We start from the raw sequence: 57,107 nt of genomic DNA on the forward strand, positions 1-57,107 counted from the left end.
CGCGCCGGATCGCGGCCCGGGCGGCGGCCCGCCGGATGGCCTGGCTGCTGGGCGAGCGGGTGGGCGGCCGGGTCGGCTTCACCGTCCGCGGCGAGCGGCGGGCCGGGCCCCGTACGGCGGTGGAGGTGGTGACCACCGGCGTGCTGCTGCAGCGTCTGCAACGCGATCCGGAGCTGGCCGGTGTGGACGTCGTGGTGCTGGACGAGTGCCACGAGCGGCATCTGGACGCCGATACCTGCGCGGCCTTCCTGCTGGACGTACGGGCGGCGCTGCGGCCGGAGCTGCGGCTGCTGGCGGCCTCCGCGACGACCGACGCCCAGGGGTGGGCGCGGCTGCTGGGCGGCGGCGGGGAACCGGCGCCGGTGGTGGCGGCGGAGGGGGTCTCGCACCCGGTGGAGGTGGTGTGGGCGCCGCCGGAGCGCCCGGTCGCGCCCCCGCACGGGACGCGGGTGGATCCGGCGCTGCTGGCGCACGTCGCCGCGGTGGTGCGGCGGGCGCTGCGCGAGCGCTCCGGTGACGTGCTGTGCTTCCTGCCCGGCGTCGGGGAGATCGCGCGGGTGGCGGGGCAGCTGGCGGATGCGGACGCCGAGGTACTGCAGGTGCACGGGCGGGCGCCGGCCGAGGTGCAGGACGCGGTGCTGGCCGGCGGGGGCGGGGCCCGGCGGGTCGTGCTGGCGACCTCGGTGGCGGAGTCCAGCCTGACCGTGCCCGGGGTGCGGGTGGTCGTGGACAGCGGGCTGGCGCGGGTGCCCCGGATGGACCACGCGCGCGGGCTGAGCGCGCTGACGACCGTACGGGCCTCGCGGGCGGCCGCGCGGCAGCGGGCCGGGCGGGCCGGGCGGCAGGGGCCCGGGGTGGTCTACCGCTGCTGGTCGGAGGGTGAGGACGGGCGGCTGCCGCGCTTCCCGGACCCGGAGATCAAGGTCGCCGATCTGACGCCGTTCGCCCTCCAGGCGGCGTGCTGGGGGGATCCGTCGGCGAGCGGGCTGGCGCTGCTCGATCCGCCGCCGGCCGGGGCGCTGGCCGCGGCCCGGGAGGTGCTGACGGCGATCGGCGCGGTGGACGGCGCGGGGCGGGCGACCGCGCGGGGCGTGCGGATGGCGCGCCTCGGGCTGCATCCGCGGCTGGCCAGGGCGCTGCTGGACGCGGCGCCCGAGGTCGGGATGGGGCGGGCCGCCGAGGTGGTGGCGCTGCTGAGCGAGGAGCCGCCGCGGTCCTACGGGGACGATCTGGCGGCCGCCTGGCGCTCCGTGCGGCGGGGCGGTGACGGCTACGCGGCGCGGTGGCGCCAGGAGGCGCGGCGGCTCGGCGCGGCGGGCGGGGGCCCGGAGCAGGATCCGCAGCAGCAGGGCCAGGGCCCGGAGCAGCAGGATGGCGGGCAGGGCCGGGAGCAGGGTCGGGCGGGCCGTGCCGGTGGGCGGGCGGTGGCCCTCTCCGAGGACGCGGTGGCCGGGCTGGTGGCGGCGCTGGCTTTCCCGGAGCGGGTGGCCCGGGCGCGCGGCGCCGGGAGCTTCCTGATGGCGTCCGGCACCGGGGCGGAGCCGGCCGGGGACGGGTCGCGGCTGCGGGAGGCCGGGTGGCTGGCGGTCGCGGTGGCGGACCGGCCGGTGGCCGCGGCGTCCGCGCGGGTGCGGCTGGCGGCTGTGATCGACGAGGAGACCGCCCGGGCGGCGGCCGGGGCACTGTGCTCCACCGGGGAGGAGGTGCGCTGGGCGGACGGGGACGTCGTGGCCCGGCGGGTGTCCCGGCTGGGGGCGATCGAGCTGGCGGCCCGCCCGCTGGCCGAGCCGGATGCCGGGCTGGTGCGGGACGCGGTCGTGGACGGACTGCGGCGGGACGGGCTCGGGCTGCTGCGGTGGACGGCCGCGGCGGCCGCGGTGCGGCAGCGGATGGCCTTCCTCCACCGGGAGCTGGGCGCGCCGTGGCCGGACGTCTCCGACGCGGCGCTGCTGGCGCGCGTCGAGGAGTGGCTGGGCACCGAGCTGGGGCGGGCCCGGCGGCGGGCCGATCTGGCCCGGATCGACGCGGGGCAGGCGCTGACCCGGCTGCTGCCGTGGGCGACCGGGGAGGCCGTGCGCTTCGAGGAGCTGGCGCCGGAGCGGATCGAGGTGCCGAGCGGCTCGCGGGTGCGGCTGGACTACGGCGGGGAGCAGCCCGTACTGGCGGTGAAACTCCAGGAGTTGTTCGGTCTGCGGGAGTCGCCGCGGGTGGCCGGGGGGCGGGTGCCGGTGCTGGTGCACCTGCTCTCGCCCGCGGGGCGGCCGGCGGCGGTCACCGCGGACCTGGCCTCCTTCTGGCGGGACGGCTACCGGGCCGTGCGGGCCGAGCTGCGCGGCCGCTACCCCAAGCACCCCTGGCCGGAGGACCCGTCGGCGGCCGAGCCGACCCGGCACACCTCGGCGCGGCTGCGACGGGGGTGAGGACCCGCCTGGCGGTCCGGCCCCGCGCCGGGGCGGGCGCGCCCGCGGGCCCGCCCCGGCGCGGGCGGCGGGGTGCGTCAACTGCCGTGCGGGGCGGGCGCGATGGAGGCTCGTCGGGCGGGGTGCGCGGTGTGCCGGTGTCATGTCTCCACGCTACGGTCCACCACTGACATCGCCGCCGGCCGGCGGTGCGGCGGCCGGGCGCGGGCGCCGGGCGCGGGCTTCGAGGACGAGGCCGAGGAGCAGCAGCGCCGCGCCGAGGGCGAGGAAGCCCCAGGGGAGGTAGCCGGTGAGCAGCAGGACCAGGGTGCGCTGTGAGGACACCAGGTCCACGGTGGCGTCCACGTAGTCGGCGCGCATCCTCACGTGGCCGGCGAAGGCGGTGACCTTGCCGCCGCCGGGCACCAGTTGGCCGCCGCGCAGCTCCTCCTTGTGGATCTCCTCGCCGTTGACGGGGGCGCCGGTGACCGGCTCGACCCAGAACATCCGGGTGGTGGAGTACCAGCGGGTGGTGCCCGTCCTCGCGACCGTCTCCGGGGTGATGCCCTGGACCGGCATCTTCTTGGGGAGCGGGACCCTCGTCCAGGGGATGGTCTGCTCGAAGTAGTAGACCTCCAGGCCGTGGAAGGTGCGGGTGCCCTTGTAGTGAATGGGGGCGGAGGTGCGGGTCTGCGGGTCGAAGTAGGCGTAGTCGCGCTTCTGGGTGAGGAACGGCCACTTGTACTCGATGCCGGTGCGGCGCACGGGGTCGCCGTCGACCGTCTCCCCGACCGCCTCCCCGGTGGCGTGGACGGGCTCCTGGGTGTGCGCGTCGAAGACGTAGCGCTCGGGGATCCGGGAGACCATCCTGCCGTCGGGTCCGGCCACGTAGGACAGCGTGTTCCAGACGACGACGGAGCGGCCGGTGGCCTGCTGCACGCGGTGGGCGGCGGCGACGTCGCCCTTGAGGGTCTGCACGATGGTGACCCGGGGGACCTGCCGGGCCTTCATGGTGCCGTAGTCCAGGAGCGTGGCGGGCCGGGCCTCCAGGACCATGGCCTGGTACTGGCCGGCCGGGACTTTCGCGAGGCGGGGGAAGGCGTACCAGCGCAGCAGCGGGGAGAGCGCGGTGAAGAAGACGGCGAGGGCGAGCAGGACGAGGCCGGCGGGGCGGCGCATGCCCTTGGGCGGTTTCGGCGGGCGGGGCCCGGTGCCGGGCGGGGTGCGGCGCATGGCGTGGCGTCCCTCCCATCAGGGGTGCGCGGGGACGGTGGTGAGCAGGGGCTCGGGGGAGGTCCGCCCCTCGGGGGCGCCGATCGCGGTGACGGTGACGATGAGGGCGAGCGCCGCGGCCAGACCGATCGCGGCTGCTGTCAGGGCGCGCATGGCCGTCCTCCCGGAGTGCTGAACTGATGCAGCGTCAGGACGGGGCACGGTAGCAACGGGCGGCCGAGATGAGAACACGTTGCACCGCCGCCCCGCCCGGATGTGCGGGCGGGGCGGCGGGCGGGTCCGGCCGGGGCCGGGGCGGTTCAGGCGGCGGCCGGGGCGGTCACGGTGAGGGTGACGACCAGGACGGCGCCGGCGGCGGTGGTCAGCCGGAGCCGGAAGGTGCCCGGGTGGGCGTCGGTGTGGAGCTTCGGCAGGGTCAGCAGGCCGTTGGCGTCGGTGGTGAGGCCGGTGAGGGTGCGGACGGGCTTGCCCTTGGCGTCCCCGGTGGCCGCGGGGTCGGTGAAGTAGGGGCCGCGGTCGTTCTCGGCGGGCTGCTTCGCGTCGTCGGTGACGAGGGTGGCGGTGACCGGGACGCCGGCGGCGGCCTTGCCCCGGTAGGTGGCCTTGAGCTGGACGGCGTCGTCGGCGAAGGCGCCGCCGGCAGCCGCGGTCAGCTTCTTGTCGTCGGAGGTGCGGGCCAGCGCATCGGCCTTGGGCGCCGGCTTGGCGGTGACGGTGCCGGTGAAGTCGACCGGGCGGACGTCGCGGACGGCGGTGGTGGCGCGGACGGTGAACCGGCCGGGGGTGTCGCCGGCGTGCAGCGTGGGGGCGGCGGCCAGGCCGTCCTTGCCGGTGGTGACGGTGACCGCGGTGGCGCCGCGGGGGAAGCGGGTGCCGGTGCCGCCGGTGAGGGTGAAGCGGACGGAGGCGCCGGCCACCGGCTTGCCGTCGGCGTCCTTGGCCAGGACCCGCGGTGCGGTCGCGAAGTCGGTGCCCGCGGTGGCGGTCAGCTTCGGGGGCTCCGTGCCGCCGTCCGCGGCACCGGCCGCTTCGAGGGTGGCGACCGGGGCGGTGCCGGCGGGCGGCTTCGGGGTGGGGGTCGGTGTGGGCTTCGGGTCGGGGGTGGGCTTCGGGGAGGGGGCGGGGGTGCCGTCGTGCGAGGGCGTGGTGGAACCGCCCGGAGTGCCCGGCCGGTGCGCCGGGTCCTTGCCGGAGGCGCCGCCCTTGCCGTCCGCGGCCGGGGGCGTCCCCGTGGCACCGCCGCGGCCGGGCTTCCCGGCGGGGCCGCCCGTCGCGCCGGACGTGCCGCCGCGCCGGACGGGGACCACGCCCTTGCCGTCCGGTACCTCGAACGTGCCCTTCCGGTAGAACGTGAACCAGGAGAGCACCAGTCGGAGGTACTCGCCGGAGTAGTTGTAGCCGAGCACGGCGCGGTCGAGGTCGCCCTGGACGGACAGGTCCCGGCCGTTGGCGCAGAGGTAGCGCCCGGCGGCGAGGGCGGCGTCGAAGACGTTGTTGGGGTCCTTGACGCCGTCGCCGTTGCCGTCGGCACCCCAGCCCGCGCCCGCGGGACCGCCCTGCGACCAGGTGGAGGGGATGAACTGCATCGGGCCGACGGCGCGGTCGTGGGTGGTGTCGCCGTCGTAGCGGCCGCCGTCGGTGTCCGCTATGAGGGCGAAGCCGTTGCCGTTGAGCTGGGGGCCGAGGATCGGCCGGAGGGTGGTGCCCCGGGCGTCGACCGCGCCGCCGCGGGCGTGGCCGGATTCCACCTCGCCGATCGCGGCGAGCAGCTGCCAGGGGAGCCGGCAGCCCGGGGTCGAGTCGCGGAGCCGGGCCTCGGCGTTCTTGTACGCGGCCAGCACGGTGGCCGGGATGCCCGCCTGGGAGGGGCCGTGGACCACCTTCCCGGCGTCACCGGGGTGGCCGGAAGTGTGCGGTGGCGCGGGGGACTTGGCGGGCGGCCGGTCGGTGTAGAAGGGCGAGCCGCCGTCGATCGGGGTGTCGGCGGAGGGACCGGGCGCGGGCCGGGCGCCGGCGGCCGGCTGTTCGGCCGCTCCGGGCGCCTGGGAAGCGGTCAGCGCGGCCAGCGCCAGCGCCGCCACCGCCGTCGAGGCCACTCCCCTGTGGATCCGCCGCCGGAATGTGGCTGCCATACCTGGTGTCCCCTCCATATCGGCCTGCCCCGCCGCCCGGCCGACGCCGTTCCCGGCCCGCCGCGTGCGACGCCGTAGCGCGCTCCCCGCGCGTCAACTGCGGCGACACTACGACAACTCGGGCCGCGCGGCCACCACTCCCATCGGCCACAAAATGGCCGAATCGCTCAAGGAGGGGCGGCTGCCGTTCCCCCTGAGCCACGCCGCGGCGGCGCTGCCCCGCATCCGGCGAACGGCGGGCGCCACCCCGCCTGTTGGCGGCCGCGGCCCCCGTGGCGGGGGCCGCGAGTGGCCGTCTGGCGTCCTACGGAAATGGCGAAAAAATAAGGCGACTATGCGCAAGCCGGTGACCTGCGGTGATTCGCCCGGGGCACCCGGCGGCGCCGGCTCCGGCCGCCCGGTGCGCGGCGCGGCGGCACCGGCAGCGGTCCGCGCCCGGGGCGTACGGCGGCGCCGCACGCCCCGGCGGCCGGTCAGTGCGCCGCAGACTCCCAGTCCTTGCCCGCGCCGACCGAGACGTCCAGCGGGGCGCGCAGGGTGACGGCCGCGGCCATCTCCCGGCGGACCAGCTCCTCGACCCGGGGGCGCTCGCCGGGGGCCACCTCGACCACGATTTCGTCGTGGACCTGGAGCAGCATCCGGGAGGACAGCTCCGCCGCCCGCAGCGCCGCGTCGACCCGCAGCATCGCGATCTTGACGATGTCGGCGGCGGTGCCCTGGATCGGGGCGTTCAGCGCCATCCGCTCGGCCATCTCCCGGCGCTGGCGGTTGTCGCTGTTGAGATCGGGCAGATAGCGGCGGCGGCCCAGGATCGTCTCGGTGTAGCCCGTGGCGCGGGCCTCCTCGACGACACGCTGGAGGTAGTCCCGCACCCCGCCGAACCGCTCGAAGAAGGTGTCCATCAGCTTGCGGGCCTCGTCGGCCTGGATCCCCAGCTGCTGGGAGAGGCCGAACGCGGACAGCCCGTAGGCCAGGCCGTACGACATCGCCTTGATCTTGCGGCGCATCTCCGGGTCGACGTCGGTCTTGGCGACCGAGAAGACCTGGGAGGCGACGGTGGTGTGCAGGTCCTCACCGGAGGTGAACGCCTCGATCAGGCCCGCGTCCTCGGACAGGTGTGCCATCACCCGCAGCTCGATCTGACTGTAGTCCGCGGTCAGCAGCGACTCGAAGCCCTCGCCGACGACGAAGCCGCGGCGGATCGCCCGGCCCTCGTCCGTCCGCACCGGGATGTTCTGGAGGTTGGGGTCGGTGGAGGACAGCCGGCCGGTGGCCGCGACGGTCTGGTTGAAGGTGGTGTGGATCCGGCCGTCCGCGGCGATGGACTTGATCAGGCCCTCGACCGTGGCGCGCAGCTTGGCCTGCTCCCGGTGGCGGAGCATGATCACCGGGAGTTCGTTGTCGGTCTGGGCGGCCAGCCAGGCCAGGGCGTCGGCATCGGTGGTGTAGCCGGTCTTGGTCTTCTTCGTCCTGGGCAGGCCCAGCTCGCCGAAGAGGACCTCCTGGAGCTGCTTGGGCGAGCCGAGGTTGAACTCCCGGCCGGCCGCGGCGTGCGCCTCCTTGACGGCCTGCTGGACCGCACCGGCGAACTGCTGCTCCATCCGCTCCAGCCACCCGCGGTCGGCGGCGATACCGGCCCGCTCCATCCGGGCCAGCAGGTCGCTGGTGGGCAGCTCCACGTCCTTGAGCAGATCGGCGGCGCCGACCTCGGCGAGCTTGGTGCCGAACGCCGTCCCGAGGTCCAGGACCGTACGGGCCTGCGCCATCAGGGCCTCCGCCTCGGCCTCCTCGTCCGCGCCGAAGGCCAGCTGGCCGTCGCCGGCCGCGGCCGGTGCCAGATCGCGGCCCAGGTACTCGATGGACAGGGCGTCCAGCGCGAAGGAGCGGCGGCCAGGCTTGACCAGATAGGCGGCGAGGGCGGTGTCCATGGAGACGCCGTCGATGCGCCAGCCGTGCTCACCGAAGACCCGCATCAGGCCCTTGGCGTTGTGCATCACCTTCGGCCGCGCCGGGTCGGCGCTCCAGGCGGCGAAGGCCCGCTCGTCGGCCTCGTCCAGCTGGGCCGGGTCGAACCACGCGGCGGGGCCGTGCCCGGCGGCCAGCGCCACCTCGGCAACGCTGCCGCTGCCCAGCGTCCACACGTCGACGGTGGCCACGCCCAGCGGGCCGGTGCCGTGCTCGGCCAGCCACGGGGCCAGCTCGCCGGTCCGCAGGACCGTGCCGTCCACCTCGACACCGGGGGCGGGCTCGGCCGCCCCCTCGCTCTCCCCCGCACCCGGGTCCACGGCCAGCAGGCGGTCCCGCAGGCCCTGGTTGCGGATCTCCAGGGCGTTCAGGAACACCTTGAGGGCCTCGCGGTCGTAGGGCTGCCGGATGAGGTCGGCGGGGCCGCAGGGCAGCTCGACGTCGCGGACCATCTCGGTCAGCCGGCGGTTGAGCTTCACCGACTCCAGGTGATCGCGGAGATTCTGCCCGGCCTTGCCCTTGACCTCGTCGGCCCGCGCCACCAGCTCGGCGAACGACCCGAACTGGTTGATCCACTTGGTCGCGGTCTTCTCGCCGACGCCGGGGATGCCGGGGAGGTTGTCGGACGGGTCACCGCGCAGGGCGGCGAAGTCCGGGTACTGGGCAGGGGTCAGGCCGTACTTCTCGGCGACCTTCCCGGGGGTGAAGCGGGTCAGCTCGGAGACGCCCTTGGTGGGGTAGAGGACCGTGACGTCCTCGGAGACCAGCTGGAAGGAGTCGCGGTCGCCGGTGACGATCGACACCTCGAAGCCCAGGGCGGTGGCCTGCGTGGCCAGCGTGGCAATGATGTCGTCGGCCTCGAAGCCGTCCACCGCGAACCGCTGGACGTGCATCGCGTCCAGCAGCTCGCCGATCAGCTCGACCTGGCCCTTGAACCCGTCGGGCGCCTTGGAGCGGTTCGCCTTGTAGTCGGGGAACTCCTCGGACCGCCACGTCTTGCGGGAGACGTCGAACGCCACCGCGAAGTGCGTGGGCGCCTCGTCACGCAGGGTGTTCGCGAGCATGGACGCGAAGCCGTAGATCGCGTTGGTCGGTTGCCCCGTCGCGGTGGTGAAATTCTCCACGGGCAGGGCGAAGAACGCCCGGTATGCCATGGAATGCCCGTCCATCAGGAGCAGGCGCGGACGGCCGCCCGCCGCCTCGGTGCCGGTCGCTTCGCTCATTGTCACTGCCTTTCCTGCCACGCCCCCGATCCTGCCACGCCCCACTGACAAACCCCGCCGCGGCGGACGGCACCGCCCCGCCGCCCCCCGCCCCGCGCGCCACCCCCGGTCCCCTTACTCCCCCGCCTCCGTCCATGACAGGATCGACGGCGCAGCAACCAGATGTGCACGGCAACGATCCGCCGCGGCCCCGGCGGCCCGGCCCGGCACACGACCCGAGGAGAGCGCCATGGCAGGCAAGCCGCCCGCGTCGGACCCCGTCCAGGACGCCCCCGAGGTCGGCGCCCCCCAGCACTCCGCGGTCGGCATCCCCGCCATCACCCACGCGCTGAAGATCTCCCAGCAGCAGATGGGCGTCCGCCGCACCGCCCTCACCCTCCTCCGGGTCAACCAGAAGAACGGCTTCGACTGCCCCGGCTGCGCCTGGCCCGAGGACGACAAGCGGCACACCGCCGAATTCTGCGAGAACGGCGCCAAGGCCGTCGCCGAGGAAGCCACCCTGCGCCGCGTCACCCCCGACTTCTTCGCCGCCCACCCCGTCGCGGACCTCGCCACCCGCAGCGGCTACTGGCTCGGCCAGCAAGGCCGCCTCACCCACCCCATGTACCTCCCCGAGGACGGCACCCACTACGAGCCCGTCACCTGGGACCGCGCCTTCGACATCATCGCCGGGGAACTCGCCGCCCTCGCCTCCCCCGACGAGGCCGTCTTCTACACCTCCGGCCGCACCAGCAACGAAGCCGCCTTCCTCTACCAGCTCTTCGCCCGCGAGTTCGGCACCAACAACCTCCCCGACTGCTCCAACATGTGCCACGAGTCCTCCGGCTCGGCACTGACCGAAACCCTCGGCGTCGGCAAGGGCAGCGTCCTGCTGGACGACCTCTACCGCGCCGACCTGATCATCGTCGCCGGACAGAACCCCGGCACCAACCACCCCCGGATGCTCAGCGCCCTGGAGAAGGCCAAGGCCGCCGGCGCGAAGATCATCTCCATCAACCCGCTGCCCGAGGCCGGCCTCGAACGCTTCAAGAACCCGCAGACCCCCCGCGGCCTGGCCGGCGGCGGCACCGCCCTCACCGACCTCTTCCTCCAGGTCCGCATCGGCGGCGACCAGGCCCTCTTCCGCGCCCTGAACCGCCGCATCCTGGAGACCGAGGGCGCCCTCGACACGGACTTCATCCGCGACCACACCCACGGCTTCGAGGAATTCGCCGACCTCGCCCGCACCGGCGACTGGGACGAGACCCTGCGCGCCACCGGCCTGACCCGCGAGGAGATCGAACGGGCCCTGGCCATGGTCCTCGCCTCCGAACGCACCATCGTCTGCTGGGCCATGGGCCTGACCCAGCACAAGCACTCCGTCCCCACCATCCAGGAAGTCGTCAACTTCCTCCTGCTGCGCGGCAACATCGGCCGCCCCGGCGCCGGCGTCTGCCCCGTCCGCGGCCACAGCAACGTCCAGGGCGACCGCACCATGGGCATCTTCGAACGCCCCGCACCGGCCTTCCTCGACGCCCTGGAGAAGGAGTTCGGCTTCGCCCCGCCCCGGGAGCACGGCTACGACGTCGTCCGCGCCATCCGCGCCCTGCGCGACGGCCACGCCAAGGTCTTCTTCGCCATGGGCGGCAACTTCGTCGCCGCCACACCCGACACCGACGTCACCGAAGCCGCCATCCGCCGCGCCCGCCTCACCGTGCACGTCTCCACCAAACTCAACCGCTCCCACACCGTCACCGGCGCCCGCGCCCTGATCCTGCCGACCCTGGGCCGCACCGAACGCGACCGCCAGGCCGGCGGCGACCAGTTCGTCACCGTCGAGGACTCCATGGGCATGGTCCACGCCTCCCGCGGCCGCCTCGAACCGGCCGGCCCCCAGCTGCTCTCCGAACCGGCCATCGTCGCCCGCCTCGCCCGCCGCGTCCTCGGCCCCGAAAGCGCCACCCCCTGGGAGGACTTCGAGCGCGACTACGGCACCATCCGCGACCGGATCGCCCGCGTCATCCCCGGCTTCGAGGACTTCAACACCAAGGTCGCCCGCCCCGGAGGCTTCGCCCTCCCGCACGCTCCCCGGGACAGCCGCAGCTTCCCCACCGCCACCGGCAAGGCCAACTTCACCGCCGCCCCCGTGGAGTACCCCACCCTCCCCGAAGGCCGGCTCCTCCTCCAGACCCTCCGCTCCCACGACCAGTACAACACCACCATCTACGGCCTCGACGACCGCTACCGCGGCATCAGGAACGGCCGCCGCGTCGTCCTCGTCCACCCCGACGACGCCCACCGCCTCGGCTTCCCCGACGGCACCTACGCCGACCTGGTCAGCGAATGGGCCGACGGCCGCGAACGCCGCGCCCCCGGCTTCCGCGTCGTCCACTACCCCACCGCCCGCGGCTGCGCCGCCGCCTACTACCCCGAGACCAACGTCCTGGTCCCCCTCGACCACACCGCCGACACCAGCAACACCCCCGCCTCGAAGTCCGTCGTCATCCGGCTGGAGACCGCGCGGGAGCAGTGACCGCCGGCCGCACGGCCGCAACCGGCGGACGGGCACCCCGCGCGGACCGCCCGTCCACCGGGCTGATAGGAACAGGCGCAGATCCACCACGATCACAGGCGCTGACGACGGCGCCTGCCACGGCGCGTTCAAGGGCGAGCGAAACGGAGCAGTCCATGGGTGAGCAGAGCACGACCACCTTCCCGCAGGAAGTCCTCGACCAGTGGTCCGGCATCGGCATCGACCTGCCCGCCCTGTTCTCCGCCGGCCACCTCGGCGAGCGGATGAGCGTCCAGGTCACCGAGGCCGCACCGGAACGCGTCGTCGGCACCATGCCCGTCGAGGGCAACACCCAGCCCTACGGCCTCCTGCACGGCGGCGCCTCCGCCGTCCTGGCCGAGACCCTCGGCTCCGTCGGCGCCATGCTGCACGGCGGCCCCACCAAGGCGGCCGTCGGCGTCGACCTCAACTGCACCCACCACCGCGGCGTCCGCTCCGGACTGGTCACCGGCGTCGCCACCCCCGTCCACCGCGGCCGCACCACCGCCACCTACGAGATCGTCATCACCGACGAGGACGGCAAGCGGGTGTGCAGCGCGCGCCTGACCTGCCTGCTGCGCGACGCCGACCCCGACATGTACCGCGCCTGACCCGGCCCGGCGCCCCGGCGCCGCGCACGCACAACGCCGGCGGTGCCCCACGGGCACCGCCGGCGCTCGGCGAACCGGGCCCCGCTACTGGCCCTTCCCCTGCTCCTTCTTCTGCTCCTTCTGCTGCTGGCGCTCCGCCGCGTCCTGGATGACCGCCTCGGCCACCTGGTGCATCGACAGCCGCCGGTCCATCGACGTCTTCTGGATCCACCGGAACGCGGCCGGCTCGCTCAGCCCGTACTCGGTCTGCAACACGCTCTTCGCACGGTCCACCAGCTTCCGCGTCTCCAGCCGCTGGCTGAGGTCGGCGACCTCCTTCTCCAGCGCCTTCAGCTCGGTGAACCGCGAGACCGCCATCTCGATCGCCGGTACGACGTCGCTCTTGCTGAACGGCTTCACCAGATACGCCATCGCACCCGCGTCCCGGGCCCGTTCCACCAGCTCGCGCTGCGAGAACGCGGTCAGCATCAGCACCGGCGCGATGCTCTCCTCGGCGATCTGCTCGGCCGCCGAGATCCCGTCGAGGATCGGCATCTTCACATCGAGGATCACCAGGTCGGGGCGGTGCTCCCGGGCCAGCTCGACGGCTTTCTGGCCGTCCCCGGCCTCACCGACGACGGTGTAGCCCTCCTCCTCCAGCATCTCCTTGAGGTCGAGGCGGATCAGCGCCTCGTCCTCGGCGATGACGACGCGCGTGGTCAGCGGCGGGACATGCGACTGGTCGCCATCGGCGACGGGCTGCTGGGGCTCGGCGGCGCTCAAGGGGACTCCTCGTTCCAGGCAGGTGGTGCCCTTGCAGCCTACCTAGGGGCGGCCACCGATACTCACGCGGTAGGGTGTCGTACGCACCTCGCCCGGTTGGTGGAACTGGTCAGACACGCGGCGCTCAAACCGCCGTGCCCTTCAGGGCATGTGGGTTCGAATCCCACACCGGGCACCCGGAACAAGCGGATTTTCACCTTCTCGTGAAATCTCGCACGAACCCTTTCCCTCGCCACACTCCGTCACGCACAGTGACGGTATGCGATTCCACGACACGAACGTACGACACCAGGCAGTCGCCCGGCTCCGCGCCGGGGCGAAGAACGCAGACGTCGCCCGGGCCCTGGGCGTCCCCGTCGGGACCATCGGCTACTGGCGGCACATGGACCGCGCCGAACGCGGGGAGTGTCCGGGGCGTCACGACCCCCCGTGCCCTCGCTGCGACGGCCGCGGGCTCGACGAAGCGGCCTACGCCTACCTCCTGGCCCTCTACCTCGGCGACGGCCACGTCATCCAGTACTCCGGGCACCGCGTCCCCAGCCTCATGATCACATGTAGCAACGACTGGCCGGGCCTCATGGACCGCTGCGAAGCCGCGATGCGGGCGGTCTTCCCCGAGAACTCTGTATGCCGGGTCAGCCGGGAGGGCTGCCACAACGTGAAGGTCTACTCCAAGCACTTGTGGTGCATGTTCCCCCAACACGGCCCCGGCAAGAAGCACGAGCGGCCGATCGCCCTCGAAGAGTGGCAGCAAACGATCGTGGAGGCTCATCCCTGGGAGTTCATCCGGGGGCTCGTCCACTCCGACGGGTGCCGGATCACGAACTGGACCACCCGGACCGTCGGCGGCGAACGCAAGCGCTACGAGTACCCGAGATACTTCTTCACCAACACGTCCGCGGACATCCTGCGGCTCTGCACCGACACGCTGGACAGGGTCGGAGTCGCCTGGAAGCACACCCGTCAGTCCCGCGCGGCGAAGAGCATCTCCGTCGCCCAGCGCGCCTCCGTCGCCCTCATGGACGCACACATCGGGCCGAAGTACTGACAGGGACGGCAGTCAGGTACCTCGGCCCAGCTCTTCGGGGTGCGGGGGTGCGGGGGTGCGCGGTGGGGGTGGTTACCGCGGCTGCGGGAGGTCGTCCTCGCCGATGTGGTGGACGCGGACGAGGTTGGTGGAGCCGGGGACGCCGGGCGGCGAGCCAGCGGTGATGATCACGACATCGCCCTTCCGGCAGCGCCCGATCCGCAGGAGCTGTTCGTCGACCTGCGCGACCATCTCGTCGGTGGAGTTGACGGTCGGGCCGAGGAAGGTCTCCACACCCCAGGTGAGGTTGAGCTGGGAGCAGGTGGCGGGGTCGGGGGTGAAGGCGAGGAGGGGGATCGGGGAGCGGTAGCGGGAGAGGCGGCGGACGGTGTCGCCGGACTGGGTGAAGGCGACGAGGAACTTGGCGCCGAGGAAGTCGCCCATTTCGGCGGCGGCGCGGGCGACGGCGCCGCCCTGGGTGCGGGGCTTGCTGCGCTCGGTCAGTGGCGGGAGGCCCTTGGCGAGGATGTCCTCCTCGGCGGCTTCGACGATGCGGGCCATGGTGCGGACCGTTTCGACGGGGTGCTTGCCGACGCTGGTCTCGCCGGAGAGCATGACGGCGTCGGTGCCGTCGATGACGGCGTTGGCGACGTCACTGGCCTCGGCCCGGGTGGGGCGGGAGTTGTCGATCATCGAGTCGAGCATCTGGGTGGCGACGATGACCGGTTTGGCGTTGCGCTTGGCGAGCTTGATGGCGCGCTTCTGGACGATCGGGACCGTTTCCAGGGGCATCTCGACGCCGAGGTCGCCGCGGGCGACCATGATGCCGTCGAAGGCGGCGACGATGTCGTCGATGTTCTCGACCGCCTGGGGCTTCTCCACCTTGGCGATGACCGGGAGGAAGCGGTTCTCCTCGCGCATGATGCGGTGGACGTCGGTGATGTCGCGGCCGCTGCGGACGAAGGAGAGGGCGATGACGTCGGCGCCGTAGCGGAGGGCCCAGCGGAGGTCGTCCTGGTCCTTTTCGGAGAGGGCGGGGACGGAGACGGCGACGCCGGGGAGGTTGAGGCCCTTGTGGTCGGAGACCATGCCGCCTTCGATGACGGTGGTGTGGACGCGGGGGCCATCGACGGCGGTGACTTCGAGGGTCACCTTGCCGTCGTCGACGAGGATGCGTTCGCCGGGGGTGACGTCGGCGGCGAGGCCGGCGTAGGTGGTGCCGCAGACGTGGCGGTCCCCTTCGACGCCCTCCTCGACGGTGATGGTGAAGTGGTCGTCGCGTTCGAGAAGTACGGGTCCTTCGCGGAAACGGCCGAGGCGGATCTTCGGGCCTTGAAGGTCGGCGAGGATGCCGACGCTGCGGCGGGATTCCTCGGAGGCTTTGCGGACCCGGTCGAAACGCGCTTCGTGCTCGGCGTAGGTGCCGTGGCTGAGGTTGAAGCGGGCGATGTCCATTCCGGCGTCGACGAGGGCTTTGATCTGCTCGTACGAGTCGGTGGCGGGTCCCAGGGTGCAGACGATTTTTGCTCGGCGCATGGTTCGACCCTATGACTTACCCGGCGGTAGGGAACTGTGGGGACATGACTGCTCAACGACCGCTTGGTGAAAGGCTGTTGACAAGTATTGAAATGGGCGCGAAGCCGCTCCGATGAGCAGAAAAAGCGGCTGCGCGCGGGTGCTCTCACAGGGTGGGACGGGTCATGGTGAAGCGGGCGTTGACGCTGGCGTAGACGGTCTGGCGGCGGGGTTCGAGGTCGAGGGCGGGGGCGGATTCGAGGGCGGCGGCGCGGGCGCCGCCGGGGGCGGAGGGCATGCCGTAGCCGTAGGCGGGGGGCTGGTTCTCGGCGCCGAGGTCGGCGATTTCGAGGACGGCGTCGAGGTCGGCGCCGAGGGCTTCGGCGTATTCGCGGGCGCGCTGGACGGCTTCGCGGACGGCTTGGGTGCGGGCGGCGCGGTGGGCGGGCGAGTCGGGGCGTAGGGCCCACCAGGGGCCGTCGACGCGGGTGAGTTCGAGGTCGGCGAGGCGGGTGGTGAGTTCGCCCAGTGCGGTGAAGTCGTTGAGGGTGGCGGTGAGGGTGACCCGGCCGTGGTAGGCGCGGACGCGTTCGTGGCGGCCCTTGTCGGTGAGTTGGGGGGTGAGGGTGAAGCTGCCGGTTTCGAGCTCTTCGACCGCGGTGCCATAGCTCTTGATGAGGGCGAGGGCGTGGTCGTTGCGGCGGGTGAGGTCGGTGAGTGCGGTGGTGCGGTCGGTTCCGCGGGCGCTGAGGGTGACGGTGATGCGGGCGATTTCCGGGTCGACTTCGAGGCGGGCTTCGCCGCGGACGGCGAGGCGGGGGGCTTCGGGGGTGCCGTAGGGCAGGGCGGGGGTGGGGTGGTCGGTCATCGGCGGGGTCCTTTCGCGGTGGGCGGAGCGGGGGGTGCGGAGTGCGTGGGTTGCAGGGTGGCACAGGGGCGGGCGGGGGCGGTGGGTGGATCGCCGTCCCGCCGGGGGGTGTTGCGCGGGGTGCGGCTGCGCCAGAATCTACGCGCGTTGTCCGGGCCGTTGGTCCGGTTCTGTCGGTCAGGCGCCGGTGTGCGCCGCTGTGGCACGGGAGTGGGAATGTCTGTGGACCGGAGGAAGTTCCTGGGGGGTTCCGCGGTGGCGGGGGCCGGGGTGGTGCTCGCCGGGGCGGCGGGTGCGCCGGCCGCGGCCGCGGCACCGGCCGGTGCGGCGGGCGGCCGGGGGCGCGGGCGGGAGCGGTACGCGTTCACCGTGATGGGGACGACGGATCTGCACGGGAACGTCTTCAACTGGGATTACGCCACCGACGCGGAATTCGACGACCCGGCGCACAATGACGTGGGGCTGGCGAAGATCTCCACGCTGGTGCAGGACGTCCGCCGGGCGAAGGGGCGGGAGAACACCCTGCTCATCGATGCGGGCGACACCATTCAGGGGACGCAGCTGGCGTATTACTACGCGAAGGTGGATCCGATCACGGGGCCGGGTGGTCCGGTGCATCCGATGGCGCGGGCGATGAATGCGATCGGCTATGACGCGGCGGCGCTGGGGAATCACGAGTTCAATTACGGGATTCCGGTGCTGCGGAAGTTCGAGGAGAGCTGCCGTTTTCCGCTGCTGGGGGCGAACGCGGTGGATGCCAGGACCTTGCGGCCGGCGTTCCGGCCGTATGTGATCAAGCGGTTGCGGACGCCGCGCGGGCGGGATGTGCGGGTGGCGGTGCTGGGGCTGACGAATCCGGGGATCGCGCTGTGGGACAAGGCGCATGTCCAGGGGAAGCTGGCGTTCCCGGGCCTGGAGGAGCAGGCGGCGAAGTGGGTGCCGAAGCTGCGGTCGATGGGTGCGGACGTGGTGATCGTGGCGGCGCATTCGGGGGCGAGCGGTGCGTCGTCGTACGGGGATCAGCTGCCGTATGTGGAGAACGCGGCGGCGCTGGTGGCGGAGAAGGTGCCGGGGATCGACGCGATTCTGGTGGGGCACGCGCATGTGGAGATCCCGGAGCGGCGGGTGGTGAACAAGGCGACGGGCCGGGAGGTGGTGCTGTCGGAGCCGTTGAAGTGGGGGCAGCGGCTGTCGTTGTTCGATGTGGAGGTGGAGTGGCGCCGGGGCCGCTGGGAGGTGGCTTCGCTGGGTTCGCGGGTGCTGAATGCGAATACGGTGGCGGAGGATGCGCGGATCACGGGCATGCTGCGGGCGGCGCATGCGAAGGTCGTGGCGTATGTGAACCGGGTGATCGGCAAGTCCGTGGTGGAGATGTCGGCGGAGCAAGCGCCGGTGCGGGATACGGCGATGCTGGATTTCATCGCGTTCGTGCAGGCGGAGGCGGTGCGCAAGGCGCTGGCGGGGTCGGCGTCGGCGTCGTTGCCGGTGTTGTCGCAGGCGTCGTGCTTCTCGCGTACGGCGCGGGTGCCGGCCGGTGAGGTGTCGATCCGGTCGATGGCGGCGCTGTATCCGTTCGACAACACGCTGGAGGCGCGGGTGCTGACGGGGAAGCAGCTGCGCGAGTATCTGGAGTTCTCGGCGCGGTATTACGTGCAGACGGCACCCGGCGGTCCGGTGGATCCGGCGCGGATCACGAATGCGGACGGTACGCCGGATTACAACTACGACGTGGTGCGCGGGGTGTCGTACGAGGTCGATATCGCCCAGCCGGTGGGCCGGCGGATCGGGAAACTGGCGTTCGGCGGGAAGCCGGTCGAGGACGGGGCGCGGTTCGTGCTGGCGGTGAACAACTACCGGGCGAACGGCGGCGGTGGTTTCCCGCACGTCGCGTCGGCGGAGCAGGTGTGGTCGACGTCGGAGGAGATCCGGAATTTGATCATCGCGTGGGTGGAGGCGAGCGGGGTGATCGACCCGGCGGCCTTCGGCCCGGCGGAGTGGCGGCTGACGCGGGAGGGGGTGCCGGTGTTCTGACGCCGGTCCTTGCGGGTGGTCGCCGCCCCTCTCCCCGGTCCGTTCGGGCCGGGTGGGAGGGGCGGTGGCGTGTCAGTGGCGTGGGACGAGGTGGGAGGTCTGGCGGGGGACGGTGGGATGGGGGGACGGGGGGTGGGTGAGGCCGAAGGTGGTGAAGGCGGTGCGGGTGGGGAGGGGGTAGGGGGTGGTGCCGGTGAGGGAGTTGAGGATGGTGGCGCTGCGCCAGGCGGCGAGGCCGAGGTCGGGGGTGCCGACGCCGTGGGTGTGGCGTTCGGCGTTCTGGACGTGGATGGAGCCGGTGATGGCGGGGTCGAGGACGAGGCGGTGCTGGGCGTCGACGCGGGGGCGGTCGGAGGCGTCGCGGCGGAGGTAGGGGTCGAGGGCGGCGAGGAGGGTGTCGAGGCGGCGTTCGCGGTAGCCGGTGGCGAGGACGACGGCGTCGGTGGTGAGGCGGGAGCGGGTGCCCTGGTGGGTGTGTTCCAGGTGGAGTTCGACCTTGGTGGTGCCGACGCGGCCGGCGGTGCGGACCTGGACGCCGGGGGTGAGGACGGCGCCCGGCCAGCCGCCGTCGAGGGTGCGGCGGTAGAGCTCGTCGTGGATGGCGGCGAGGGTGTCGTGGTCGACGCCCTTGTAGAGCTGCCACTGGGCGGGGAGGAGCTCGTCGCGGACGCGTTCGGGGAGGGCGTGGAAGTAGCGGGTGTAGTCGGGGGTGAAGTGCTCCAGGCCGAGTTTGCTGTATTCCATCGGCGCGAAGGCCGGGGTGCGGGCGAGCCAGTGGAGGTTCTCGCGGCCGGCGGGGCGGGCGCGGAGCTGGTCGAGGAAGATCTCGGCGCCCGACTGGCCGGCGCCGATGACGGTGAGGTGGTCGGCGGCGAGGAGTCGTTCGCGGTGGTGGAGGTAGTCGGCGCTGTGGATGACGGGGACGGCGGGGGCCTCGGCGAGGGGGCGGAGGGGGATGGGGATGTGGGGGGCGGTGCCGATGCCGAGGACGAGGTTGCGGGCGTAGGTGCGGCCGAGGGCTTCGGCTTCACCGTCGGCGTCGAGCTGGGTGAAGTCGACCTCGAAAAGGTGGCGTTCGTGGTTCCAGCGGACGGCGTCGATGTGGTGGCCGAAGTGGAGGGTGGGGAGGTTTTCGCTGACCCAGCGGCAGTAGGCGTCGTATTCGGCGCGGTGGGTGTGGAAGCGCTCGGCGAAGTAGAAGGGGAAGAGGCGGTCGCGGGCCTTGAGGTAGTTGAGGAAGGTCCAGGGGCTGGTGGGGTCGGCGAGGGTGACGAGGTCGGCGAGGAAGGGGACTTGGAGGGTGGCGCCGTCGATGAGGAGGCCGGGGTGCCACTGGAAGGCGGGGTGCTGGTCGTAGAAGGCGGTGCGGAGGTCGGTGAGGGGGTGGGCGAGGGCGGCGAGGGAGAGGTTGAACGGGCCGATGCCGATGCCGGCGAGATCGAGCGGGGCGTCGGGGCCGGGGGCGTCGGCGGTGCCGGGCTCGGTGTGCGAGGGGGTGTTCATCGGGGGGTGTGGCCTTCCACGAGTTTGAGGAGGGTGGTGAGGTCTCCGGGTTGCGTGTGGGGGTTGAGGAGGGTGACTTTGAGCCAGAGGCCGGTGGGGGTGGTGGCGCGGCCGAGGACGGCGTGGCCCTCGGCCAGGAGGGTGCGGCGGATGGTGGCGAGGGTGGTGTCGTCGGCACCGGTGGGGCGGAAGAGGACGGTGGTGAGGGTGGGGCGGGAGTGGAGTTCGAGGCGGGGGTGGTCCTCGATGAGGTCGGCGAGGGTGCGGGCGGCGGCCAGGGTGCGGTCGACGAGGTCGCCGAGGCCCTGGCGGCCGAGGGCTTTGAGGGTGGCGGCGATCTTGAGGATGTCGGGGCGGCGGGTGGTGCGCAGCGAGCGGCCGAGGAGGTCGGGGAGGCCGGCTTCGGTGTCGTCGTCGGCGTTGAGGTAGTCGGCCTGGTGGGCGAGGGGGGCCAGGGTGGTGGGGGTGGGGACGGCGAGGAGGCCGGCGGCGACCGGTTGCCAGCCGAGTTTGTGCAGGTCGAGGGTGACGGTGTGGGCGCGGCTGAGGCCGGTGAGGGCGGTGTGGTGGGTGCTGCTGAAGAGGAGCGGGCCACCGTAGGACGCGTCGATGTGGAAGCGGGCGCCGTGCTGCTCGGCGAGGTCGGCGAGGGCGGGGAGGGGGTCGATGGCGCCGGAGTCGGTGGTGCCTGCGGTGGCGACGAGGAGGACCGGGCTGCGGGGGCTGGTGGGGCCCGACCGGGCGGCCGGGCCGGCGAGTTCGGTGAGGCAGGTGTGGACGGTGTGGGGGTCGAGGGTGCCGTTGGGGGTGGGGAGGGTGAGGGGTTCGGGGAGGCCGAGGAGCCAGGCGGCGCGGTGGATGCTGTGGTGGGCGTTGGCGCCGCAGACGATGCGGAGCGGGCCGGCGGCACCCCGGGCCCCGGCGCGGCCGACGCCCCCCGCTCCCCCGGCGACCCACCCGTCCCCGGCGCTCCCGGCGTACCCAGCACCCCACGCGCTCCCGCCTCCCCCGGCTCCCCCCTCTCTCCCGGTGCCCCGGGCGGCCTCGCGGGCGAGGAGGACGGCGAGCTGGTTGGACTCGGTGCCGCCGGTGGTGACCAGGGCGTCCGGGGCGTCGGCCCGGGGGTGGACGAGGGCGGCCAGGGTGCGGGCGGTGAGGGCTTCCAGGGCGGAGGCGGCGGGGGCCTGGTCCCAGGAGTCGAGCGAGGGGTTGAGGGCGCTGGCGGCGAGGTCGGCGGCGGCGGCCACGGCCAGCGGGGGGCAGTGGAGGTGGGCGGCGCAGTGCGGGTCGGCGGGGTCGGCGGCACCGGCGGCGAGGGTGTGGACGAGGGTGCGCAGGGCGGTGTGCGGTCCTGCGCCTTCCTCGGGCAGGAGGGGCAGGCAGGCGTCGCGGACGTGGCGGGCGACGGTGTCCGGGCCGCCGGGCGGGAGGGGCCCGGAGCGGTCCTGGGCGCCGGTGGTGAGGGCGTCGAGGACGGTGTCGAGGAGCGGACGGAGCGCGCGGGGGCCGTCGGTGCCGCCTGCGAGGGCGGTGCCGGCAGGGGCGTCGGGCATCAAGAGGCTCTTCTTCAAAGGGAGTTGGTGCACGGCGCACCGGGTCTTAGGCCGCCCTAAGTTACTGGCCCGGTACGGCGGGTATCCACCCGTTGCGGCGGGACCACCCGTTCGTGGGACGGTTGTCCCGCAGGTGTTCGGTTGCCTGCGGTCTTGCGCGGCGTCGGGTGCGGATGCGGGGGCGCGGGGTGCGGGTGCCCGTCCGCGGGCCCCGCGCCGTCCGCTTCCGTGGGGCTACCGCTGCGCGGCCGCGGCGCGTACGCGCAGGGCCCGGCGGAGGTCGTCGAGCTGGTCGTCGAGGGTGCGGCGCAGGGCCGGGGTGGGGCCGGCGTCGGCCAGGCAGCGTTCGCCGAGGCGGAGGGTGGCGTCCTCGATGAAGGCGGCGGGGAAGGCGAAGCGCCCGGCGGCCTTGGCCAGGGCGGGTCCGCGGCGCTCGGCGAGCGCGGTGACCTCGGTGAAGTACCGGGTGACGTAGGGCCGGAGCAGGTCCTGCTGCTCGGGGGCCCAGAAGCCGGTGGCGGTGGCGGTGAAGAGGTAGTTGGACAGGGCGGCGTCCTCGTCGGTGGTGAACAGGGCGTCCCAGGCGGCCTGTTTGGCGGCGGGGTCGGGCAGGGCGGCGCGGCAGCGGGCGGCGCCTTCGCGGCCGGTGGCGCTGGGGTCGCGGGCGAGGGCGGCGTCGATGGTGTCGGCGGTGGTGGCGCCGAGGGTGGCGAGCCGGGCGAGGAGGCGCCAGCGCAGTTCGTGGTCGAGTGCCGGGCCGCCGGGGACGCTGTCGCCGTCGAGCCAGTCCTGGAGGCCCTCGGGGGTGGTGGCGCTGTCGATGAAGGCGCGGACGGCGGTGAGGCGGAGGCCCGCCTCGGGGCCGTGGCCGGGGCCTTCGGTGCGGCGCAGGAGGTCGCGGCTGAGGTCGGTGAGGGTGGTGAGGGCGGTGTGGCGTTCGGGGAGGGGGAGGTAGCGGTCGGCGATCTGGGTGCGGGCGAACGCGAGGACGCCCTGGACGACGGCGAGGTCGGTCTCGTGCGGGAGGTGGTCGCGGGCCGCGTCGAGGTAGGCGGCGGGCGCCAGTTCGCCGTCGCGGACGAGGTCGCGGGCGGCGTTCCAGACGACGGCGCGGGTGAGCGGGTCGGGGAGGGCGGACAGGGAGCGGGCGGCGGTCTCCCAGGAGGCGGGGTCGAAGCGGACCTTGGCGTAGCTGAGGTCGCCGTCGTTGAGGACGACGAGGGCGGGGGCCGCGCGGGGGGTGGTGTGGCGGGGCGGGTTGCCGTCGGCGGGGATGTCGAGTTCGAAGCGGTCGCGGGGGGTGAGGCGGCCGGGGTGGTGCGGGTCGGGGTCGTAGCTGCCGACGGCGATGCGGTGCGGGCGGGTGCCGGTGTGGGTGAGGTCGAGGTGCCAGCTGCCGTGGTCGGGGGTGACGGTGGGGGTGAGGGTGTCGACGCCGCTGGTGCGCAGCCAGCGTGCGGCCCAGGCGTGCACGTCGCGGTCGGTGGCGTGGGCGAGGGAGTCGAGGAAGTCGGCGAGGGTGGCGTTGCCGAAGCGGTGGCGGGCGAAGTGCTCGTTGATGCCGGCGAGGAAGTCCTTCTCGCCCATCCAGGCGACGAGCTGGCGGAGCGCGGAGGCGCCCTTGGCGTAGGAGATGCCGTCGAAGTTCAGGAGGGCGGAGGCGGTGTCGGGGACGTTCTCGGGGGCGACGGGGTGGGTGGAGGGGCGCTGGTCGGCGTCGTAGCCCCAGCTCTTGCGGGCGATGGCGAAGTCGGTCCAGGTGCCGGTGTGGCGGGTGGCTTCGGAGAGGACCTGGTAGCCCATGTACTCGGCGAAGGACTCGTTGAGCCAGATGTCGTCCCACCACCTGAGGGTGACGAGGTCGCCGAACCACATGTGGGCCATCTCGTGGGCGATGACCATGCCGCGGGTCTGGCGTTCGGTGTCGGTGACGGCGGAGCGGAAGACGTATTCGTCGCGGAAGGTGACCAGGCCGGGGTTCTCCATGGCGCCGGCGTTGAATTCGGGGACGAACGCCTGGTCGTAGGAGTCGAAGGGGTAGGGCTCCTCGAAGATCTGGTGGTAGCGGTCGAAGCAGCGGCGGGTGAGGTCGAGGAGTTCTTCGGCGTCGGCGTCGAGGTGGGGGGCGAGGGAGCGGCGGCAGTGGAGGCCGAAGGGCAGGCCGGCGTGTTCGGTGCGGACGGAGTGCCAGGGGCCGGCGGCGACGGCGACGAGGTAGGGCGAGATGCGGGGGGTGGTGGCGGCCTTCCAGGTGCCGTCGGGGAGTTGGGTGGTGCGGGCGTTGGCGAGGACGGTCCAGGTGGGCGGGGCGGTGACGGTGAGGTCGACGGTGGCCTTGAGGTCGGGCTGGTCGAAGGCGCCGAAGACGCGCTGGACGTCGTCGAGGAAGAGCTGGGTGTAGGTGTAGGTCTCGCCGTCGGCGGGGTCGGTGAAGCGGTGCATGCCTTCGCCGGTGCGGGAGTAGCGCATGGTGGCGTGCAGTGCGAGCCGGTGGGGGCCGGCGGTCAGGCCGGGGAGCGGGAGGCGGTTGCCGTCGAGGGTGGCGGGGTCGAGGGGGTGGCCGTCGAGGGTGGCGGTGTGCAGCCGGTCGGGTTTGATCTCGGCGAAGGTGTCGCCGGCGGTGCGGGAGGTGAAGTCGATGGTGGTGTGGGAGGTGAAGTGCTCGTCGCCGCCGGTCAGGTCGAGGGCGATGGCGTAGTGGTGGACGTCCAGGAGCTGGGCGCGGGCTTCGGCTTCGGGGCGCTGGAGTGCGGGCATGGGGCCATGCTGCCCGGTGCCGGCCGGGGTGGTCCACGGTCGGGCGCGCCGGGGTGCGGGTGCGGTGGGGTCAGGGGCGCCGCCGCCGACGACCGGGGGCTTGTCGGGGTCCGGGACGCGGGTGGACCAGCCGCCGGGGACGGCGCGGGTCTGGCGGTCGCGGAAGCGGGCGGGGGCCAGGCCGACGCGGCGGGTGAACAGGCGGCTGAAGTAGGCCGGGTCGTCGTAGCCGACGCGGCGGGCGACGGCGGCGACCGGGAGGGCGGTGCCGGCGAGGAGTTCCTTGGCGCGGCCCAGGCGGATGCCGAGGAGGTAGTCCTTGGGGCTGCATCCGGCGCAGCGGCGGACGGCGGCGCGCAGGCCGGCCGGGGTCAGGCCGTGCCGGGCGGCGTGCTCGGCGACCGTGAGGGGCAGGAAGGCGTCCCGGGCCAGGGCGCGCAGGACCGGTTCGCCGTCCGCGCCGGTGTCGGCGCGGGCGCGGCGCAGGGCGACCAGGAGTTCGTGGACGGCGGCGGCGGTCTCGACCTCCAGGAGCGGGTTGCCGCGGCGGGCGGCGCGGGCGATCCGGCCGACCGCGGCGCGGGCCGGGTCGGCGTCGGTGAGCGGGACGAGCGGCTGCCGGTGGTCGATGTAGCCGAGTTCGGTGTAGGTGTCGGCGGCCGGGCCGGTGAAGTCCACGAAGCTCTCGTCCCAGCCGGTGGCGGGGTCGGCGCCGTAGTGGTGCGGGACGCCGGGCAGCAGCCACAGCAGGGCGGGGGCGGTGACGGTGCGGCGGTGGCCGTCGGGGGTGGTGAGGAAGCCGCGGCCGGCGCTGATGACGACGGCGACGTGGTGGTCGAGGGTGCGCGGGCCGACCGGCGGCAGGGTGCCGTACTGGAGGCCGACGCCCAGGCAGACCAGGCCGAGCCGGTGGTGGACCGGGCTGGGGGTGAAGTAGCGCATCCAGGTGTGGTACATGCCGGCCGGCCTCCCGTCGCCGTGCGCCGCCGCTCCGTCGAACCGTCCAAACAGCTCCGATCTTTGTCCATGGACCGGCGGACCGCCAGAGGGCGAGGGTGGGGGCGGCCGGTCGGTGCGGGGACGGGAGGCGCGGATGCGGTTCGCGGTGGGGGAACGGGACTTCTTGCGGGACGGGCGGCCGGTGCGGCTGCTGTCGGGGGCGCTGCACTACTTCCGGGTGCACGAGGCGCAGTGGGGCCACCGGCTGGCGCTGCTGCGGGCGATGGGCCTGAACTGCGTGGAGACGTACGTGCCGTGGAATCTGCACGAGCCGCGTCCGGGCGGGTTCCGGGACGTGGCGGCGCTGGGCCGGTTCCTGGACGCGGTGGCCGCGGCCGGGCTGCTGGCGATCGTGCGGCCGGGCCCGTACATCTGCGCGGAGTGGGAGAACGGCGGGCTGCCGTGCTGGCTGACCGGTGCGCTGGGGCGGCGGGTGCGGACCGGGGACGCGGAGTTCCTGCGGGCGGTCGCCAACTGGTGGCGGGAGCTGCTGCCGCAGCTGACCGCGCGGCAGTGCGACCGGGGCGGCCCGGTGGTGCTGGTGCAGGTGGAGAACGAGTACGGGTCCTACGGCTCGGACACCGGGTACCTGCGCCAACTGGTCGAGTTGCTCAGGGGATTGGGCGTCACCGTGCCGCTGTGCACGTCGGACGGGCCGGAGGACCACATGCTGACCGGCGGCAGTGTGCCCGGGCTGCCGGCGACGGTGAACTTCGGGTCGGGGGCGCGGGAGGCGTTCGCGGTGCTGCGCCGGCACCGGCCGCGCGGGCCACTGATGTGCATGGAGTTCTGGTGCGGGCGGTTCGCGCACTGGGGCCGGGCGGCCGACCCCCGGCCGGCGGCGGACGCGGCACAGGCGCTGCGGGAGGTGCTGGAGTGCGGGGCGTCGGTGAACGTCTACATGGCGCACGGCGGGACGAGCTTCGGCGGCTGGGCGGGGGCCAATCGCGCCGGTGAACGGCATGACGGGCCGCTGCGGCCGGCGGTGACCTCGTACGACTACGGGGCGCCGGTGGACGAGCGGGGGCGGCCGACGGAGAAGTTCTGGCGGCTGCGGGAGGTGCTGGCCCCGTATGCCGAGGGGCCGCTGCCGGCGCCGCCGGATCCGGAGCCGGTGCTGGCGGCGCCGGCCGGGGTGGCGCTGTCGGGCTGGGCGCCGCCGGACGCGGTGCTGGCGGCGCTGGGCGGTCCGGAGGTGGCGGCCGCGGTGCCGCCGACGTTCGAGGAGCTGGGGGTGGACCGGGGGCTGGTCCGCTACCGGGTGGCGGTGCCCGGGCCGCGGCAGCCGTACGCGCTGCGGGTGGCGGGGCTGCGGGACCGGGCGGTGACGCTGGTGGACGGGGTGCCGGGGCCGGTGCTGGCGGAGGAGGACGCGGTGCTGGGGCCGGTGCCGGGGCCGGCCGTGGTGGAGCTGTGGGTGGAGTCGCTGGGCCGGGTCAACTACGGGCCCCGGCTGGGCGAGGCGAAGGGGATCACCGGCGGGGTGCTGCACGAGCGGCAGTATCTGCACGGGGTGTCGGCGCGGGGGCTGCGGCTGGACGCGCTGGACGGGGCGGCGGGGGCCGTGGCGGCCGGCGGCCTGGCGTCCGGTGCGCCGCGGCCGGGGGCCCGCGGGCTGCACCGGGGCACGGTGACCGTGCCGGCCGGCGGGGCGGGCGACGCCCTGCTGGAACTCCCCGGCTGGACGCGGGGGTTCGCGTGGGTGGGCGGTTTCCCGCTGGGGCGGTACTGGTCGGCCGGGCCGCAGCGGGCGCTGTACGTGCCGGGCCCGGTGCTGCGGGAGGGCGCGAACGAGGTGCTGCTGCTGGAGCTGGAGGGCCCCGCCGGGGGTGCCGGGGTGGCGGGGGCGCCGCGGCTGGTGCCGTGAGGCGCCCCCGCCGCGGGCTCACACCTCGGTGACCCGGAAGCCGTCGAGGACGAATTCCGCGGTGCCGTCGCCGCCGGTCTTGCGCAGGCCCACCCACGCCTCACCGGTGGCGGGGGCGGTGAACTCGTAGGCGAGGGTGACCGGCCGGGTGGCCGCGGGCAGCGGCTGCCGGGAGAGTTCGCGGGGCGCGGGGTCGTCGGCCGCGGTGACCCAGGCGTACTGGCCGGCCTTCTCGTTCTGGTAGCGGAAGCTGACCCGGTAGCGGCGGCCGGGCCGGAAGCGGACGGTGTGCGGGACGGTGCGGTAGACCAGCCCGGTGTTCTCGCCGCGGGACTTCAGGGACTGGCCGCCGTCGATGACGTCGTCGATGGCCTTGCCGTTCCAGCCGCGCTGGGTGTAGGGCGCGTGCCGCTGGGCGAGGTGGGTGCGCGGGTCGGTGCTGCCGCCGGCGTCGCCCTTGACGAACGGCCCCCAGCCCTGCGGGACGTGCTCGAAGTCCTCGTCGACGAGGGTGCCGGGTGCGGTGGCGGGGCGCGGGGCGGGCACCACCCGGACGTTGTCGAAGCGGACCCGCGCGGTGCCGGCGGCGGCGGTGAGCGCGAGGGTGACCGGGCCGCCGCCCTCGGGGACGGTGAAGCGGGTGGTCATCCGCTGGAAGCGGGTGCCGGTCTTGCGGTCGGCGGCGACGTGGTTGGCGGCGGTGGAGGTCTCGGTCCAGTTGGCGGCGGTGACGCCGTCGGCGGTGCGGACCTCCAGCGCGGCCCGGCGCCGCTCCCCCGCCGTGGCGCCGACCTCGACCTGGACGGAGGCGGCGTAGTCGCCGGGGGCGAGCCGGGCCAGGCGCTGGGCGACGGTGGCGGCCGGGCCGGCGCCGATGACGAGTTCGTGGTCGCCGCGGTCGTCGGTGCGGACCGCGGCGGGGCCGGTGACCTGCCAGGCGTCGAGGTTCCCGGCGTGGAAGCCGGGGTCGGACAGCGGGGTGCCCTCGCCCCAGCGGGGGTCGGGCTGCGGCGGGGCGGGGCTGCGGTAGACGGCGTAGGCGGTGCCGGGGCGGGCGGACAGGGTGATCCGGCCGCCGGTGACCGGGACGCGGGTGGCGTCGGCGCGGCCCTGGTCGGTGAGGCGGTAGACGTGGACGGCGGGGGCGGCCGCCCAGCCGCGCGGCAGCTGCCAGGTGCTGGTGCCGCCGTGCGGGTTGTAGTGGTAGAGCTTGGCGGGGTCGGTGGCCTCGCGCGGCTCCCACGGCAGCAGGTAGGTGCCGCCGTCGTAGACGAGGCGGCCGTCGGTGGTGATGCGGCGGGTGCCGCCGGTGTCGGTGACGGTGGTGCGGGTGGGGCCCTCGAAGGTGATCTCGTGGGTGTCCCAGGTGCGGATCGGGTACGCCTGGAGGTATTTGGCGGGCAGCGCGTCGTTCCAGACGACGGCGAGGAAGGCGTACCAGTCGTTCTTGCCGGTCCAGCCCTCGAAGTTGCCCATCCGCGGGGCGCCGAGGAGGGTGGGCCACTTGTCGGCGAAGACGTCCTTCTGGTGGTTGCGGACGAAGCGGATGAGCCGGGAGTTGATGCCGCGGGAGGTGTCGGGCCCGTAGTCGGTCTCGTTGGCCCAGTGGGACCACAGGGCGGAGCGTTCCAGGCCGTGGCCCCATTCGGTGGCGATCTGCCAGCCCTGGTCGCGCAGGTGGCGCTGGAGCCGGTCGGAGTTCCAGCCGGACTCGCGGAAGACGTCGAGGTAGACGGTGGTCAGGGCGGGGTCGGTCTCGGCGCGGAGCTGGGCGAAGCGGGCCGCGATGCGGCCGGAGAGCAGGTCGCGGCGGGCGTCGATGCGGTAGGACTGGTCGAGCCAGTCCCACTGCTGGTCGTCCTTGTTGACGAGCTCTTCGGAGAAGGCGTGGGCGACCGGGTAGGACTCGGTGGCGTTGACGTGGACGGCGAAGTCGCTGTGCCACCGCTTCCCGGCGCGCAGCAGGGTGTTGAGGTCGGCCAGGCCGCCGGCGCGCTGGTTGTAGTTGCCGCCGTAGTCGGGGTGGGCGGAGTCGTGGCCCTCGGACTGGTAGCCCTTGAGCAGCGTGAACTGGCGCAGGCCGTCGGTGGCCAGCGCGATCCGCTTGACGTTGTCGAGGGTGGCCAGGAACGGGTTGGTGGCCTGGCTGGCGAAGTTGAAGGGGATGTGCGGGACGACCCGCAGGTGCTGTTCGGCGGCGCCGGGCGGGTCGGTCATGATCTCGCGGAGGGCGATGGCGGCGTCCTGCCAGTCGGCGCGGCCGTCGCCGTTGCGGTCGCCGGTGACGATGACGGTGGCGTACGGCAGGGGCTCGGTGTCGGCGGCGGGTGCGCCGGCCGCGCGTACGGTCCACTGGCCGGGGGTGAGCCGGGCCTCGATCCAGCCGTCGCCCCGTACGGTCTGCCGCCACAGCCGCCCGTTCTCCCAGGTGGTGGGCCCGCTGGGGTGGTCGTAGCAGGTGTTGGCCTCCACCGCGGCGGCGAGCTTGCCGGTGGCGACGACGGCGTAGGCGCAGCCGGTGGGGGCGGCCTCCACCGGGGTGTCGGGGGTGACCTGGACGAGGGTGTCGCCGCTGCCGGCCTTGTCGAGCTGGAGGCGGGCGGCGAGCAGGTGGGCGCCGGGCTGGTCGCTGCGGACGGCGAGCAGCGCCAGGCCGGGGATCTCCAGGGTGCCGACGCGCAGCGCGGGGGTGTCGGCCAGGCCGGTGACGCGCCAGCTGACCTGGCGGCCCCGGACGGCGATGCGGACGGTGAGGGTGGTGCCGCCGGTGAAGGCGAGGGTGTAGTCGGCGCGGTCCGCGCGGGCCCGGTGGGTGACGCGGGGGGTGTACGCGGTCCCGTCGATCAGGACCTCGGTGACGGGGGTGCCCCGGCCGTACAGGACGTCCCCGGTGGCGCGGTCGGTGTAGGAGACGATGCGGGGGAAGGCGGGGTCCACGCGGACCGCCAGCTCCGCCGACCGCAGGATCGTTTCCGCGCTCCGGGGCGCGGCGGCCGCGGCGCGGGTGGCCGGCGGCAGCGCGCCGGCCACCCCGGCGAGCGCGGTGGCGGTGACCAGCTGTCTGCGGCTGGGTCCGGGCTGTGCGTTCACGCGCGTCCTCCTGGCTCGCACTTCGGTCCGACGCGGGCCAGCCTGCGCCGCGGGCACCGGGTGGGCCCATGGACTGAGGGGCGGGAGGTGTTGGACAGAAGTGGGCGCGGCGGGCCCCCGGTCGATCGGGGCCCGCCGCCGGCGGTGTGCGCGGTCAGCCGCCGAGCTGGGACGCGGCCTTCTGGATGTCGGCCGCGAAGGTGCTCACCTCGGTGTAGACGCCGGGTTTGCCGGGCCGGGCGCAGCCCTCGCCCCAGGAGACGATGCCGACCTGTATCCACTGGCCGCCGTCGTCCTTGCGGAACATCGGGCCGCCGGAGTCGCCCTGGCAGGTGTCGGTGCCGCCGGTGTCCAGCTTGCCGGCGCAGATCTCCTCGCCGGGCGTGAGGGAGTCGCCGTACGCCTTCCGGCAGGTGGCGTCGTCGACGAACGGGACGGTGGCCTTGAGGAGGTAGCGCTGCTGGTCGCCGCCCTCCTTGTCGGCGCCCCAGCCGGCGATGGTGAAGTCGCCGTTGTTGTACGTGTCGGCGCCGGCGATCTTCAGGGTGGGCTGGTCGACGGGCTTGGCGAGCTTGATCAGGGCCCAGTCCTTGCCCTTGCCGTTGTAGCCGGGGGCCTGGAGGACCTGGGTGGAGGCGACCTTGACGGCCGCGGAGTCCTGGAGGTCGGCGACGCCGGCGGTGGCGGTGATGGAGGTGTCGGGGCCGCTGCCGTCGACGCAGTGGGCGGCGGTGAGCACGATGTCCTTGGCGTAGAGGGCGCCGCCGCAACCCATCGACAGCCGCACCATGAACGGGAATTCGCCCTGGTCGGCGCGGGTGCCGCCGACGACGTGGGAGTGCACGGTGCCGCCGGGGGTGGGGGCGGGGGCGGCGTGCGCGGCGGCGGGCTGGAGGCTGAACGCGGCCAGGGCGACCGCGCCGGCGGCGGTGGTTCTCCTGAGGAACGCGGCGGTGGGGCGCATCGGCTTTCCTTTCGTGGGGGGTCGAAAGCGTCATGTCAGGCCCATGCCAATACCGGCGCGGGGCAGGGCCGCCGTGGGAACCGCGTGACCGACGGCAGCACACCGCACAGCGGCCGGGCGTCAGGCAATGAACCCGTAAAGCGCCCTGCGATTATGTGGACCGGGGGAACAGAGTGACAAGGGTCAACATCCGGCCAACTCCCGTACCCCTTACGCCCCGTACGTCCCGTCCCGCTCCCGCCCGCAGCGGCCGTAGAGTGGCCGGATGACCAGCGGCGGCAGCGGCATCGCGCACGGCTTCCCCCACCTCGGCACGGTCCGCGCGGCCCTCACGGCGCTCTTCCGGCGCCTCTCCTACGACACCGTCAGCACCTTCCCCACCAGCGTGCTCCCGGTGGACGTGGCGTTCGACGACACCGAGGACCTGCACCTGGGCGCGCAGCGGGTGGCCCGCGCCCTGGTCCGCCAGCTGCGCCTGCCGGACGCCCGGATCGTGATCACCTTCCGCGAGATGGAACACGCCGCCACCGTCGAACTGACCGCGGGCCCCGAGTACTTCGTCGAGCTCAACGACCGCTTCCGGCGGCACCGCAAGGACATCGGCGCGGCCCTCGCCCACGAGGTGACCCACGTCTGGCTGCACCGGCTGGACCTGTCCTTCCCGGCCACCGGCGACAACGAGATCCTCACCGACACCGCCGCCGCCTACCTCGGCGCCGGCTGGCTGCTGCTGGACGCCTACCGCGAACACGGCCCGTTCTCGCAGAAGCTGGGCTACCTCACCCCCGAGGAGTTCGGCTACGTCCTCGCCAAGCGGGCCGCGTTCTTCGCCGAGGACCCCGCACCGTGGTTCACCAGCCCGCAGGCGTACGACGCGTACACCGCCGGACGGGACCGGGCCCGCCGGGACGAGCGCCGGCCCCCGCTGGCCGGCGCCGGCTGGACCGCCCGGCTCCGCTACGCCCGGGACCGCCGCGCGGCCCAGGACCCGCACCGCACCACGCCGTCGGCCGCCCCCGGCGACGACGGCTACGCCTTCGAGCCCGGCACACCGCCGCGGGTGTCCTTCCCCTGCCCGGTCTGCTGCGCCCGGATCCGCGTCCCGGTCCGCGGCCGCCTCCGGGCCCGCTGCGGCCTGTGCCGGACCGTCCTGGACTGCGACACCTGAGGCGGGCGGGGGGACGGCGGGCGGCAGGTGGCGGCGGCCTGCGACTGCCTGACGTGGCGTCAGATGACGGTCCCGCCCCACCCGCACCGCCCGGCCCGCCCCGGCATCCCTCCGCCTCCCCCTCCGCCCCTCAGATCCACCCCTCCAGGCCCGCCAGGAAGCCCGGCAGGTCGTCCCGGTGGATGGTGTGGCCGGCGCCCGCCACCGTGCGCACCTCGAAGCCGCGGCCGGTCAGCTCCTTCGCCGCCTCCCGGGTGAACAGGAACCCCTCCCCCGCGATCTGCACCAGCGACGGCACCACCGGCCGCTCCGGCGTCCGGTCGCGCAGGTGGCCGCCCGACAGGGCCAGCGCGGTCGCGGTGTCCCAGTCGGCCAGGGTGGCCAGTTCGACCTCCACGTCGGCGTCGTCCCAGCGCGGGTTGAAGGCCCGGATCCGGGCCCGGTCGGCGTTCTTGAACGTCACGAACACCGCCGGATCGACCGGCTGGCCCACCCCCGCCAGCGACCACGCCGGATCGCAGTAGACCGCCCGCCGCGGCCGCAGCCGCTCCACCGCCAGGGACAGCGCCAGCCCGCCCAGCGAGTGCCCGAGCACGACCTCGGCGCCGGGCGGCAGGGTGTCCACCAGGTCGTCGGCGAAGAGTTCGGGGCCGTAGTCGCCGCGCGGGCTGCGGCCGTGGCCGCGCAGGTCCACGGCGAGCACGCGGTACCCGCGCGCGGCGAGGGCCGGGCCGACCCGGTGCCAGGTGCGGTGGTCGGACATGATCCCGTGGATCAGCACCGCGATCCGGTCGCCGGTGCCCCACTCGTGGGTGTGCAGCTGCATACCGTCCCTCTCTCCCGCTGGTCTCCCCGCGCGCACCGGGGTCCGGGGCCGCCGGGCGCGGCCGCACGGCCGACGTTACACGTGTAAGTTGCCCGGTGGGCGCAAGCGGTGCCGCGGACCGCCGCGGCGCCCGCCCTGTGCGAGGATGCCCACCACCATGACCGACCCCGCCGGCCCCGTGCCGCTCCCAACGCCGCCGACCAGCGCGGCCGTTGCCCGTCGCGCCGGGGTCTCCCGCGCCACCGTCTCGTACGTGCTGAACGGGCAGGCCGCCGGGCGCGTCGCGGCCCGCACCCAGGCCCGGGTCCGGGCCGCCGCCGAGGAGCTGGGGTACGTACCGCACGCGGCGGCGCGCAGTCTGCGGGCCGGGCGGGGGCGGATCGTGCTGCTGGCGGCGCCGGCCGACACCGTGCCCGCCTTCGGGCCGCTGTTCACCGCCTTCCTGGCCGGTTTCCAGAGCGCGCTGCACCGGCTCGGGTACACCGGGGTGCTGCACGGCGCGCCCGCGCAGTCCCCGCAGGCCGCCGCGCGGGCCTGGGCCGAGCTGCGGCCGGCCGCCGTGCTGGCGCTGCACGGGCCGGCGCTGGACGCCGCGGCCGTCGCGCTGCTGAAGCGGTCCGGCACCGCGGCGGTGCTCACCGCGGGTCCGCAGGCGCCGCCCGGTGCCCACACCCTGCTGCTGGACGACCGGGAGGCCGGTCTGCGGGCGGGGGCGCACCTCCTGGCCGCCGGCCGCCGCCGGATCGGCGTGGTGCGGCCCGCCGAACCGGGCCTGGCCGCCTTCGCCGCCCCGCGGCTGGCGGGCGTGCGGGAGGCGGCCGCGGCCCGTCCCGGCGCCGCGGTCCGCCCGCTGGACCTGGCGCTGACCGAGGAGTCCGCGGCCGGACTGGCCGCCCGCTGGCCGGCGCTCGGTCTGGACGCGGTGTTCGCCTACAACGACGAGTACGCGATGCTCCTGATGCGCGCGCTCCAGGACGCCGGCCACCCGGTCGGCCCCGGCGCCGGGGAGACCGCGGTGGTCGGCGCGGACGATCTGCTGCCGGGCCGCCTGGTGCGGCCCCGGCTGACCACCGTCCGCCCCGAGCTCATCCCCCCGGAAGGGGTCGCCCGCCTGGTCGACGCCCTCATCCGCGACCCGGGCGCCACCCCGGCCGTCCACCGGCTGGGCACCTTCCGCGTGGTACCCCGCGAGTCGGCCTGACGCTCCGTCACCCCAGCACTGCGCGGGCGCCGTTGACGGAACCTGCCGTCCTCACAGCCAGTCCGTCTCCGGGGTGGCCGCCGCCAGGACGGCGCGGGCGCCGGTGCGGAGCGGCCCGCCGTGCGGGACGCAGACCGTGTCGAGGCCGTCGAGGGCGGCCAGCCGCCGGAAGGAGGCGAGGGCCGCCGCGCGGTCGACGTTGAAGGGGCCGAGGACGGCGCGGGTGCCGGCGGGGTCGGTGCCGATGATGTCGCCGGGGAACAGCAGCCGGCTCTCGGGGAGGTGCAGGGCGATCCCGCCCGGGGTGTGGCCGGGGACGTGCAGCACCCGGACGGGCCCGGGCCAGCCGTCGAGGGTGTCGCCGTCGTGGAGTGCGGTGTCCACCGCGAGGTGGCGCAGCGGGGGCGCCCCGGCCCCGGCGAAACCGGCCGTGAGGCTGTCGTGCAGGGCCTGTTCGGCGGGGGTGCGGCAGGGCTCCGGTTCCGGCCGGGCGCCGGTGATGTAGGGGACGTCCGGGGCACCGGCCAGGACCTGGGCGCCGGTGGCGGCGACCAGGTCGGCGGCCGATCCCATGTGGTCGAGGTGGCAGTGGGTGAGCACGATCTGCCGCAGCGCGCCGGGGCGGGCGCCGAGCGCGGCCAGCGCGCCGAGGATCGCGGGGGCCGAACCGGGCAGACCGGTGTCGACGGCGGCGAAGCCGCCGCCGGGCAGTGCGACGAGGTACACGTGGCCGACGGGGAACGGGACCTGCCAGACGTGCGGGGCGATCGGGGTGAGTGCGTCCATGGCCCGGACGGTAGCCGCGGACGGGGCGGCCGGCCGGTGCGTTGTGCCGTGGGCGGATTGCGCGGGGGGCGTAACTCCCGTCCGGCGGCGGCCCGGTGGCGCACCCGCCGCCCCGCAAGCCACCGCCCCGGAACCCGTCTCGCCGGTGCCGCGTCCCATCCCCGACCGACCCGAGGAGGCATGTCATGCAGCACCCCGCCAACCGCTCCCGTCCGCGCACCCGGGTGACCGCCGGGGCCCTCGCCCTCACCGCGGCCGCGGCCGCCGTGCTCTCCGGCTGCGGCAAGAAGACCGAGACGGTGGGCACCGCCCCGCCCCCGCGTGCCCGGGACGCCTTCGAGCAGCGGGCCGCGCAGATCGTGCGGGACTGGCCGAAGGTGGCCCCGGTGCCCGGCCGGCACGACGCGCTGCTGCCGCTGGCCGGCGCCGACCGGCCGGGCGGCGCGGACGCCCGGGAGCTGACCGTGACCGTCGGCCACAGTGCCTGCGACGTCGGCTACGGCGCCCGCAGCCAGGAGTCGAAGGACCTGGTCGTGGTCACCGGCTGGGGCCGGAAGAAGAGCACCAAGGGCATGTGCACCGAGCAGCTGGCCACCGACAAGGTGAAGGTCCGCCTCAAGGCCCCGCTGGCCGGCCGCAAGGTGGTCGACGCGGCCACCGGCAAGCAGCTCCTGAAGAGCTGACCGGAGCCGACCGGCCCCGACGGCAGGCGCGGGCCCGGCGGCAGGGCCTAGGCTCGCCGTATGAGCCCTTCCATCGCCACCACCACCCGCGTCGACCTCTCCGAGCTGCTGGAGTTCGTCCGCCCCCGGCACCGCGCGATCCTGCTCACCCGCCGTTCCGACGGCACCCCGCAGGGCTCGCCGCTGACCTGCGGGGTGGACGACTCCGGGCGGCTGGTGATGGCGACGTATCCGGAGCGCGCCAAGGTCCGCAACGTCCGCCGGGTGGCGTCGGTCAGCGTCCTGGTGCTGTCCGACGAGTGGACCGGCCCGTGGGTGCAGATCGACGGCGAGGCCGAGGTGGTCGACGCCCCGGACTCCATCGAGCCGCTGGTCGAGTACTACCGCAACATCGCCGGTGAGCACCCGGACTGGGACGAGTACCGCGCGGCCATGCGCAAGCAGGGCAAGTCGCTGATCCGGGTGACGCCGCGCCGCTGGGGCCCGATCGCGACCGGTGGTTTCCCGGCCCGCCTGGTCGACGGCCGCAGCTCCTGATCCCGGCCGCCGGCGTGCCCGGCGGCCGGGTGGTCAACGGGTGGTCACCGCACCGCCGTTGACGTTCAGCACCTGCCCGGTGATGTGCCGGGCCGCCGGGGACGCCAGGAAGGCGACCGCGCCGGTGATGTCGTCGACGTGGCCGGGGCGGCCGGTGGCGGTGGCCGCGATCAGCTGCTCCCGGCGGCTGTCGGCGAGCTTGTCGCGGAAGAACTCGGTGCCGGCGATGTAGCCGGGCGAGACCACGTTCGCGGTGATGCCGCGGGGGCCCAGGGTCCGGGCCAGCTCGACGTTCCAGGAGGCCAGGCCGGCCTTGGCCGCGCCGTAGGAGCCGGAGCCCTGGTCGGCGGCGATGGACCCGAGGTGGATCACCGCGCCGCCGGCCGCCAGCCGGTCCGCCAGCGCCCGGGTGGTCAGCGCGGCGCCGAGGAGGTTGGCGTCGAGGTTGGCGCGGAAGTCCCGGGCGAACGAGGCCAGGTCGGTGGCGCCGTCGGTGTCGAAGTCGGTCTGCCCGCCGGCGTTGTTGACCAGTACGTCGAGCCGGTCGGGCAGGGCGGTGGCGAGCCGCAGCAGCGCCGCGGGGTCGGTGTGGTCGCAGACCTCGGCCGTCACCCCGCCGAGCGCGGCGGCCGCCTCCCGCAGCGGGCCGGGGCGCCGGCCGGTGATGACGACGCGGTCGCCGGCGCCCGCGAAGTGCGCGGCGAGGGCGCGGCCGATGCCGGTGCCGCCGCCGGTGACCAGGATGGTGCGTGCCATAAACTGAACTCCGTCCATGGTTTTTAGGTCTAAATATCAATCCCGCAGCCCTGCGTTCAGGGCTAAATTTAGACCTGAACATAACACTCGCAGGAGGTGCGGTGGCAAGGGAACCGGAACCCGGAGCGCCAGCGGAGCCGACGGGCGCGGCGGCGGACGCCGCCTACCCGGTCGAGGAGATCGCCGCCGCCTGGCAGCGCGAGCGCCCCGGCACCCCGGTCTCCTCCATCGGGATCGTCACCCCCATCTGGCGGCTGGCGAAACTGCTGGGCGACGACCGGCGCCGGGTGCTGAACGGCGCCGGGGTGGACGTGGCCACCCTGGACCTGCTGAGCGTGCTGCGCCGCGGCGGCCCGCCGTACACGCTCTCCACCCGGGAGCTGAGCCGGCGGTCGCTGCTCACCGCCGGGGCGATCTCCCAGCGGGTGGCCCGCGCCGAACGCGAGGGCCTGGTCGCCCGCCGCCCCGGCGGTGGCCGCCCGCGCACCGTCCTGGTGGAGCTGACCCCGGCCGGCCACGACCTCGTCGAGTCCACCGTGGACCAGGTCCTCGGCCGGGAGGCGGAGTTGATCCAGGCGCTCACCCCCGGCCAGCAGGAGCAGTTGGCCGGGCTGCTGCGGATCCTGCTCCAGGACGTCCAGCGGCGGCTGGGCGACGACCGGATCAGCCAGGTCGGCGAGGAGTGATGTCGGTCCGGTCGGGGGCCGGGGGCGCCGCCGGCGCGGGCGCCAGCACCTCGGCCGGCAGGCCCAGTTCGCGCTGGAAGGCGGCCCGGCCGGCCTCGGTGACGGCGAGGATCCGGCCGGCCGGCGCCTTGATGATCCAGCGCTGCTCCAGCGCGTGCCGGTACAGCGCGGCGCCGACCGCCCCGGAGAGGTGCCGGCGGCGGGAGGTCCAGTCCAGGCAGGTGCGGACGTGCGCCCGGTGCGCCGGTGAGTGGCCGCCGTGCGGGATGCCCAGCGCGGCCAGCCATGCGGCGCCCGCGCCGGTCAGCTCCACGCCGTTCTCCCGCACCAGCAGGCCGCGTTCGGTCATCGCCTCGGCGAGGGCCACGCCGAGCGCCCCGGCGATGTGGTCGTAGCAGGTGCGGGCGTGGTGCAGGGCCCGGCGGTGGTTGGCCTCGGCCAGCGAGCGGATCCGCACCCGGCGGTAGGGGGCGAGGCCGGCGAGGTTCTCCAGGGTCTCGGCGGTGTCCGGTCCGGCCAGCCGGAGGTGGCGCCGGCGGCCCCGCCGCTCCTCGGCCAGCAGCCCGCCGGCGACCAGGAGGTTGAGGTGCTCGGTGGCGGTGGAGGGCGCCACCCCGGCGTACTCGGCCAGTTCGCCGGCGGTCCAGGTGCCGCCGTCGAGCAGGGCGATGCAGATGGCGGCACGGGTACGGTCCGCGAGCAGCGCCGCGAGGGCGGCCAGATCGGGGGTTTCGGCGGTGCTTTCGTGATCGGCGTCCCATCGAATCATGTGCAGAGCGTAATCACATATTACACTTCGGTGAGCGCCGAATCGTCCGGCTTCTATCCTCGGGGCATGAAATCCGCGCTGGAGAAGAGCAGTTCGGTCGTGCCGGCGCTGCTGTCCACGGAGAACGACGACGGGACGTTCGTGCTGGTCGCGCTGCGGATCCGGTGGGACCTCGGCCCTGTGGTGAGCGTCTGGGTGCCGGCCCGCGGCCGCACCGCGCGCAACCTCGCGGTACGCCCCGATGTTGTCTTCAACCTGCCGCCCCAGGGGGCGTCCGAGGACGGCCCGGCCGGCGGCGCGGAGGCCGCGGAGCCCTGGACGGAGCCGTCCGAGCTGGTCCGGCCGCCGCGGCTGGCGCACTGCCCGGTGACGCTGGAGGCCCGCCGGGTCGGCGACCGCACCCTGACCGACGGCGCCTGGACCCAGGTCGAGGCGCAGGTGCTGCGGGTGCACGCCGACCCGCGCCGGGTGCTGCCGCTGGGCGACGGCACCCTCGGCGTCTCGGGCTGGTGCGCGCCGGTGCACGACTTCCGGCCGCCGGCCGCTCCCCCGCCGCGGGCCGCCCCCGCGCCCGCGCGGGAACTGGCCCGCCGGCTGGGCCGGCGGTTCCCCACCCAGCGGGAGGGCTGAGGGGGCCGGTCCGGGCGGCGGGCCCGGAACGCAGCGCGGCGCCTGCCCTCCGGTCGGGGGAGGGGACAGGCGCCGCGGTACGGGACCCGGGTTGCTCACCCGGTCCCCGTGCCTCCGTACGACGTTGTACGGGACATCTCGGGACGGACGCTCACACCGCCAGGGCGCGGTCCGTCGGCCTGATCGGGGCCGGCAGGGCGCTGGCTCCGGTGAGGTAGCGGTCCACGCCGCGGGCGGCCGAGCGGCCCTCGGCGATGGCCCACACGATGAGCGACTGGCCGCGGCCGGCGTCGCCGGCGACGAAGACGCCGGGGACGTTGGTGGCGAAGTCCGCGTCGCGGGCGATGTTGCCGCGCGCGTCCAGCTCCAGGCCGAACTGCTCGACCAGGCCGTTCTCCTGGTCGGTGCCGGTGAAGCCCATGGCGAGGGTGACCAGCTGGGCCGGGATCCTCCGCTCGGTGCCGGGCTTCTGCTCCAGCTTGCCGTCCTTGAACTCCACCTCGATCAGGTGCAGCCACTGGACGTTGCCGTCCTCGTCGCCCTCGAAGTGGGTGGTGGACACGGAGTAGATCCGCTCGCCGCCCTCCTCGTGCGCGGAGGTGACCTTGTAGAGCATCGGGAAGGTCGGCCAGGGCTGGCCGGCGTTCCGCTCCTCGCCCGGCCTGGGCATGATCTCCAGCTGGGTGACCGAGGCGGCGCCCTGGCGGTGCGCGGTGCCGACGCAGTCCGCGCCGGTGTCGCCGCCGCCGATGACGACCACGTGCTTGCCCTCGGCGGTGATCGGGGAGACCGTCAGGTCGCCCTCCTGCACCTTGTTGGCCAGCGGCAGGTACTCCATGGCGAAGTGGATGCCGTTCAGCTCGCGGCCGGGTACCGGCAGGTCGCGGGAGGTGGTCGCGCCGGCCGCGATGACCACCGCGTCGTAGCGGCGGCGCAGCTTGGCCGCGTCGATGTCCCGGCCGATCTCGGTCTCGGTGCGGAACTTGGTGCCCTCCGCGCGCATCTGCTCGATGCGGCGGTTGATGTGCCGCTTCTCCATCTTGAACTCGGGGATGCCGTAGCGGAGCAGGCCGCCGATGCGGTCGGCGCGCTCGTACACCGCGACGGTGTGGCCGGCCCGGGTCAGCTGCTGGGCGGCGGCCAGCCCGGCCGGGCCGGAGCCGATGACGGCGACGGTCTTGCCGGAGAGCCGCTCGGGCGGCTGCGGGGTGACGTCGCCGCTGTCCCACGCCTTGTCGATGATGGAGACCTCGACGTTCTTGATGGTGACCGGCTGCTGGTTGATGCCCAGCACACAGGCCGCCTCGCACGGCGCGGGGCACAGCCGGCCGGTGAACTCCGGGAAGTTGTTGGTGGCGTGCAGCCGCTCGCTGGCCGCCTTCCAGTCCTCCCGGTAGGCGTAGTCGTTCCACTCGGGGATGAGGTTCCCCAGCGGACAGCCGTTGTGGCAGAACGGGATGCCGCAGTCCATGCAGCGCGACGCCTGCTTGGTGATGATCGGCAGCAGCGAGCCGGGCTGGTAGACCTCGTTCCAGTCCTTGACGCGCTCCGCGACGGGGCGGGTCGTGGCGACCTCGCGCTCGTGGTTCAGGAAGCCCTTGGGGTCAGCCATGGGTCGCCGCCTCCATCATCTTCTCGTGGGTCTCGGACTCGGAGAGTCCGGCCAGCTCGGCGGCCTCCTTGGCGGCGAGCACTGCCTGGTACGTGGGCGGGATGACCTTGGAAAAGCGCGCGGCCGCGGCATCCCAGTCGGCGAGGAGCTTCCCGGCCACGGTGGAGCCGGTCTCCTCCTGGTGGCGGCGCACCACGTCGTGCAGCCACTGCTTGTCGGTGTCGTCCAGCGGGTGGACCGCGCCGGCGAGTTCCTTGTTGACGTTGGCCGGGTCGAGGTCGATGACGTAGGCGAAGCCGCCGGACATGCCGGCCGCGAAGTTGCGCCCGGTCTCGCCCAGGACGACCGCGTTGCCGCCGGTCATGTACTCGCAGCCGTGGTCGCCGACGCCCTCGGAGACCACCGTGGCACCGGAGTTGCGGACGCAGAACCGCTCGCCGACCCGGCCGCGCAGGAACAGCTCGCCGCCGGTGGCGCCGTAGGCGAGGGTGTTGCCGGCGATGGTGGAGTACTCGGCGAGGTGGTCGGCGCCGCGGTCCGGGCGGACGATGATCCGGCCGCCGGACAGGCCCTTGCCGACGTAGTCGTTGGCGTCGCCCTCCAGGCGGAGGGTGATGCCGCGGGGCAGGAACGCGCCGAACGACTGGCCGGCCGACCCGGTGAAGGTGAGGTCGATGGTGTCGTCGGGCAGCCCGGCGCCGCCGAACTTCTTCGTCACCTCGTGGCCGAGCATGGTGCCGACGGTCCGGTTGATGTTGCGGATCGGGACCTGGGCGCGGACCGGCTGGGCGGCCTCGGCGGTGTCCGCGGCCAGTGCGTCCGCGGCGAGCTTGATCAGCTCGTTGTCCAGGGCCTTCGCCAGGCCGTGGTCCTGCTCGGTGATCCGGTGGCGGACCGCGCCCTCGGACAGCTCCGGGACGTGCAGCAGCGGGGCGAGGTCCAGGCCCTGGGCCTTCCAGTGGTTGACCGCGCGGGAGACGTTGAGGACCTCGGCGTGGCCGATGGCCTCGTCCAGGGTGCGGAAGCCCAGCTCGGCGAGGAGCTCGCGGACCTCCTCGGCGATGAACTCGAAGAAGTTGACGACGAATTCGGCCTTGCCGCTGAACCGCTCGCGCAGCACCGGGTTCTGGGTGGCGATGCCGACCGGGCAGGTGTCCAGGTGGCAGACGCGCATCATCACGCAGCCGGAGACGACCAGCGGCGCGGTCGCGAAACCGAACTCCTCGGCGCCCAGCAGGGCGGCGATGACCACGTCGCGGCCGGTCTTGAGCTGGCCGTCGGTCTGGACGACGATGCGGTCGCGCAGGCCGTTGAGCAGCAGGGTCTGCTGGGTCTCGGCCAGACCCAGCTCCCAGGGGCCGCCCGCGTGCTTCAGCGAGGTCAGCGGGGACGCGCCGGTGCCGCCGTCGTGGCCGGAGATCAGGACGACGTCCGCGTGCGCCTTGGAGACACCGGCCGCGACCGTGCCGACGCCGACCTCGGAGACCAGCTTCACGTGGATCCGCGCCTGCGGATTCGCGTTCTTCAGGTCGTGGATCAGCTGGGCCAGGTCCTCGATGGAGTAGATGTCGTGGTGCGGCGGCGGGGAGATCAGGCCCACACCCGGCGTCGAGTGGCGGGTCCTGGCGACCCACGGGTAGACCTTGTGGCCGGGCAGCTGGCCGCCCTCGCCGGGCTTGGCGCCCTGGGCCATCTTGATCTGGATGTCGTCGGCGTTGACCAGGTACTCCGAGGTGACGCCGAAGCGGCCGGAGGCGACCTGCTTGATGCTGGACCGGCGCGCCGGGTCGTAGAGCCGCTCGGGGTCCTCGCCGCCCTCACCGGTGTTGGACTTGCCGCCCAGCTGGTTCATGGCGATGGCGAGGGTCTCGTGCGCCTCCTTGGAGATGGAGCCGTACGACATCGCGCCGGTGGAGAACCGCTTGACGATCTCGGCGGCCGGCTCGACCTCGTCCAGGGGGATCGACGGGCGGTCGGAGGCGAAGGAGAACAGGCCGCGCAGCGTCATCAGCCGCTCGGACTGCTCGTTCACCCGCTCGGTGTACTGCTTGAAGATGTCGTAGCGGCGGGCGCGGGTGGAGTGCTGGAGCCGGAAGACGGTCTCCGGGTCGAACAGGTGCGGCTCGCCCTCGCGGCGCCACTGGTACTCGCCGCCGATCTCCAGCGCGCGGTGGGTGGCGGCGATGCCGGAGGCCGGGTACGCCTTGGCGTGCCGCGCCGCGACCTCCCGGGCGATGACGTCCAGGCCCGCGCCGCCGATCTTGGTGGCGGTGCCGTGGAAGTACTTGGCCACGAACTCCTCGTCCAGGCCGACGGCCTCGAAGACCTGGGCGCCCCGGTAGGAGGCGACGGTGGAGATGCCCATCTTGGACATCACCTTCAGCACGCCCTTGCCGAGCGCCTTGATGAGGTTCTTGAGGGCGGTGTCGGTGTCCGTGCCGGGCAGGAACGTACCGGCCCGGACCAGGTCCTCGACGGACTCCATCGCCAGGTAGGGGTTGACCGCGGCGGCGCCGTAGCCGATGAGCAGCGCGACGTGGTGCACCTCGCGGACGTCGCCGGCCTCGACCAGCAGCCCGACCTGGGTGCGGGTCTTGGTGGCGATGAGGTGGTGGTGGACGGCGGCGGTCAGCAGCAGCGAGGGGATCGGCGCGTGCTCGGCGTCCGAGTGGCGGTCGGAGAGCACGATCAGCCGGGCGCCGTCGGCGATGGCGGCGTCGGCCTCGGCGCAGATCTCCTCGATCCGGGCGGCCAGGGCGGCGCCGCCGCCGGAGACCCGGTAGAGGCCGGAGAGGGTGACGGCCTTCATGCCGGGCATGTCGCCGTCGGCGTTGATGTGCACGAGCTTGGCCAGCTCGTCGTTGTCGATGACCGGGAACGGCAGGGTCACGCTGCGGCAGGAGCTCGCGGTGGGCGCGAGGAGGTTGCCCTGCGGGCCGAGGGAGGAGATCAGGGAGGTGACCAGCTCCTCCCGGATGGCGTCCAGCGGCGGGTTGGTGACCTGCGCGAACAGCTGGGTGAAGTAGTCGAAGAGCAGCCGGGGGCGCTCGGAGAGCGCGGCGATCGGGGAGTCCGTGCCCATCGAGCCGATCGGCTCGGCGCCGGTCTTGGCCATCGGGGCGAGGATGACCCGCAGCTCCTCCTCGGTGTAGCCGAAGGTCTGCTGGCGGCGGGTGACCGAGGCGTGGGTGTGCACGATGTGCTCGCGCTCGGGCAGGTCGGCGAGGTCGATCAGGCCGGCGTCCAGCCACTCCTGGTAGGGGTGCTCGGCGGCCAGGCGGGCCTTGATCTCGTCGTCCTCGATGATGCGGTGCTCGGCGGTGTCCACGAGGAACATCCGGCCGGGCTGGAGGCGGCCCTTGCGGACGACCCGGGCCGGGTCGATGTCCAGGACGCCGACCTCGGAGGAGAGCACGACCAGGCCGTCGTCGGTGACCCAGTAGCGCCCCGGGCGCAGACCGTTGCGGTCCAGCACCGCGCCGACCTGGGTGCCGTCGGTGAAGGTGACGCAGGCCGGGCCGTCCCAGGGCTCCATCATCGTGGAGTGGTACTGGTAGAAGGCGCGCCGGGCCGGGTCCATGGCGGTGGCGTTCTCCCACGCCTCGGGGACCATCATCAGCACCGCGTGCGGCAGCGACCGCCCGCCGAGGTGGAGCAGCTCCAGCACCTCGTCGAAGGAGGCGGAGTCGGAGGCGTCCGGCGTGCAGACCGGGAACAGCCGCTCCAGGTCCTCGCTGCCGAACAGCGAGCTGGCCAGCTGGGACTCCCGGGCCCGCATCCAGTTGCGGTTGCCCTTGACGGTGTTGATCTCGCCGTTGTGCGCCACGAAGCGGTACGGGTGGGCCAGCGGCCAGCTCGGGAAGGTGTTGGTGGAGAACCGCGAGTGGACCAGGGCGATGGCGGTGGCGAACCGGCGGTCGGACAGGTCCGGGAAGAAGGGCTCCAGCTGCCCGGTGGTCAGCATGCCCTTGTAGACGAGGGTCCGGGCGGACAGCGAGGGGAAGTAGACCCCGGCCTCCCGCTCGGCGCGCTTGCGCAGCGCGAACGCCTTGCGGTCCAGGGCCAGCCCGGTGTGCTCACCGTCCGCGACGAACAGCTGGGAGAAGGCCGGCATGGTGGCGCGGGCGCCGTTGCCGAGCAGCTGCGGGGCGACCGGGACGACCCGCCAGCCCAGGACGGTCAGGCCCTCCTCGCCGGCGATCGTCTCGATCCGTGAGACGGCGTCGGCCGCTTCGTGGGCGTCGGACGGAAGGAAGGCGATGCCGACGGCGTAGGCGCCGGCCTCGGGGAGCTCGAAGGTGACGTTCTCGCGCAGGAACGCGTCCGGGACCTGGAGCAGGATGCCCGCGCCGTCGCCCGAGTCGGGCTCGGAGCCGGTGGCGCCGCGGTGCTCCAGGTTCGTCAGCACGGTCAGGGCCTGTTCGACCAGGGCGTGGCTGGCCTCACCGGTGAGGGTGGCCACGAAGCCGACACCGCAGGCGTCGTGCTCGTTACGGGGGTCGTACATCCCCTGCTGGGCGGGGCGGCCGTCCATGGGCGACCAGGCGGCGTCGGCGCTGCTGGTGGTCGCGGAGTGCGTGGACGCGTGGCGCATCGGCTCTCCCAACGTCGTCGTGGCATAAGCATTGCCGAGGGACGACGTTGGCCCTCCGCGAAATTTCGTGCAGGTTACAGGATGGCCCGATTCTCGGAAAGCGGAAGAAGCCTTCCAACATACGGACACCGCACCGGCGGTGAGACGGAATCTCTGGGAACACGGACGGAAACGGGCCGCCCTCTGCGGCGGCGTTCGGCGAGCGACATTGCCCGCGACGCCAGGGCCTTATGCCCGGTCGTCAACAAACCGAAACCGCTGGGTAATGCGGCCATGATGCGGTCACCCGCAGGGGACGTCAACCCACCGCCGTCCCGAACAGCGCGCCGAGACCGTAGGTGACGGCCGCCGCGGCGCCGCCCAGCGCCAGCTGGCGCAGTCCGCTGAACCACCACGAACGGGCCGTCACGCGGGCCACGACGGCACCGCAGGCGAAGAGCCCGAGCAGCGCCAGCAGCACCGCGGGCCAGAGGGCGCTGGCACCCAACAGATAAGGAAGGACAGGCAGAAGGGCGCCGAGCGCAAAGGATCCGAAGGACGACACCGCGGCGACGGTGGGAGAAGGAAGGTCCGACGGGTCGATGCCCAATTCCTCGCGGGCGTGGATCTCCAGCGCCTGCTCGGGGTCGCGGGAGAGCTGTTCGGCGACCTGCCGGGCCAGCTCGGGATCCACCCCGCGGGACTCGTAGAGGGCCGCCAGCTCGTCCTGCTCGTCCTTCGGGTGCGAGCGCAGCTGAGCCCGTTCGACGTCCAGCTCCGCGACCACCAGCTCACGCTGCGAAGCCACCGAGGTGTACTCGCCCGCGGCCATCGAGAACGCACCGGCCGCCAGCCCCGCCAGCCCGGTGATCACCAGCGTGTGCTGCGAGACGGCACCGCCGGCCACACCGGTCATCAGGGCGAGGTTGGACACCAGGCCGTCCATCGCACCGAAGACGGCGGGGCGCAGCCAGCCGCCGTTCACATCGCGGTGGGTGTGGTTGTCGCGGTGCGCCACGTGCGTCGGCGCGGCGGCGTCCATGATCTCCAGGACGGACATATCGGGACCTGCTCCCTGCTCAGCGAGGTGTGGGCCGATCGCGGCACTTCCCCCTCCAACGCCTCGAAGTTATGCGCGAATTACCCTCCTCCGCTAGCAAGGAAGGCCGTACTTACCGCTCTGACCTGCAGTTTTACCGAAAGAGCCGCCTTGTGATCCGGCTCACAAGGCCCGTTTCCGGGTGCCGGGCCACTGCCCGGGGAGTCGACCGGGTGACCGTGGTGCCCCGGGGGAGCAGAGCCGGCCCGCGGCGGGGGACCCATACCGGGTCGCCCCGCTACGGAAGGAGCCCGCGATGACCGGCACCGCCACCACGCCCGCCGCCCCGCCCCCGGACCCGGCCGCACCCCCCGGTCCCCCGCACCGCCCGGCCGCCGGCGCCCCCGCGCCGGCCGCCCCGCCGGCCGGGACCGCGCCGCTGGCGGACCGGGCGGCCGGCACGCTGGTCGGGGCCGCGGTCGGTGACGCGCTGGGCGGCCCGGCCGAGGGCCTGACCCCGGAGCGGATCACCGCCCGCTACGGCGGCCGCATCGAGGGCCTCGTCGGCCCGTACCGCGAGGCGGGGCGCACCGCCCGGCCCGGCCCGCCGCACCGCGCGGGCGACGGCCGGATCACCGACGTCACCCTGATGACCCACGCCCTGGTCCGCGTCTACGCGGCGGTCCGCGACCACCTCGACGCCTACGACATCGCCGACCGCCTGGTGCCCGACCTGCGGGACACCCCGCGCTGGATCCCCGAACTCCAGGCCGAAGCGCTGCTGTCGGCGCGGCTCTCGCTCACCGAGCAGTGGATCGTGGCGCGGCTGCACCACGGCCACGCCGACCCGCGCGAGGCGGGCGTCGGCAACACCGTCACCTGCGGGGCGGCGATGTACATGGCACCGGTCGGCATCGTCAACGCCGGCGACCCGGACCGGGCCTACGCCGAGGCACTGGACCTCGCCGGCGCCCATCAGTGCTCCTACGGGCGCGAGGCCGCCGGGGTGTTCGCCGCCGCGGTGGCCGCCGCGTTCCTGCCGGACGCCACCCCGGCCTCGGTCACCGGGCACGCGCTGCGGCTGGCCAAGGACGGCACCCGGGCGGCGATCGAGGCGGTCCGCGACGTCGCCGCGCCGCACACCGCCTACGAGTCCGCGCTGGTCCCGCTGCGGGCGGCGGTCGCCCCGTTCGACACCGTCGGCCCGGATTTCCGCGAGCCGTCCCTGGGCGCCCGCCGCCCCTCCCGGCTGCACGCCGTCGAGGAGCTGCCGATCGCGCTCGGCATGCTGCTGGTGGCCGGCGGCGACTACCGGGCGAGCGTGCTCGGTGCGGTCAACTACGGGCGGGCCTGCGCCTCGACGGCCTCGATGGCCGGTGCGCTGGCCGGCGCGCTGAACGGGGCGGCGGCGGTGCCCGCCGAGTGGAGCGCCGAGGTGGCCCGGGCCAGCCGGCTCGACCTGCACGCCCCGGCGGCCGAACTCGCCGCCGTCGCCCGCGAGGTCTTCGCCCGCGACCGGGCCCGCCGGCTGCGCCACGAGCAGGCGTTCGCCGCCCTCACGGCGTGCACCGCGATGACCGAGGCCAGCGGGCGGTGACCGCCCGGCGGCGGACCCGGCCGCACCGGCGGGCGGGGCGCACGGGGCGGATACGGCGGAGCGCCGGGCGGTCCCGCACGCAGCGGATCCGCCCGGCGCTCCGGTCGGCGGGTGGCCGTCGCGGCCTTCAGGACGCGGCGCCGCCCGCACTCTTCGCGGCGGCCCCGGACTTCCCCTCGGGGCCGTCCTCCCCCGCGTCCGCGGGCTTCCCGGCGCCCCCGGCCCCCTCGGAATCCTTCGCGGCCCCGGGGTCCGCCGCCTCCTTGCCGTCCTGCGCGGCCTTGCCGTCCGCCGCGTCCCCGGCGGTGTGCTCCGCGGCCCGCGCGCCGTCACCGGCGCCCTCGGCGCCCTCGGCGAGCTGCCACTGCGGTTCCACGATCTCCTCGCGGCCCGGGGCCTTCTTTGCGGACACGATCATGTAGACCACGGCCAGGACGAAGACGATCATCGCGGTCCATACGTTCAGCCGCAGCCCCAGGATGTGGTGCGCCTCGTCGACCCGCATGTACTCGATCCAGGCGCGGCCCGCGCAGTACGCGGCGACGTAGAGCGCGAAGACCCGCCCGTGGCCCAGCTTGAAGCGCTTGTCCGCCCAGATCACCAGCGCCGCGACGCCCAGGCACCACAGGCACTCGTAGAGGAACGTCGGGTGGTAGGTGCCGCCGATCCGGCCGATCGCCGGGTCCGGGTTGATCTTCAGCGCCCACGGGACGTCCGTCGGCTTGCCGTAGAGCTCCTGGTTGAACCAGTTGCCCCAGCGGCCGATCGCCTGCCCCAGGGCCAGGCCCGGCGCCAGCGCGTCGGCATAGGCGGGCATCGGGATACCGCGGCGGCGGCAGCCGATCCAGGCACCGAGCGCACCCAGCGCGACCGCGCCCCAGATGCCCAGGCCGCCCTGCCACACCTTGAAGGCGTCGAGCGGGTGGCCGTTCTCGCCGAAGTACGGCTCGTACGTCGTGATGACGTGGTAGAGGCGGCCGCCGACCAGGCCGAAGGGCACCGCCCACACGGCGATGTCGGCGACGGTGCCGGAGCGGCCGCCGCGCTGCACCCAGCGCTTGTTGCCGAGCCAGACGCCGACGAATACGCCGATGATGATGCAGAACGCGTAGCCGCGCAGCGGGATCGGGCCGAGATGGACGACACCGGTCGGCGGGCTGGGAATGAATGCGAGGTCCATGGCAGGACCGACGCTACCGCGCCGGGCAGGGTGGACGGCAACCCGCCCGGCAACGGCTGCGTAACGACCCCGCCCGGGTGGCGGCCCGTACCGCCGCCGGACGGGTCAGCGCGTGCCGGACGGCTTCGCCCGGTCGGCGTCCTCGACCATCTTCTTCAGGTCGGCGGGGGTGAGCTGGCCGCCCTTGACCTGGGCGAGGTCCTTGCCGTTGAGCAGGACGGTCGGGGTGCCGCGGAACCCGCCGGCGGCGAAGGCGGCGTTGGACTTGCGGACGAAGCCGTCGTACCGGCCGGACCGCACGCACGCGGTGAAGGCGTCCGTGACCAGACCGGGGACCTTGCCGGCCAGCTGGATCAGGTACGCCTTGTCGGCGAAGCGGTCCTGCTGCTCGGGCGGCTGGTGCGCGTAGAGGACGTCGTGGTACTCGCGGAACTTCCCGGCGTCCTGGGCGCACAGGGCGGCGTTGGCGGCGTTCAGCGAACCGGAGCCGCCGGTATTGCCGTCGATCAGGGTGGCGAGGTGGTACTCGGCCTTGAGCCGGCCGGAGTCCTGGAGTTCGTGGATCACCGGGCGGAAGCCGGTCTCGAACTGCTGGCAGGCCGGGCAGCGGAAGTCCTCCCAGACGGTGAGGGTGGACCGGGCGCCGGGCGAGCCCACCGGGACGGCGGGCTTGTCGCCGTCGCTGGCCTGCTTGGGGAGGGCGAACGCGTGGTCGGCGGTGCTGCCGGAGCCGCCGCCGGAGGACACCCAGACGGCGATACCGCCGGCCACCGCCAGGGCCGCCACCACGGCCCCGCCGACCACGGCCTGGCGGACCCGCCGGGACCGCGTCCTCTCCTTGGCGCGCTGGGCCTGTAGCCGCTCGCGGGCGCTGCTCTTTCCGTCACGGTTCTGGCCGTCATGGTTCTTCTGGTTCACGCCCGTGGACAACGAAGCGGAGGGGCGCGGCCGCACCCCTCCGCTGTGAGGTTCGCTCTATCGGGCGATGCCTGCGGGCCGATCGCCGGCCGCGCCGCTCCGGCGCACGCCCTCGCCCAGCTGGCCGGCGAGGGTGCGGACCGCGGCGAGTCCGGCGTCGGTGTCGTCCGCCGCCAGCAGGCACTTGACGAACGCCGAGCCGACGATCACGCCGTCGGCGAAGCGAGCGACCTCGGCGGCCTGCACGGCGTTGGAGACGCCCAGGCCGACGCAGACCGGGAGGTCGGTGGTGGCGCGGGTGCGGGCCACCAGGTCCTCCGCCTCCCGGCCGACCGACTCACGGGTGCCGGTGACGCCCATCAGGGAGGCGGCGTAGACGAAGCCGCTGCCGACCGCGGTGATCTTGGCCAGCCGCTCGTCCCGGCTGCTCGGCGCGACCACGAAGACGGTGGCCAGGCCGTGCTGCGCGGCGGCCTTCCGCCACACCTCGGACTCCTCGACCGGGAGGTCCGGCAGGATGCAGCCGGCGCCGCCCGCCTCGGCGAGGTCGGCGGCGAACCGCTCGGTGCCGTAGCGGTCGACCGGGTTCCAGTACGTCATGCAGAGCACCGGCGCGCCGGTGGCGGCGTGCACCTCGCGGACCGTGCGGAGCACGTCGGTGATCTTGATGCCGGCGCGCAGCGCGATGTCGTCGGCGGTCTGGATGACCGGGCCGTCCAGCACCGGGTCGCTGTGCGGCAGCCCGACCTCGACGATGTCGCAGCCGCCGTCCAGCATCTCGGTCATGGCCCGGATGCCGCCCTCGACGGTGGGGAAGCCGGCCGGGAGGTAGCCGACCAGCGCCGCCCGGTCCTCGGCCTTGGCCTGCGCCAGGACGGACCTCAGCAGTTCGATGTTGCCCGCCATCACTTGTCCCCCTCGCCGTTGTGGTCGGCACCGTCGTAGAGCCCGAAGTAGCGGGCGGCGGTGTCCATGTCCTTGTCACCGCGTCCGGAGAGGTTCACCAGCAGCAGGCCCTCGGGGCCCAGCTCCCGGCCGACCTCCAGGGCGCCGGCCAGCGCGTGCGCGCTCTCGATGGCCGGGATGATGCCCTCGGTGCGGGAGAGCAGGCGCAGCGCCTGCATCGCCGCGTCGTCGGTCACCGCACGGTACTCGGCGCGGGCGGAGTCCTTGAGGTAGGCGTGCTCGGGGCCGATGCCCGGGTAGTCCAGACCGGCCGAGATCGAGTACGGCTCGGTGATCTGGCCGTCCTCGTCCTGGAGGACGTAGGAGCGGGAGCCGTGCAGGATGCCGGGGGTGCCCTCGGTGAGGGTGGCGGCGTGCTCACCGGTCTCCACGCCGTGGCCGCCCGGCTCGCAGCCGATCAGGCGGACGCCGGTGTCGGGCAGGAAGGCGTGGAACAGGCCGATGGCGTTGGAGCCGCCGCCGACGCAGGCCAGTGCGGCGTCCGGGAGGCGCCCGGCGCGCTCCAGGATCTGCCGGCGGGCCTCCACACCGATGACCCGGTGGAAGTCGCGGACCAGGGTGGGGAAGGGGTGCGGGCCGGCGACCGTGCCGAAGAGGTAGTGGGTGCGGTCGACGTTGGCGACCCAGTCGCGGAACGCCTCGTTGATGGCGTCCTTGAGGGTGCGGCTGCCGGACGTCACGGCGATGACCTCGGCGCCGAGCATCCGCATCCGGGCGACGTTCAGGGCCTGCCGCCGGGTGTCGACCTCGCCCATGTAGATGGTGCAGTCCAGGCCGAAGAGGGCGCAGGCGGTGGCGGTGGCGACGCCGTGCTGGCCGGCGCCGGTCTCGGCGATGACCCGGGTCTTGCCCATCCGCTTGGTGAGCAGGGCCTGCCCCAGCACGTTGTTGATCTTGTGGGAGCCGGTGTGGTTGAGGTCCTCGCGCTTGAGGAAGATCCGGGCGCCGCCGGCGTGCTCGGCGAACCGCGGCACCTCGGTGAGGGCGCTGGGCCGCCCGGTGTAGTTGACCATGAGGTCGTCCAGCTCGGCGGCGAACGCCGGGTCGGCCTTGGCCTTCTCGTACTCGGCGGCGACCTCGTCCACCGCGGCGACCAGCGCCTCGGGGATGAACTTGCCGCCGAAGGCGCCGAAGTACCCCTCGGCGCTGGGGACGGATCCGTCCGGATCCGGAAGGAAGAAACGGGAACTGCCTGCGGACATCTGAGCACTCCTCGTCCGGGGCGGGGCCCCGGAGGTCCGGTGTGGTCGGGAAAGGGTGGCGTCGCGGCGGCCGCGCGCGGGGAGCGCACGCCGCCGGCAGGGGGCCGTACGCGTCAGCGCGCGGACCCCGGGCGCCATCGCCGCCCGTTGATCTGTCCCGGTTCGGAGCCGATGTGGTACCGGACCCGGCGTCCCCGGACCCGCCGGGCGGGGGCCCGGCAGCCGCGGTGCCACGAGGGCAGCGCGGAGACGCTGGCCTCGGGGCGGCGGGGAACGGCGGTCATCCGGGGTGCCCTGTCCTTCGGCGGCCGGTCAGTCCCGGCCGTGCCGGATCGCCGGGTGGGAGCCGGCCGCGACCAGGTCGGCGACCGCGGTCCTGGGATCCTTGCCGGTGACCAGGGACTCGCCCACCAGGACGGCGTCGGCGCCCTCGTTGGCGTAGGCGATCAGGTCGTGCGGGCCGCGGACGCCGGACTCGGCGACCTTGACGATGTGATCGGGGATCTCGGGGGCGACCCGGGCGAAGGTGTCCCGGTCGACCTTGAGGGTCTTGAGGTTGCGGGCGTTGATCCCGATGATCCGGGCGCCGGCGTCGACCGCGCGGGCGACCTCTTCCTCGTCGTGCGCCTCGACCAGCGGCGTCAGGCCGATCGACTCGGCCCGCTCGATCAGCGAGACCAGGGCCTCCTGCTCCAGCGCGGCGACGATCAGCAGCGCGAGGTCGGCGCCGTACGCGCGGGCCTCCCACAGCTGGTAGGCGGTGACGATGAAGTCCTTGCGGAGCACCGGGATGTCGACCCGGGCGCGGACCGCCTCCAGGTCGGCCAGCGAACCGCCGAACCGGCGCTGCTCGGTCAGTACGGAGATCACCGCGGCGCCGCCCGCCTCGTAGTCGGCGGCCAGGCCCGCCGGGTCGGCGATCGCGGCCAGCGCGCCCTTGGAGGGGCTGGAGCGCTTGACCTCGCAGATCACCCGGACCCCCTCGCCCTTCAGGGCGGCGGCACCGTCCTTGGCCGGGCGCGCGGCGCGGGCCCGCTCCTTGAGCTCGTCGAGGCTGACGCGCGCCTGCCGCTCTGCGAGGTCGGCGCGGACTCCGTCGATGATCTCATCGAGCACGCTCACGCGAGCGGCCTCCTATCTGAACGGTGGAGGTGGACAGCGGCCCGTGGGACGCAACCACTGTCCCGGCCGGTTCTTCGATGGTATCCGTCGGCGGGGGCAGGTCCCGCATCCGGTGGACCGCGGTCCCACACCCTGGACACCGGCGGGCGGCGCGGGGCGGGCGGGGAGTGCCGCCGCCCGCGCCGGGACGGGGCCCTGGTCACGGGCGGAGCCAGGCGCCGGCGGGGAGGTTGCGCCAGACGGTGAAGGCCAGCAGCGCGGCGCCCAGCGCCCACCAGTGGACCGGCCGCGGGCGGGGGCCGGCGGTGGGCAGGCCGCGGGCCGCCCGGACCAGCCAGACCAGCAGGAAGACGGCGAACGCGGCGTAGCCGGCCACCGCCGGGGCGTTGGCGCCGAGTGCGGTGAGCAGGTCGCCGTGCGCGACGGCGTGCGCGCTGCGCAGTCCGCCGCAGGCCGGGCAGAGCACACCGGTGAGGCGGAACAGCGGGCAGACCGGGTAGTGGCCCGGTTCCCCGGGATCGACCGCGCCGACCACGGCGAAGGCGGCGGCCGCCGCCGCGAGGGTCCCGGCCGGGGCGGCCAGGCGGCGCAGCGGGCCGCGCCGCCGGGGGCGCCCGGGGCACGGGCGGACCGCAAGATCGTTCACGCTGCCGATGCTGCTACCGGCAGCGGAACGGCGCAGCTTCTCGGCGGCCGTACGGGGCGCGGGCCCTGGGGGCCCGGACCGTGCGGCGGCCGGGAAGCCGCGCCGTCAAGGAGTCTCCTGCGGGCGGGGGTCAGCTCTCCTGGGGCCGGGCGGCGGCCGCGGCGGGCTTGGCCGAGCGGCGGGGCTCCTGGCCGAGGCCGGCCGCGCGCATCACGCCACCCACCACGGCGCCGGCGAGGATCAGCGCGATGCCCGCCCAGAACCCGGCCACGCTGCCCAGCACGATGAAGGCGCCGCTGACACAGAACCCGATGAACGCGATGATGACGCCGGTCCAGGCGGCGGGGGTGTGTCCGTGGCCACTGCTCGACATGGAGTGCTCCTCGTTGCTCTGCCGCGCCGGGGTCGGGGCGCGGGAATGTCGTCGTCCATTGTCACCGATGCCGGGCGGAAGCCTTTTACCGGGTGGGGTCCTCACCGCGGTCCAGGGACTTCCAGATCTCCTCGGGGCGTTCCAGGTCCGGCGCCGCCGGGGCGCGCCGCGGGCCCCGCCCGCCGCCGGGGGTGCGCTCGTACCGGCCCGACATCGCGGGCCAGGCGCGGCCGTACACCAGGGCCAGCACACCGGCCAGGAGCAGCAGCAGGCCGCCCGCGACGGCCACCCAGGGCCAGACGGTGTGCGTGACGTGGTGCACACCGGCGTCGGACAGGCCGACCGCGTCGGCGGCCTTCTCGCGCAGCGCGGAGGTGTCGGAGTAGCCGAGCGCGGCGGCGGCCGCGATGCCCAGGCCGCTGAGCGCGAGGAGTCCGGCGACCACGACGCGGCCGGTCCGGCGCACCGCGAAGACGGCGACCAGGGCGGCCAGTCCCACCACCGCCAGCGCACCGGGCACGCCGGTCACGTCGGTACCGGTGACGGTGCGCGGCAGCTCGCCCTGGGCCAGCACCGCGGTGCCCCTGGCCCAGGTGCGGCCCGACGCCAGCAGCGCCAGGCCCGCGCCGGCGGCGCCCAGCAGCAGGGCCAGGGCCAGCGAGCGCCTGGCGCCGCGCGCGGGCCGGTCCGCGGCCGGCGCGGGCTCGGTGTCGGTACGGGTCGGGTCTGCGGCAGTCACGCACACCACTATCGCCTACCGGCCCCCGCGGCCCGTCGCGCGGGGGTCGCCGAGGTCATCTCCCCAGGTGGTTGGCGGTGTGCACGGCACGCAGGACGGCCGCGGCCTTGTTGCGGCACTCGGTGTCCTCGGCGTCCGGGTCGGAGTCCGCGACGATGCCGGCGCCGGCCTGGACGTAGGCGGTGCCGTCCCGCAGCAGGGCGGTGCGGATGGCGATGGCGGTGTCGGAGTCGCCGGCGAAGTCCAGGTAGCCGACGCAACCGCCGTACAGGCCGCGCCGGGTCGGCTCCAGCTCCTCGATGATCTGCATGGCGCGCGGCTTGGGGGCGCCGGAGAGGGTGCCGGCCGGGAAGCAGGCGGTGAGCACGTCGAAGGCGGTGCGGCCCGGGGCGACCGTGCCGGTGACCGTGGAGACGATGTGCATGACGTGGCTGTAGCGCTCGACGGACATGAAGTCGACGACCTCGACGCTGCCCGGTTCGCAGACCCGGCCGAGGTCGTTGCGGCCGAGGTCGACCAGCATCAGGTGCTCGGCGCGCTCCTTGGGGTCGGCGAGCAGTTCCTCGGCGAGCGCCTGGTCCTCCTGGACGCTCGCGCCGCGCGGGCGGGTGCCGGCGATCGGGTGCACCATGGCCCGGCCGCCCTCGACCTTGACCAGCGCCTCGGGGCTGGAGCCGACCACGTCGAAGGGCGTGTCCTCCGGGCCGCCGGCCGCGAAGCGGAAGAGGTACATGTACGGGCTGGGGTTGGTGGCCCGCAGCACCCGGTAGACGTCCAACGCACTTGCCGTGCAGGGGGTTTCGAACCGCTGGGAGGGCACCACCTGGAACGCCTCGCCGGCCCGGATGCGCTCCTTGACGTCCCCGACCGCGGCCTTGAACGCCTCGGCGCCCCACGTGCCGGTGTACGGCGGCACGGCGGACGGCGGGAGCGCGGCGGCGCTCGGCGGGGCGGGGCGGGCCAGGTCCTCGGCCATCGCGTCCAGGCGGGCCACCGCGTCGGCGTACGCCTCGTCGACGCCGGTGGCCAGGTCGTTGTGGTTGATCGCGTTGGCGATCAGCAGGACCGTGCCGTTCCAGTGGTCCAGGACGGCGAGGTCGGAGGTCAGGAGCATGGTCAGCTCGGGCAGCCCGAGGTCGTCCTCGGTGTGCGCGCCGATCTTCTCCAGGCGGCGGACGATGTCGTAGCCGAGGTAGCCGACCATGCCGCCGGTGAACGGGGGCAGCCCCTCGCCCTCGATGAGGTCGCGCGGGGTGTGCAGGGTCTCCACGGTGGCGCGCAGGGCGGCCAGCGGGTCGCCGCCGGTGGGCACGCCGACCGGCGGGGTGCCGAGCCAGTGGGCCTGCCCGTCGCGGACGGTGAGCGTCGCGGCGCTGCGCCCGCCCCCCCCCCCCCCCCCCCCCCCCCCCCCCCCCCCCCCCCCCCCCCCCCCCCCCCCCCCCCCCCAGCTTGCGGTAGAGGCCGACCGGGGTGTCGCCGTCCGCCAGGAGGCGCCGGGTGACGGGGATGACCCGCCGGTCCTTGGCGAGCGTGCGGAAGGTGTCGAGGTCCGGCGTGGCGGTGCCGGTGGTTCCCGTGGTCATGGCAGCGGAGCCTACTGGTCGGCGGTGGGGGCGCTCGCCAGGACGTCCGCGTCGAAGCAGGTGCGGGCGCCGGTGTGGCAGGCCGCGCCGACCTGGTCGACCTTGACCAGGACGGTGTCCGCGTCGCAGTCCAGCGCCACGGACTTGACGTGCTGGACGTGGCCGGAGGTGTCGCCCTTGACCCAGTACTCCTGGCGGCTGCGGGACCAGTAGGTGCAGCGGCCGGTGGTCAGGGTGCGGTGCAGCGCCTCGTCGTCCATCCAGCCGAGCATGAGTACCTCGCCGGTGTCGTACTGCTGGGCGATGGCCGGGAAGAGGCCGTCCGCGCCGCGCTTGAGGCGGGCGGCGACGGCGGGGTCCAGGGCGGTGCTGGTGGCGCGGCTGGTGGTCATGGGTCCATTGTGCCGTGCGGCATGCTGCCGCCATGGATCAGCAGCGGCCTCCCGTCCCCCCGCCTCCGCCACCGGACCCGGACCGGGCGGCGCG

At 74.3% G+C, this 57,107-nt stretch carries 43 protein-coding genes, 1 tRNA gene and 2 pseudogenes (2 of these 46 running past the window's edge); 15 read left to right on the forward strand and 31 right to left on the reverse strand.

The window, feature by feature from the left end:
- Positions 1-2,420: the 3' portion of an ATP-dependent helicase HrpB gene (gene hrpB / locus MUU72_RS02620; protein ID WP_248011434.1), read on the forward strand. It extends 220 nt beyond the left edge of the window; the window shows 2,420 of its 2,640 coding nt (coding positions 221-2,640); its start codon lies off the left edge, out of view; its stop codon occupies positions 2,418-2,420.
- Between the two features lie 153 nt (positions 2,421-2,573).
- Here the strand turns inward: hrpB and pgfA are convergent, their stop codons facing one another.
- The 4 genes from pgfA to polA form a co-directional block, all read right to left on the reverse strand.
- Complete coding sequence (pgfA, locus tag MUU72_RS02625; RefSeq protein ID WP_248011571.1) at positions 2,574-3,578, reverse strand: cell envelope lipid trafficking protein PgfA; 1,005 nt, start codon at positions 3,576-3,578, stop codon at positions 2,574-2,576.
- 72 nt (positions 3,579-3,650) lie between these two features.
- Complete coding sequence (locus MUU72_RS02630) at positions 3,651-3,785, reverse strand: SPW_0924 family protein (RefSeq protein ID WP_248011435.1); 135 nt, start codon at positions 3,783-3,785, stop codon at positions 3,651-3,653.
- Between the two features lie 146 nt (positions 3,786-3,931).
- The gene (locus MUU72_RS02635; protein WP_248011436.1) at positions 3,932-5,764 is read right to left on the reverse strand and encodes a lytic transglycosylase domain-containing protein; all 1,833 of its coding nucleotides are present in this window, start codon (positions 5,762-5,764) and stop codon (positions 3,932-3,934) included.
- A 473-nt stretch (positions 5,765-6,237) separates the two neighbouring features.
- Positions 6,238-8,952: a DNA polymerase I gene (gene polA / locus MUU72_RS02640; RefSeq protein ID WP_248011437.1), complete on the reverse strand. Its 2,715-nt coding sequence runs from the start codon at positions 8,950-8,952 to the stop codon at positions 6,238-6,240.
- Positions 8,953-9,181: 229 nt separating this feature from the next.
- Here polA and MUU72_RS02645 point away from each other — a divergent pair, with 229 nt between their 5' ends.
- On the forward strand, positions 9,182-11,464 hold the full coding sequence (locus tag MUU72_RS02645) for an FdhF/YdeP family oxidoreductase (protein WP_248011438.1): 2,283 nt from the start codon (positions 9,182-9,184) through the stop codon (positions 11,462-11,464).
- 155 nt (positions 11,465-11,619) lie between these two features.
- Complete coding sequence (locus tag MUU72_RS02650; protein ID WP_248011439.1) at positions 11,620-12,093, forward strand: PaaI family thioesterase; 474 nt, start codon at positions 11,620-11,622, stop codon at positions 12,091-12,093.
- 84 nt (positions 12,094-12,177) lie between these two features.
- On the opposite strand, the gene MUU72_RS02655 is transcribed toward MUU72_RS02650, so the two are convergent.
- The gene (locus tag MUU72_RS02655) at positions 12,178-12,855 is read right to left on the reverse strand and encodes an ANTAR domain-containing response regulator (RefSeq protein ID WP_248011440.1); all 678 of its coding nucleotides are present in this window, start codon (positions 12,853-12,855) and stop codon (positions 12,178-12,180) included.
- 90 nt (positions 12,856-12,945) lie between these two features.
- On the opposite strand from MUU72_RS02655, the gene MUU72_RS02660 reads away from it, so the two are divergent.
- Both MUU72_RS02660 and MUU72_RS02665 read left to right on the forward strand, forming a co-directional pair.
- Positions 12,946-13,030 (forward strand) — tRNA-Leu (locus MUU72_RS02660).
- A gap of 84 nt (positions 13,031-13,114) precedes the next feature.
- Positions 13,115-13,903, forward strand: a complete 789-nt coding sequence (locus MUU72_RS02665) for a helix-turn-helix domain-containing protein (RefSeq protein ID WP_248011441.1) — start codon at positions 13,115-13,117, stop codon at positions 13,901-13,903.
- 72 nt (positions 13,904-13,975) lie between these two features.
- On the opposite strand, the gene pyk is transcribed toward MUU72_RS02665, so the two are convergent.
- Positions 13,976-15,418 (reverse strand): pyruvate kinase, encoded by a 1,443-nt coding sequence (gene pyk / locus MUU72_RS02670; protein WP_248011442.1) that lies wholly within the window; start codon positions 15,416-15,418, stop codon positions 13,976-13,978.
- A 145-nt stretch (positions 15,419-15,563) separates the two neighbouring features.
- Complete coding sequence (locus MUU72_RS02675; RefSeq protein WP_248011443.1) at positions 15,564-16,265, reverse strand: SIMPL domain-containing protein; 702 nt, start codon at positions 16,263-16,265, stop codon at positions 15,564-15,566.
- Between the two features lie 216 nt (positions 16,266-16,481).
- Here MUU72_RS02675 and MUU72_RS02680 point away from each other — a divergent pair, with 216 nt between their 5' ends.
- Complete coding sequence (locus tag MUU72_RS02680; RefSeq protein ID WP_248011444.1) at positions 16,482-18,296, forward strand: bifunctional metallophosphatase/5'-nucleotidase; 1,815 nt, start codon at positions 16,482-16,484, stop codon at positions 18,294-18,296.
- 72 nt (positions 18,297-18,368) lie between these two features.
- Here MUU72_RS02680 and MUU72_RS02685 read toward each other — a convergent pair whose 3' ends face one another.
- The 4 genes and pseudogenes from MUU72_RS02685 to MUU72_RS02700 form a co-directional block, all read right to left on the reverse strand.
- A complete protein-coding gene (locus MUU72_RS02685) occupies positions 18,369-19,799 on the reverse strand; it encodes a lysine N(6)-hydroxylase/L-ornithine N(5)-oxygenase family protein (protein ID WP_248011445.1) in 1,431 nt (476 codons plus the stop codon).
- Positions 19,796-21,352, reverse strand: a complete 1,557-nt coding sequence (locus MUU72_RS02690) for a pyridoxal phosphate-dependent decarboxylase family protein (protein WP_248011446.1) — start codon at positions 21,350-21,352, stop codon at positions 19,796-19,798. Before MUU72_RS02690 ends, MUU72_RS02685 begins: the two co-directional genes overlap by 4 nt.
- A gap of 234 nt (positions 21,353-21,586) precedes the next feature.
- The gene (gene pepN, locus MUU72_RS02695; protein ID WP_248011572.1) at positions 21,587-24,109 is read right to left on the reverse strand and encodes an aminopeptidase N; all 2,523 of its coding nucleotides are present in this window, start codon (positions 24,107-24,109) and stop codon (positions 21,587-21,589) included.
- 165 nt (positions 24,110-24,274) lie between these two features.
- Positions 24,275-25,066 (reverse strand): annotated as a pseudogene (locus MUU72_RS02700) (helix-turn-helix domain-containing protein); the annotation flags it as partial.
- Between the two features lie 136 nt (positions 25,067-25,202).
- Here MUU72_RS02700 and MUU72_RS02705 point away from each other — a divergent pair.
- Entirely contained in the window at positions 25,203-26,975 is a 1,773-nt protein-coding gene (locus tag MUU72_RS02705; protein ID WP_248011447.1) for a beta-galactosidase, read from the forward strand.
- 18 nt (positions 26,976-26,993) lie between these two features.
- Here the strand turns inward: MUU72_RS02705 and MUU72_RS02710 are convergent, their stop codons facing one another.
- Positions 26,994-30,065 (reverse strand): endo-alpha-N-acetylgalactosaminidase family protein, encoded by a 3,072-nt coding sequence (locus MUU72_RS02710; RefSeq protein ID WP_248011448.1) that lies wholly within the window; start codon positions 30,063-30,065, stop codon positions 26,994-26,996.
- Between the two features lie 154 nt (positions 30,066-30,219).
- Positions 30,220-31,029, reverse strand: coding sequence for a S1 family peptidase (locus MUU72_RS02715; RefSeq protein WP_248011449.1), 810 nt, complete (start codon positions 31,027-31,029; stop codon positions 30,220-30,222).
- A 265-nt stretch (positions 31,030-31,294) separates the two neighbouring features.
- On the opposite strand from MUU72_RS02715, the gene MUU72_RS02720 reads away from it, so the two are divergent.
- The gene (locus MUU72_RS02720; protein ID WP_248011450.1) at positions 31,295-32,197 is read left to right on the forward strand and encodes a hypothetical protein; all 903 of its coding nucleotides are present in this window, start codon (positions 31,295-31,297) and stop codon (positions 32,195-32,197) included.
- Between the two features lie 130 nt (positions 32,198-32,327).
- Here the strand turns inward: MUU72_RS02720 and MUU72_RS02725 are convergent, their stop codons facing one another.
- The gene (locus MUU72_RS02725) at positions 32,328-33,023 is read right to left on the reverse strand and encodes an alpha/beta fold hydrolase (protein WP_248011451.1); all 696 of its coding nucleotides are present in this window, start codon (positions 33,021-33,023) and stop codon (positions 32,328-32,330) included.
- 157 nt (positions 33,024-33,180) lie between these two features.
- Here MUU72_RS02725 and MUU72_RS02730 point away from each other — a divergent pair, with 157 nt between their 5' ends.
- Positions 33,181-34,224, forward strand: a complete 1,044-nt coding sequence (locus tag MUU72_RS02730) for a LacI family DNA-binding transcriptional regulator (RefSeq protein WP_248011452.1) — start codon at positions 33,181-33,183, stop codon at positions 34,222-34,224.
- 51 nt (positions 34,225-34,275) lie between these two features.
- Here MUU72_RS02730 and MUU72_RS02735 read toward each other — a convergent pair whose 3' ends face one another.
- Positions 34,276-35,010 (reverse strand): MBL fold metallo-hydrolase, encoded by a 735-nt coding sequence (locus MUU72_RS02735; RefSeq protein WP_248011453.1) that lies wholly within the window; start codon positions 35,008-35,010, stop codon positions 34,276-34,278.
- 185 nt (positions 35,011-35,195) lie between these two features.
- On the opposite strand from MUU72_RS02735, the gene MUU72_RS02740 reads away from it, so the two are divergent.
- Positions 35,196-35,693: a hypothetical protein gene (locus MUU72_RS02740; RefSeq protein WP_248011454.1), complete on the forward strand. Its 498-nt coding sequence runs from the start codon at positions 35,196-35,198 to the stop codon at positions 35,691-35,693.
- Between the two features lie 60 nt (positions 35,694-35,753).
- Positions 35,754-36,230: a PPOX class F420-dependent oxidoreductase gene (locus tag MUU72_RS02745; RefSeq protein WP_248011455.1), complete on the forward strand. Its 477-nt coding sequence runs from the start codon at positions 35,754-35,756 to the stop codon at positions 36,228-36,230.
- Between the two features lie 33 nt (positions 36,231-36,263).
- Here the strand turns inward: MUU72_RS02745 and MUU72_RS02750 are convergent, their stop codons facing one another.
- The gene (locus MUU72_RS02750) at positions 36,264-36,986 is read right to left on the reverse strand and encodes an SDR family NAD(P)-dependent oxidoreductase (protein WP_248011456.1); all 723 of its coding nucleotides are present in this window, start codon (positions 36,984-36,986) and stop codon (positions 36,264-36,266) included.
- Between the two features lie 101 nt (positions 36,987-37,087).
- On the opposite strand from MUU72_RS02750, the gene MUU72_RS02755 reads away from it, so the two are divergent.
- On the forward strand, positions 37,088-37,672 hold the full coding sequence (locus tag MUU72_RS02755) for a MarR family winged helix-turn-helix transcriptional regulator (RefSeq protein WP_372502952.1): 585 nt from the start codon (positions 37,088-37,090) through the stop codon (positions 37,670-37,672).
- On the opposite strand, the gene MUU72_RS02760 is transcribed toward MUU72_RS02755, so the two are convergent.
- Positions 37,650-38,441: a winged helix-turn-helix domain-containing protein gene (locus MUU72_RS02760; protein ID WP_248011457.1), complete on the reverse strand. Its 792-nt coding sequence runs from the start codon at positions 38,439-38,441 to the stop codon at positions 37,650-37,652. The genes MUU72_RS02755 and MUU72_RS02760 overlap by 23 nt on opposite strands.
- Positions 38,442-38,507: 66 nt before the next feature.
- On the opposite strand from MUU72_RS02760, the gene MUU72_RS02765 reads away from it, so the two are divergent.
- A complete protein-coding gene (locus MUU72_RS02765; protein WP_248011458.1) occupies positions 38,508-39,071 on the forward strand; it encodes a flavin reductase family protein in 564 nt (187 codons plus the stop codon).
- 151 nt (positions 39,072-39,222) lie between these two features.
- On the opposite strand, the gene MUU72_RS02770 is transcribed toward MUU72_RS02765, so the two are convergent.
- From MUU72_RS02770 to MUU72_RS02780, 3 genes are all read right to left on the reverse strand, one after another.
- Positions 39,223-40,683: a glutamate synthase subunit beta gene (locus MUU72_RS02770; protein ID WP_248011459.1), complete on the reverse strand. Its 1,461-nt coding sequence runs from the start codon at positions 40,681-40,683 to the stop codon at positions 39,223-39,225.
- The gene (gene gltB / locus MUU72_RS02775) at positions 40,676-45,277 is read right to left on the reverse strand and encodes a glutamate synthase large subunit (RefSeq protein ID WP_248011460.1); all 4,602 of its coding nucleotides are present in this window, start codon (positions 45,275-45,277) and stop codon (positions 40,676-40,678) included. Before gltB ends, MUU72_RS02770 begins: the two co-directional genes overlap by 8 nt.
- A 298-nt stretch (positions 45,278-45,575) precedes the next feature.
- Positions 45,576-46,316 carry a VIT1/CCC1 transporter family protein gene (locus MUU72_RS02780; protein ID WP_372502954.1) on the reverse strand — a complete coding sequence of 247 codons (741 nt, stop codon included), beginning with the start codon at positions 46,314-46,316 and terminating at the stop codon, positions 45,576-45,578.
- Between the two features lie 295 nt (positions 46,317-46,611).
- Here MUU72_RS02780 and MUU72_RS02785 point away from each other — a divergent pair, with 295 nt between their 5' ends.
- A complete protein-coding gene (locus MUU72_RS02785; protein WP_248011461.1) occupies positions 46,612-47,892 on the forward strand; it encodes an ADP-ribosylglycohydrolase family protein in 1,281 nt (426 codons plus the stop codon).
- Positions 47,893-48,019: 127 nt separating this feature from the next.
- On the opposite strand, the gene lgt is transcribed toward MUU72_RS02785, so the two are convergent.
- The 11 genes and pseudogenes from lgt to hisI form a co-directional block, all read right to left on the reverse strand.
- Positions 48,020-49,072 carry a prolipoprotein diacylglyceryl transferase gene (gene lgt, locus MUU72_RS02790; RefSeq protein ID WP_248011462.1) on the reverse strand — a complete coding sequence of 351 codons (1,053 nt, stop codon included), beginning with the start codon at positions 49,070-49,072 and terminating at the stop codon, positions 48,020-48,022.
- Positions 49,073-49,177: 105 nt separating this feature from the next.
- Positions 49,178-49,990, reverse strand: coding sequence for a DsbA family protein (locus MUU72_RS02795; RefSeq protein ID WP_248011463.1), 813 nt, complete (start codon positions 49,988-49,990; stop codon positions 49,178-49,180).
- Positions 49,991-50,047: 57 nt separating this feature from the next.
- On the reverse strand, positions 50,048-50,896 hold the full coding sequence (gene trpA, locus MUU72_RS02800; protein WP_248011464.1) for a tryptophan synthase subunit alpha: 849 nt from the start codon (positions 50,894-50,896) through the stop codon (positions 50,048-50,050).
- The gene (trpB, locus tag MUU72_RS02805; RefSeq protein ID WP_248011465.1) at positions 50,896-52,158 is read right to left on the reverse strand and encodes a tryptophan synthase subunit beta; all 1,263 of its coding nucleotides are present in this window, start codon (positions 52,156-52,158) and stop codon (positions 50,896-50,898) included. Before trpB ends, trpA begins: the two co-directional genes overlap by 1 nt.
- A 113-nt stretch (positions 52,159-52,271) precedes the next feature.
- The gene (trpM, locus tag MUU72_RS35825; RefSeq protein WP_372502955.1) at positions 52,272-52,442 is read right to left on the reverse strand and encodes a tryptophan biosynthesis modulator TrpM; all 171 of its coding nucleotides are present in this window, start codon (positions 52,440-52,442) and stop codon (positions 52,272-52,274) included.
- A gap of 28 nt (positions 52,443-52,470) precedes the next feature.
- On the reverse strand, positions 52,471-53,280 hold the full coding sequence (trpC, locus tag MUU72_RS02810; protein WP_248011466.1) for an indole-3-glycerol phosphate synthase TrpC: 810 nt from the start codon (positions 53,278-53,280) through the stop codon (positions 52,471-52,473).
- A gap of 199 nt (positions 53,281-53,479) precedes the next feature.
- Positions 53,480-53,935, reverse strand: a complete 456-nt coding sequence (locus MUU72_RS02815; protein WP_372502961.1) for a DUF2752 domain-containing protein — start codon at positions 53,933-53,935, stop codon at positions 53,480-53,482.
- Positions 53,936-54,056: 121 nt separating this feature from the next.
- Positions 54,057-54,299 (reverse strand): HGxxPAAW family protein, encoded by a 243-nt coding sequence (locus tag MUU72_RS02820; protein WP_248011468.1) that lies wholly within the window; start codon positions 54,297-54,299, stop codon positions 54,057-54,059.
- A gap of 85 nt (positions 54,300-54,384) precedes the next feature.
- Entirely contained in the window at positions 54,385-55,038 is a 654-nt protein-coding gene (locus MUU72_RS02825) for a TIGR02234 family membrane protein (protein ID WP_248011469.1), read from the reverse strand.
- 55 nt (positions 55,039-55,093) lie between these two features.
- A pseudogene (locus MUU72_RS02830) lies at positions 55,094-56,588 on the reverse strand (anthranilate synthase component I); the annotation flags it as partial.
- A 44-nt stretch (positions 56,589-56,632) separates the two neighbouring features.
- Positions 56,633-57,013 (reverse strand): phosphoribosyl-AMP cyclohydrolase, encoded by a 381-nt coding sequence (gene hisI, locus MUU72_RS02835; protein WP_282503543.1) that lies wholly within the window; start codon positions 57,011-57,013, stop codon positions 56,633-56,635.
- A gap of 32 nt (positions 57,014-57,045) precedes the next feature.
- Here hisI and MUU72_RS35165 point away from each other — a divergent pair, with 32 nt between their 5' ends.
- Positions 57,046-57,107 carry the start of a hypothetical protein gene (locus tag MUU72_RS35165; protein WP_282503544.1) on the forward strand. 85 nt of this gene lie beyond the right edge of the window, so the window shows 62 of its 147 coding nt (coding positions 1-62); its start codon is at positions 57,046-57,048; its stop codon lies beyond the right edge, outside the window.

Source organism: Streptomyces rhizoryzae, from assembly GCF_023155275.1.
GTDB classification, from domain to species: domain Bacteria; phylum Actinomycetota; class Actinomycetes; order Streptomycetales; family Streptomycetaceae; genus Streptomyces; species Streptomyces rhizoryzae.

Coding starts and splice junctions, on each gene's coding strand:
- pgfA (WP_248011571.1), bottom strand. CDS start 3,578: ATGCGCCGCCCCGCCGGCCTCGTCCTGCTCGCCCTCGCCGTCTTCTTC.
- MUU72_RS02630 (WP_248011435.1), bottom strand. CDS start 3,785: ATGCGCGCCCTGACAGCAGCCGCGATCGGTCTGGCCGCGGCGCTCGCC.
- MUU72_RS02635 (WP_248011436.1), bottom strand. CDS start 5,764: ATGGCAGCCACATTCCGGCGGCGGATCCACAGGGGAGTGGCCTCGACG.
- polA (WP_248011437.1), bottom strand. CDS start 8,952: ATGAGCGAAGCGACCGGCACCGAGGCGGCGGGCGGCCGTCCGCGCCTG.
- MUU72_RS02645 (WP_248011438.1), top strand. CDS start 9,182: ATGGCAGGCAAGCCGCCCGCGTCGGACCCCGTCCAGGACGCCCCCGAG.
- MUU72_RS02650 (WP_248011439.1), top strand. CDS start 11,620: ATGGGTGAGCAGAGCACGACCACCTTCCCGCAGGAAGTCCTCGACCAG.
- MUU72_RS02665 (WP_248011441.1), top strand. CDS start 13,115: ATGCGATTCCACGACACGAACGTACGACACCAGGCAGTCGCCCGGCTC.
- pyk (WP_248011442.1), bottom strand. CDS start 15,418: ATGCGCCGAGCAAAAATCGTCTGCACCCTGGGACCCGCCACCGACTCG.
- MUU72_RS02675 (WP_248011443.1), bottom strand. CDS start 16,265: ATGACCGACCACCCCACCCCCGCCCTGCCCTACGGCACCCCCGAAGCC.
- MUU72_RS02680 (WP_248011444.1), top strand. CDS start 16,482: ATGTCTGTGGACCGGAGGAAGTTCCTGGGGGGTTCCGCGGTGGCGGGG.
- MUU72_RS02685 (WP_248011445.1), bottom strand. CDS start 19,799: ATGAACACCCCCTCGCACACCGAGCCCGGCACCGCCGACGCCCCCGGC.
- MUU72_RS02690 (WP_248011446.1), bottom strand. CDS start 21,352: ATGCCCGACGCCCCTGCCGGCACCGCCCTCGCAGGCGGCACCGACGGC.
- pepN (WP_248011572.1), bottom strand. CDS start 24,109: ATGCCCGCACTCCAGCGCCCCGAAGCCGAAGCCCGCGCCCAGCTCCTG.
- MUU72_RS02705 (WP_248011447.1), top strand. CDS start 25,203: ATGCGGTTCGCGGTGGGGGAACGGGACTTCTTGCGGGACGGGCGGCCG.
- MUU72_RS02715 (WP_248011449.1), bottom strand. CDS start 31,029: ATGCGCCCCACCGCCGCGTTCCTCAGGAGAACCACCGCCGCCGGCGCG.
- MUU72_RS02720 (WP_248011450.1), top strand. CDS start 31,295: ATGACCAGCGGCGGCAGCGGCATCGCGCACGGCTTCCCCCACCTCGGC.
- MUU72_RS02725 (WP_248011451.1), bottom strand. CDS start 33,023: ATGCAGCTGCACACCCACGAGTGGGGCACCGGCGACCGGATCGCGGTG.
- MUU72_RS02730 (WP_248011452.1), top strand. CDS start 33,181: ATGACCGACCCCGCCGGCCCCGTGCCGCTCCCAACGCCGCCGACCAGC.
- MUU72_RS02735 (WP_248011453.1), bottom strand. CDS start 35,010: ATGGACGCACTCACCCCGATCGCCCCGCACGTCTGGCAGGTCCCGTTC.
- MUU72_RS02740 (WP_248011454.1), top strand. CDS start 35,196: ATGCAGCACCCCGCCAACCGCTCCCGTCCGCGCACCCGGGTGACCGCC.
- MUU72_RS02745 (WP_248011455.1), top strand. CDS start 35,754: ATGAGCCCTTCCATCGCCACCACCACCCGCGTCGACCTCTCCGAGCTG.
- MUU72_RS02750 (WP_248011456.1), bottom strand. CDS start 36,986: ATGGCACGCACCATCCTGGTCACCGGCGGCGGCACCGGCATCGGCCGC.
- MUU72_RS02760 (WP_248011457.1), bottom strand. CDS start 38,441: ATGATTCGATGGGACGCCGATCACGAAAGCACCGCCGAAACCCCCGAT.
- MUU72_RS02765 (WP_248011458.1), top strand. CDS start 38,508: ATGAAATCCGCGCTGGAGAAGAGCAGTTCGGTCGTGCCGGCGCTGCTG.
- MUU72_RS02770 (WP_248011459.1), bottom strand. CDS start 40,683: ATGGCTGACCCCAAGGGCTTCCTGAACCACGAGCGCGAGGTCGCCACG.
- gltB (WP_248011460.1), bottom strand. CDS start 45,277: ATGCGCCACGCGTCCACGCACTCCGCGACCACCAGCAGCGCCGACGCC.
- MUU72_RS02780 (WP_372502954.1), bottom strand. CDS start 46,316: ATGTCCGTCCTGGAGATCATGGACGCCGCCGCGCCGACGCACGTGGCG.
- MUU72_RS02785 (WP_248011461.1), top strand. CDS start 46,612: ATGACCGGCACCGCCACCACGCCCGCCGCCCCGCCCCCGGACCCGGCC.
- lgt (WP_248011462.1), bottom strand. CDS start 49,072: ATGGACCTCGCATTCATTCCCAGCCCGCCGACCGGTGTCGTCCATCTC.
- trpA (WP_248011464.1), bottom strand. CDS start 50,896: ATGGCGGGCAACATCGAACTGCTGAGGTCCGTCCTGGCGCAGGCCAAG.
- trpB (WP_248011465.1), bottom strand. CDS start 52,158: ATGTCCGCAGGCAGTTCCCGTTTCTTCCTTCCGGATCCGGACGGATCC.
- trpM (WP_372502955.1), bottom strand. CDS start 52,442: ATGACCGCCGTTCCCCGCCGCCCCGAGGCCAGCGTCTCCGCGCTGCCC.
- MUU72_RS02820 (WP_248011468.1), bottom strand. CDS start 54,299: ATGTCGAGCAGTGGCCACGGACACACCCCCGCCGCCTGGACCGGCGTC.
- hisI (WP_282503543.1), bottom strand. CDS start 57,013: ATGACCACCAGCCGCGCCACCAGCACCGCCCTGGACCCCGCCGTCGCC.